The organism is Halomonas sp. CnH100-B, assembly GCF_024124605.1.
Taxonomy (GTDB): Bacteria; Pseudomonadota; Gammaproteobacteria; order Pseudomonadales; family Halomonadaceae; genus Vreelandella.
Genome location: NZ_JAMXRX010000001.1, coordinates 746,276 through 794,644, shown reverse-complemented (window position 1 = coordinate 794,644; position 48,369 = coordinate 746,276). Strand labels below are relative to the sequence as shown.

The 48,369-nt window shown below is 56.0% G+C and carries 45 protein-coding genes and 1 rRNA gene; 37 read left to right on the top strand and 9 right to left on the bottom strand.

Features of this window, described 5'->3' with window-relative positions; all coding sequences use genetic code 11:
• The first annotated feature begins 2 nt into the window (after positions 1 to 2).
• Positions 3 to 118 (top strand): 5S ribosomal RNA (gene rrf / locus NH398_RS03580).
• Between the two features lie 173 nt (positions 119 to 291).
• Here rrf and guaD read toward each other — a convergent pair.
• From guaD to xdhA, 4 genes are read right to left on the bottom strand one after another with little or no spacing between them, the layout of a single operon-like run.
• Positions 292 to 1,602: a guanine deaminase gene (gene guaD / locus NH398_RS03575; RefSeq protein WP_159342014.1), complete on the bottom strand. Its 1,311-nt coding sequence runs from the start codon at positions 1,600 to 1,602 to the stop codon at positions 292 to 294.
• A 1-nt stretch (position 1,603) separates the two neighbouring features.
• Complete coding sequence (xdhC, locus tag NH398_RS03570) at positions 1,604 to 2,473, bottom strand: xanthine dehydrogenase accessory protein XdhC (protein WP_253016524.1); 870 nt, start codon at positions 2,471 to 2,473, stop codon at positions 1,604 to 1,606.
• The gene (gene xdhB / locus NH398_RS03565; protein ID WP_253016522.1) at positions 2,470 to 4,893 is read right to left on the bottom strand and encodes a xanthine dehydrogenase molybdopterin binding subunit; all 2,424 of its coding nucleotides are present in this window, start codon (positions 4,891 to 4,893) and stop codon (positions 2,470 to 2,472) included. The genes xdhC and xdhB overlap by 4 nt, the downstream gene beginning before the upstream one ends.
• Entirely contained in the window at positions 4,877 to 6,328 is a 1,452-nt protein-coding gene (gene xdhA, locus NH398_RS03560) for a xanthine dehydrogenase small subunit (RefSeq protein ID WP_253016520.1), read from the bottom strand. The genes xdhB and xdhA overlap by 17 nt, the downstream gene beginning before the upstream one ends.
• Before the next feature lie 202 nt (positions 6,329 to 6,530).
• Between xdhA and NH398_RS03555 the strand changes: the two genes are divergently transcribed.
• The gene (locus NH398_RS03555; RefSeq protein ID WP_159342018.1) at positions 6,531 to 7,181 is read left to right on the top strand and encodes a TetR family transcriptional regulator C-terminal domain-containing protein; all 651 of its coding nucleotides are present in this window, start codon (positions 6,531 to 6,533) and stop codon (positions 7,179 to 7,181) included.
• Between the two features lie 3 nt (positions 7,182 to 7,184).
• On the top strand, positions 7,185 to 9,632 hold the full coding sequence (gene hrpB, locus NH398_RS03550; RefSeq protein WP_253016518.1) for an ATP-dependent helicase HrpB: 2,448 nt from the start codon (positions 7,185 to 7,187) through the stop codon (positions 9,630 to 9,632).
• Positions 9,633 to 9,646: 14 nt separating this feature from the next.
• Here the strand turns inward: hrpB and NH398_RS03545 are convergent, their stop codons facing one another.
• Positions 9,647 to 9,877: a hypothetical protein gene (locus NH398_RS03545; protein ID WP_253016516.1), complete on the bottom strand. Its 231-nt coding sequence runs from the start codon at positions 9,875 to 9,877 to the stop codon at positions 9,647 to 9,649.
• Positions 9,878 to 10,229: 352 nt separating this feature from the next.
• Here NH398_RS03545 and NH398_RS03540 point away from each other — a divergent pair, with 352 nt between their 5' ends.
• The 5 genes from NH398_RS03540 (at position 10,230) to NH398_RS03520 (ending at position 14,816) form a co-directional block, all read left to right on the top strand.
• Positions 10,230 to 10,403 (top strand): DUF2970 domain-containing protein, encoded by a 174-nt coding sequence (locus NH398_RS03540; RefSeq protein ID WP_253016514.1) that lies wholly within the window; start codon positions 10,230 to 10,232, stop codon positions 10,401 to 10,403.
• Positions 10,404 to 10,528: 125 nt separating this feature from the next.
• A complete protein-coding gene (gene coxB / locus NH398_RS03535; RefSeq protein WP_159342022.1) occupies positions 10,529 to 11,644 on the top strand; it encodes a cytochrome c oxidase subunit II in 1,116 nt (371 codons plus the stop codon).
• Positions 11,645 to 11,691: 47 nt separating this feature from the next.
• Positions 11,692 to 13,341, top strand: a complete 1,650-nt coding sequence (gene ctaD, locus NH398_RS03530) for a cytochrome c oxidase subunit I (protein WP_217352991.1) — start codon at positions 11,692 to 11,694, stop codon at positions 13,339 to 13,341.
• A gap of 33 nt (positions 13,342 to 13,374) precedes the next feature.
• Entirely contained in the window at positions 13,375 to 13,959 is a 585-nt protein-coding gene (locus tag NH398_RS03525) for a cytochrome c oxidase assembly protein (protein ID WP_253016574.1), read from the top strand.
• A complete protein-coding gene (locus NH398_RS03520; RefSeq protein ID WP_253016512.1) occupies positions 13,956 to 14,816 on the top strand; it encodes a cytochrome c oxidase subunit 3 in 861 nt (286 codons plus the stop codon). The genes NH398_RS03525 and NH398_RS03520 overlap by 4 nt, the downstream gene beginning before the upstream one ends.
• Positions 14,817 to 14,820: 4 nt before the next feature.
• Here NH398_RS03520 and NH398_RS03515 read toward each other — a convergent pair whose 3' ends face one another.
• The gene (locus tag NH398_RS03515) at positions 14,821 to 15,012 is read right to left on the bottom strand and encodes a DUF2909 family protein (protein ID WP_159342024.1); all 192 of its coding nucleotides are present in this window, start codon (positions 15,010 to 15,012) and stop codon (positions 14,821 to 14,823) included.
• Here NH398_RS03515 and NH398_RS03510 point away from each other — a divergent pair.
• From NH398_RS03510 to NH398_RS03455, 12 genes are all read left to right on the top strand, one after another.
• Entirely contained in the window at positions 15,011 to 15,718 is a 708-nt protein-coding gene (locus NH398_RS03510) for an SURF1 family protein (RefSeq protein WP_253016510.1), read from the top strand. The genes NH398_RS03515 and NH398_RS03510 overlap by 2 nt on opposite strands.
• Position 15,719: 1 nt before the next feature.
• Positions 15,720 to 16,226 carry a hypothetical protein gene (locus tag NH398_RS03505; protein WP_253016508.1) on the top strand — a complete coding sequence of 169 codons (507 nt, stop codon included), beginning with the start codon at positions 15,720 to 15,722 and terminating at the stop codon, positions 16,224 to 16,226.
• A 33-nt stretch (positions 16,227 to 16,259) separates the two neighbouring features.
• Positions 16,260 to 17,318 carry a COX15/CtaA family protein gene (locus NH398_RS03500; protein ID WP_253016506.1) on the top strand — a complete coding sequence of 353 codons (1,059 nt, stop codon included), beginning with the start codon at positions 16,260 to 16,262 and terminating at the stop codon, positions 17,316 to 17,318.
• Positions 17,319 to 17,431: 113 nt separating this feature from the next.
• On the top strand, positions 17,432 to 17,899 hold the full coding sequence (locus NH398_RS03495) for a DUF2489 domain-containing protein (protein WP_253016504.1): 468 nt from the start codon (positions 17,432 to 17,434) through the stop codon (positions 17,897 to 17,899).
• 247 nt (positions 17,900 to 18,146) lie between these two features.
• Positions 18,147 to 19,016, top strand: coding sequence for an OmpA family protein (locus NH398_RS03490; RefSeq protein WP_159342029.1), 870 nt, complete (start codon positions 18,147 to 18,149; stop codon positions 19,014 to 19,016).
• Positions 19,017 to 19,232: 216 nt separating this feature from the next.
• Complete coding sequence (gene thrS, locus NH398_RS03485; RefSeq protein WP_253016502.1) at positions 19,233 to 21,155, top strand: threonine--tRNA ligase; 1,923 nt, start codon at positions 19,233 to 19,235, stop codon at positions 21,153 to 21,155.
• Positions 21,156 to 21,167: 12 nt separating this feature from the next.
• Positions 21,168 to 21,707: a translation initiation factor IF-3 gene (infC, locus tag NH398_RS03480; RefSeq protein ID WP_159343739.1), complete on the top strand. Its 540-nt coding sequence runs from the start codon at positions 21,168 to 21,170 to the stop codon at positions 21,705 to 21,707.
• Between the two features lie 81 nt (positions 21,708 to 21,788).
• Positions 21,789 to 21,983 (top strand): 50S ribosomal protein L35, encoded by a 195-nt coding sequence (gene rpmI / locus NH398_RS03475; protein ID WP_009724291.1) that lies wholly within the window; start codon positions 21,789 to 21,791, stop codon positions 21,981 to 21,983.
• A gap of 57 nt (positions 21,984 to 22,040) precedes the next feature.
• Positions 22,041 to 22,394, top strand: coding sequence for a 50S ribosomal protein L20 (rplT, locus tag NH398_RS03470; RefSeq protein WP_009097607.1), 354 nt, complete (start codon positions 22,041 to 22,043; stop codon positions 22,392 to 22,394).
• 157 nt (positions 22,395 to 22,551) lie between these two features.
• Entirely contained in the window at positions 22,552 to 23,571 is a 1,020-nt protein-coding gene (gene pheS, locus NH398_RS03465; RefSeq protein WP_253016500.1) for a phenylalanine--tRNA ligase subunit alpha, read from the top strand.
• A 26-nt stretch (positions 23,572 to 23,597) separates the two neighbouring features.
• A complete protein-coding gene (pheT, locus tag NH398_RS03460; RefSeq protein ID WP_253016498.1) occupies positions 23,598 to 25,979 on the top strand; it encodes a phenylalanine--tRNA ligase subunit beta in 2,382 nt (793 codons plus the stop codon).
• Positions 25,980 to 26,046: 67 nt separating this feature from the next.
• Positions 26,047 to 26,346: an integration host factor subunit alpha gene (locus NH398_RS03455; RefSeq protein WP_159342033.1), complete on the top strand. Its 300-nt coding sequence runs from the start codon at positions 26,047 to 26,049 to the stop codon at positions 26,344 to 26,346.
• Positions 26,347 to 26,447: 101 nt separating this feature from the next.
• Here NH398_RS03455 and NH398_RS03450 read toward each other — a convergent pair whose 3' ends face one another.
• A complete protein-coding gene (locus NH398_RS03450) occupies positions 26,448 to 26,654 on the bottom strand; it encodes a DUF2788 domain-containing protein (protein ID WP_159342034.1) in 207 nt (68 codons plus the stop codon).
• 156 nt (positions 26,655 to 26,810) lie between these two features.
• Between NH398_RS03450 and NH398_RS03445 the strand changes: the two genes are divergently transcribed.
• From NH398_RS03445 to NH398_RS03410, 8 genes are all read left to right on the top strand, one after another.
• A complete protein-coding gene (locus NH398_RS03445; RefSeq protein ID WP_159342035.1) occupies positions 26,811 to 27,272 on the top strand; it encodes a flavodoxin in 462 nt (153 codons plus the stop codon).
• 1 nt (position 27,273) lies between these two features.
• Positions 27,274 to 27,645, top strand: coding sequence for a hypothetical protein (locus NH398_RS03440; RefSeq protein WP_159342036.1), 372 nt, complete (start codon positions 27,274 to 27,276; stop codon positions 27,643 to 27,645).
• A gap of 149 nt (positions 27,646 to 27,794) precedes the next feature.
• Positions 27,795 to 29,144: a trigger factor gene (tig, locus tag NH398_RS03435; RefSeq protein WP_253016496.1), complete on the top strand. Its 1,350-nt coding sequence runs from the start codon at positions 27,795 to 27,797 to the stop codon at positions 29,142 to 29,144.
• Between the two features lie 65 nt (positions 29,145 to 29,209).
• Positions 29,210 to 29,827: an ATP-dependent Clp endopeptidase proteolytic subunit ClpP gene (gene clpP / locus NH398_RS03430; RefSeq protein WP_159342038.1), complete on the top strand. Its 618-nt coding sequence runs from the start codon at positions 29,210 to 29,212 to the stop codon at positions 29,825 to 29,827.
• A gap of 74 nt (positions 29,828 to 29,901) precedes the next feature.
• Complete coding sequence (clpX, locus tag NH398_RS03425) at positions 29,902 to 31,182, top strand: ATP-dependent Clp protease ATP-binding subunit ClpX (protein ID WP_159342039.1); 1,281 nt, start codon at positions 29,902 to 29,904, stop codon at positions 31,180 to 31,182.
• 200 nt (positions 31,183 to 31,382) lie between these two features.
• Entirely contained in the window at positions 31,383 to 33,809 is a 2,427-nt protein-coding gene (gene lon, locus NH398_RS03420; RefSeq protein WP_253016494.1) for an endopeptidase La, read from the top strand.
• Positions 33,810 to 34,001: 192 nt separating this feature from the next.
• On the top strand, positions 34,002 to 34,274 hold the full coding sequence (locus NH398_RS03415) for an HU family DNA-binding protein (protein WP_009724302.1): 273 nt from the start codon (positions 34,002 to 34,004) through the stop codon (positions 34,272 to 34,274).
• Between the two features lie 111 nt (positions 34,275 to 34,385).
• The gene (locus NH398_RS03410; protein ID WP_253016492.1) at positions 34,386 to 36,203 is read left to right on the top strand and encodes a SurA N-terminal domain-containing protein; all 1,818 of its coding nucleotides are present in this window, start codon (positions 34,386 to 34,388) and stop codon (positions 36,201 to 36,203) included.
• Positions 36,204 to 36,285: 82 nt separating this feature from the next.
• Here NH398_RS03410 and NH398_RS03405 read toward each other — a convergent pair whose 3' ends face one another.
• Together NH398_RS03405 and NH398_RS03400 are read right to left on the bottom strand one after the other, a co-directional pair.
• Positions 36,286 to 37,056: a UDP-2,3-diacylglucosamine diphosphatase gene (locus NH398_RS03405; protein ID WP_159342042.1), complete on the bottom strand. Its 771-nt coding sequence runs from the start codon at positions 37,054 to 37,056 to the stop codon at positions 36,286 to 36,288.
• Positions 37,057 to 37,070: 14 nt separating this feature from the next.
• The gene (locus tag NH398_RS03400; RefSeq protein WP_253016490.1) at positions 37,071 to 37,571 is read right to left on the bottom strand and encodes a peptidylprolyl isomerase; all 501 of its coding nucleotides are present in this window, start codon (positions 37,569 to 37,571) and stop codon (positions 37,071 to 37,073) included.
• A gap of 156 nt (positions 37,572 to 37,727) precedes the next feature.
• On the opposite strand from NH398_RS03400, the gene NH398_RS03395 reads away from it, so the two are divergent.
• From NH398_RS03395 to NH398_RS03355, 9 genes are all read left to right on the top strand, one after another.
• Complete coding sequence (locus tag NH398_RS03395; protein ID WP_253016488.1) at positions 37,728 to 39,407, top strand: glutamine--tRNA ligase/YqeY domain fusion protein; 1,680 nt, start codon at positions 37,728 to 37,730, stop codon at positions 39,405 to 39,407.
• Between the two features lie 11 nt (positions 39,408 to 39,418).
• Positions 39,419 to 40,804 (top strand): cysteine--tRNA ligase, encoded by a 1,386-nt coding sequence (gene cysS / locus NH398_RS03390; RefSeq protein ID WP_253016486.1) that lies wholly within the window; start codon positions 39,419 to 39,421, stop codon positions 40,802 to 40,804.
• A 105-nt stretch (positions 40,805 to 40,909) separates the two neighbouring features.
• Positions 40,910 to 41,833, top strand: a complete 924-nt coding sequence (locus NH398_RS03385; RefSeq protein ID WP_253016484.1) for an ABC transporter substrate-binding protein — start codon at positions 40,910 to 40,912, stop codon at positions 41,831 to 41,833.
• A gap of 3 nt (positions 41,834 to 41,836) precedes the next feature.
• A complete protein-coding gene (locus tag NH398_RS03380; protein ID WP_253016482.1) occupies positions 41,837 to 43,036 on the top strand; it encodes an ABC transporter permease in 1,200 nt (399 codons plus the stop codon).
• Positions 43,033 to 43,998, top strand: coding sequence for an ABC transporter ATP-binding protein (locus NH398_RS03375; protein WP_253016480.1), 966 nt, complete (start codon positions 43,033 to 43,035; stop codon positions 43,996 to 43,998). Before NH398_RS03380 ends, NH398_RS03375 begins: the two co-directional genes overlap by 4 nt.
• On the top strand, positions 43,988 to 44,764 hold the full coding sequence (locus tag NH398_RS03370; protein WP_366070017.1) for an ABC transporter permease: 777 nt from the start codon (positions 43,988 to 43,990) through the stop codon (positions 44,762 to 44,764). The genes NH398_RS03375 and NH398_RS03370 overlap by 11 nt, the downstream gene beginning before the upstream one ends.
• A 134-nt stretch (positions 44,765 to 44,898) precedes the next feature.
• A complete protein-coding gene (locus tag NH398_RS03365; RefSeq protein WP_253016570.1) occupies positions 44,899 to 46,101 on the top strand; it encodes a thiamine pyrophosphate-dependent dehydrogenase E1 component subunit alpha in 1,203 nt (400 codons plus the stop codon).
• Between the two features lies 1 nt (position 46,102).
• Positions 46,103 to 47,080 (top strand): transketolase C-terminal domain-containing protein, encoded by a 978-nt coding sequence (locus NH398_RS03360; protein WP_253016478.1) that lies wholly within the window; start codon positions 46,103 to 46,105, stop codon positions 47,078 to 47,080.
• Positions 47,081 to 47,097: 17 nt separating this feature from the next.
• Entirely contained in the window at positions 47,098 to 48,354 is a 1,257-nt protein-coding gene (locus NH398_RS03355) for a 2-oxo acid dehydrogenase subunit E2 (RefSeq protein ID WP_253016476.1), read from the top strand.
• Positions 48,355 to 48,369 lie beyond the last annotated feature (15 nt).

Below are 48,369 nucleotides of genomic sequence, written 5' to 3'. Positions count from 1 at the left end.
CGCCTGACGACCATAGCACGCGTGAACCACCTGATCCCTTGCCGAACTCAGAAGTGAAACCGCTTAGCGCCGATGGTAGTGTGGGGTCTCCCCATGCGAGAGTAGGTCATCGTCAGGCACTTATACCGCAAAGAACCCAGCCAAACGGCTGGGTTTTTTGTTGCGCGCTCGAAAGCGCGCCATGACCAGCCCCGGGCATCCTGTGCTCGGGGCTTTTTGGTTGTGTGGTCTCTGGAAAACGCGGGAGGGAAACAAAAAAGCCGCTTATCAAACGCGGCTTTTAGATCGGGATCAATCCCGCTGATGTTGGCGAATACCGCCTGCCCAGGTTTCATAGATGGCGCGGTCATCGGCCAGCATCATGAGGGCGAAGAGGCGCTCGCCCAACGTGGTGCAGTGTTGGATACGGCGCTCAAGCAGCGATGTGGCATGGGGATCGATCACGACAAAATCGGCTTCGTAAGACGGGGCGAGCTGCCCAATGTGATGATCCAGCGAGAGCGCTTTAGCGTTACCGTGGGTCAAGCCGTAAAACCCCTGCCAAGCCGTCAGCGGCTGCCCCCGCAATTGGCCAACTTGATAGGCGCTTTTCAGCGTCGCGAATCCCGAAAGATCGGTACCGGCGCCAATATCACTGGCGTAGGTGAAGGACATTCCTATCTCTTTCGCTGCTTCTCGATCAAAGAGTCCGCTGCCTAGGAAAAGGTTGGAGCTTGGGCAGAATGCAATATTGGCGCCTCGCTCGGCCAGCCGTTGGCGCATACCGTTATCCAGGTGAATTCCATGGGCAAAGGTGCTGCGAGGTCCGACGAGTCCAGCGTCTTCATACACGGAGAGGTAGTCTCGGCTGCCCGGGAAAAGCTCGGCTACCCAGTCGAGTTCTCCGCTATTCTCAGCAAGATGCGTTTGTAGCCATAGAGAAGCGTCATTGCGCAGAAGCGCGCCTGCCGCATCCATTTGGGTCTTTGTCGATGTCGGCGCAAATCGAGGTGTTACGCTGTAGCCTAAGCGTTGTTTGCCGTGCCAGTCTTCGATCAAACGCTCGGTATCGGTAATACCCGTTGCACCATCCATCAATGCGTCGGGGGCATTACGATCCATCAGTACTTTGCCGACAAGCATGCGTAATTGGCGTTTCTGGCAAGCGGTAAAGAATGCATCGACCGACCCTGGGTGGCTAGAGCCGAACACTTGCGCGGTCGTGGTGCCAGCTCTCAGCATTTCGTCTAAAAACGCGTTGGAGAGAGCTTCTGCATGGGCATGATTGGCAAAGCGACACTCTTCAGGGAACGTATAGTCGTTGAGCCAGTCGAGTAGCTGGCGACCATAGGAGGCCATGATATCGAGCTGGACATAGTGCACGTGGGTATCGATAAAGCCAGGCATGATGAGTTTGCCACGATAATCGAGCACCTGACTGTTTGAGGGTAACTGTTCGATGATATCCACGTAGTGGCCAACTGCGTGGATATGACCCTCTTTTAGCCACAGAAGACCATCGCCGTAATGCTCGAGGCTGCCAGGTGTCGGAAAATCGTCGTCCCCTGGATCACGGGCAAAGCTCACCAGCTCCGCGCGGATAAACGTATCAGTAGAAGTCATATTAGCTCGAATGTGTCGCTGTATCGTTGAATAGAGAGCGTAAAGCTACGGGGTCGAGTCCGCGGGTTTGCCGATCGATGGGTTGATCGGTTAACCATAACAGTTCGGTCACGACGGTCATGGCAATCGCATAGGGCGTTTTATTGCTGAGTTTGGTGCCGTGAACGGCGCCAATGGGGCAGCGGACTCGCTGAATCTCATCCGGTGAAAAGCCATCACGCATCAAGCGACCTTGAAAGCTCGCCCATTTACTGTCCGAACCGATCAGTCCAATCGTGGCGAGGTCCGGGCGTTTCAGCAGTGCTGAAATGAGCGCGTAGTCTTCGTCATGGCTGTGAGTCATGACGAGGGTATGGCCACCGGTAGGGAGGGCGTCCATGACGGAGGTCACACTCGCCAACGTGTAACAGTTAAGACGTGGCTGTTGGGCATCTTGCTTGGTAAAACGGTCGGGGCGACTGTCATACCAATCGATTTGCCAGGGAAGTGGCGCGCTCAATTTGACGATTTCTCGACCTACATGGCCCGCACCAAATAGCGCAATCCGCTGGGGGGCGCCTGGAAAGACCTCAAGCAGCACATTGACAAAGCCACCGCAGCACTGACCGCTGCGTCCGCCTAGTGAAAATGCCTCAAGATGAATGCCGGCTTCCCCTTGCTGTAATAAGGTCCGAGCGGCGCTAATGGTTTGCCACTCGAACGTACCGCCTCCCAGCGTGTCGATAATGGCGTCATCGGTAATGACCATGCGAGCCCCCGGCTCGCGTGGCGTCGAACCTGTGCTGGTCACTTGTGTTGCAAGGACATGTGGCGTACCGCTTTGCTGTAAACGGTGCAGAGCAGCGTGCCACGTTTCATGCGTTGGCGTCATAGTGTTTTTTTCCTGATGGCATTGGCTGCCATCATGACTCTTTCTGGTGTGGCGGGCGTATCCAAGTGGGGGGAAAGGCGATAATCCGTCAGGCTCGACAGCGCGTCTCTTAACGCCGACCACACACAAATACCTAGCATGAAGGGGGGTTCGCCCACGGCTTTCGAACGGTATAGGCTTGCCATGGAATTGGGGTGTCCCTCTAAGAGGGAAACGTTGAATACACGAGGTAAGTCACCGTAGGTGGGGATTTTATAGGTAGCCGGTCCATCGCTAATCAGCACGCCTTTATCGTTCCATTTGAGCTCTTCACTGGTCAACCAGCCCATCCCCTGAATGAAGCCCCCCTCGACTTGACCGATATCGATCGCTGGATTGAGCGAATTGCCTACGTCATGCAAGACATCGACTCGGTCGACCAAGTACTCTCCACTGAGTGTGTCCACGCTGACTTCGGCCACCGCGGCGCCGAATGCATAATAGTAGAAGGGGCGGCCTTGGCCCGTCGCTCGGTTATAGTGAATCAACGGCGTCGCATAGAACCCTTTTTCCGAAAGTGATACGCGGTTTAAGTATGCCGTTTGGATGAGTTCGCCCCACGGTATGCGACGCTCGCTCTCTCCGATGCCTGCGACCAGCATGCCGTTTTCCAGTCGCATGCCTTCACGATCCATTCCACCTTCGAAATGTTGGGCAGCAAAGTCGAACAGCCGCTCTCGCAGCTTGCTGGCAGCATCTCGGGCAGCCATACCGTTGAGATCCGCGCCGCTGGAGGCCGCCGTAGGAGAGGTGTTGGGGACTTTATCGGTACGTGTTGCGCTGATTCGCACGCTGTCCAAGTCGAGGCCCAATTCTCGGGCCACCACTTGGCAAATTTTGGTATGCAGCCCCTGGCCCATTTCAGTGCCGCCATGATTGATCATGATGCTGCCGTCGGTGTAAACGTGCAGCAGCGCCCCTGCTTGGTTGAGATGCTGAGCGGTGAATGAAATGCCAAATTTTACGGGGGTGAGCGCAAGCCCTTTTTTGATGATGGGGCTCGATGCATTGAAGTCGCGTAACTGTTGGCGCCGAGTCCAGTAATCGCTGCTGGTTTCCAGTGTGTTCACGAGGGTATGCAGCAGCTGTTTTTGATCGACTTGCTGCCCGTAATGCGTCGTATCACGACCATCGCGATAGAAATTGCGTTTACGAATGGTCAGCGGGTCTTCGCCTACTTGGCGGGCAATGTCATCCATCGCCGCCTCAATGATCATCATACCCTGAGGGCCGCCAAAACCACGGAAGGCGGTATTGGACGCCGTGTGGGTTTTGGCACGGTGGCCGGTAACCCGGGCCTCGCCCAGCGAGTAGGCGTTGTCGGCGTGGAACATGGCGCGATCCACGATGGCATCCGAGAGGTCGGGTGAGTAGCCACAGTCGCCAATCACCGTAATATCGCCTCCCTGAATGACGCCACGTGCGTCGATCGCCAGCTGATAACGATTATGAAATGGGTGGCGTTTGCCCGTGATGCGCATGTCGTCACTTCGCGGTAGACGAAGCCGTGTCGCCCTACCAGTGCGGCGCGCAATGATGGCAGCGATACATGCCCAGGGCGAGGCTTGGGTCTCTTTTCCCCCAAAACCGCCGCCCATACGGCGCACTTCCACTGTTACAGCATGAAACGGAACACCAAGCACTTCCGCGACCAGTTTTTGCGTCTCGCTTGGGTGCTGATTGGAGGTGTAGACCATGACGCCGTCATCTTCCGTGGGCACCACGACGCACGCCTGGCCCTCGAGATAGAAGTGCTCCTGTCCTCCGATGAACAGTTCGCCTTCAATCAATTGCTCGGCATTTTGCAGGGTGGCTGCCCAGTCTCCACGGGCTTGCACATGGGTAGGGCGGACTACGTCTTGACGCTCGGCGGCGGCCACGGGATCCAAGCTGGCAGGCTGCTCATCGATTTGCAAAGAGGCCAACTTGACCGCTTGACGAGCGGCCTGAAGGGACGTGGCTGCCACGGCAAAGAGGCACTGTCCGGCGTAGCTGATCTCATGGTCAACGAAAATCGGATCACCGGGAAACACGGGGCCGATGTCAGTATGGCCAGGCACATCATGGAAGGTAATGACATCGACCACACCTGGCGCGCTGCGCACCGCGTCCAACCCCATCGACGTTAGCGTCCCATGGGCAACGGGCGATAGCCCTAACGCTACGTGCAGTGCATCCTGGGGCGTTTTGAGATCATCAATATAGGTCGCTTTACCAGTGACATGTTTCTCGGCGCTTTCGTGGAAGCTGGAAGTGCCAGCTTGGCGATGCCCGTGGCTGTCAACTGTATGGCGAGCCAGTGGCCCGGCCCCTTGAATGTGATCGTTCAATTCGCGGCGAGCGCGGCGGCTATCGCCATCAAGCTTAGTGAGCGTACGCATGGAGCATGACCTCCTGTGTCGGTGCTGAAAGCGAAAGGTAGAGACGTTCCATGAGGTTGGCAGCGGCCTGCTGGCGATAGCGCTGGCTGCCACGGACATCGCTCATTGGTTGGAAGTCGCTCCCCAGCGCCTGCTGCGCAGCTTGAAAACTTTCCTGCGATAGCGCTCTGTTCGTCAACGCCGCTTCTGCATGCAGGGCACGTTGAGGAACCGCGGCCATGCCACCAAAGGCGATCCGCACGTCGCTCAAAACGCCACCCTGTAAGCGATAATGGAAAGCACCTAGCACGGCGGAAATATCGTCCTCACGTCGTTTGGAGAGTTTCCACACTTTTAGCTCGGCATCCTCTGCTAGCCGCGGGATGAAAATACGGCTGATGACCTCATCGGCGGCGAGCGCTGTCTTTTTATACGCTAAGAAGAACTCATTAAGAGGCAGCACGCGGCAGCCATCTCGATGCGTCAGCTCCAACGACGCACCCAGGGCCAACAGCACTGGCGGCGTATCTCCAATGGGCGAAGCGTTGGCGATGTTACCGCCTAAGGTGCCTCGATTGCGCACTTGCTGCGAGCCCAGCCGGTGAAGCAGGTGGGCAAACGCTGGATAGTGCGCTTCAAACAGCGGCTCTAGCTGGGAGTAAGTGACGCCTGCGCCGATCCACCAGCCGGACTTACCATTCAGAGTGGCCTCTTCGATATGGCGCAGCGATTCGACGTGGGTGACGTCGATCAATTGATTCAATGTGGCCAGCCGCTGAGTGTTTTCAAGCCACAGGTCGGTAGCGCCAGCCACCAAGCGGGCCGATGGGTAGCGGCGGCGAAGCGCCGTGAGTTCTTCCAACGTGGCGGGTTGGGCAAAAAGCGCGACGTCGTCGTCTGGTGTATTAGACGGACTCAGCGCCACGGTCGCTGGTTGGCTGGCGTCGAACCACTGCGGCGTTTGCCATGGATGAGACGACATGCTCAGGGCGGCATCCCGAATGGGGCGGTATCCGGTACAGCGGCAGAGGTTGCCACCCAGCGCTGCCTCCAGCCGTTCCGGCGTCAAGGGCGCCGGGCGTTTCTGCTGTTGGGTATGTAGTGTAAATAGCGACATGACGATACCCGGCGTACAGAAACCGCATTGGCTTCCGTGGCACTCGACCATTGCCCGCTGCGCAGGATGAAGCTCTCCGTTCGCTGATAGACCCTCTACGGTGAGTAGATGCTGGCCATGCAGTTGATGGGCAGGGGTAATGCAGGCGTTAAGGCTCAGAAAATCCGAGTCGGCCGGGCTTTTAATCGCGACGGTGCACGCGCCGCAATCCCCCGAAGCACAGCCCTCTTTCGTGCCGGTCATGCCCAAATGATCGCGTAACAGCGTTAGAATACTGGTATCCGGGGGCACCTGACACTGGGTCGGGGTGCCATTGAGCAGAAACTCAATTGTTGCCATGCCAAACTCCGTTATGATTGTTCTGACCGATCGGTCAATAATGTTGAGCTTGGGACAAAACGGCGCCTCTTGCAAGAGTTTGTTAAATGAATGTGTCATGCACTTTTAGTGTGCATTTCGCTACAAAACGCACTGTGATGCGGCACGTTAACGAGACAACGATGACAAGTTCGCCTGAGAGCGATCACAAGGAGCTTACTGAATGACGGTGGATACCGCGAACCCAGAAAACGCCAGCAGAGAACGCATCGAACAGACCATATTGAGCGCTGCAGAGCAGGTGTTTTCACAGCACGGTTATCGGGGGGCCAGTCTTCAAGCCATTGCCGATCAAGCCCAGTTGCCTAAGGCCAACATTCTCTACTACATGGGTAGCAAGCAGGCGCTTTACGTCCGTCTACTGAACCGAATGATGAAGCGCTGGAACGCGGTACTCGAAGATATCCATGAAGAGAGTGATCCCGCTCAAGTACTGAGCGATTTCATTCGCACCAAAATGGAGCTTGGGCAGCGCTATCCGGAAGGGTCCAAGCTCTTTGCTGCGGAAATTTTAGCGGGCGCTCCCTTTCTAAAAGAGTATTTATCAGGAGAGCTCAAAGCATGGGTGGCGTCTCGTGCGGCGATCATACGTGAGTGGTCGCGACAGGGAAAAATGGACGATGTGGACCCACGGTGGTTGATATTTCTGATCTGGTCAGCCACCCAGCACTACACGGAATATAGCGCCCAGGTGTCCGGCATCCTCGGGAAAGCGTCGCTAAGCGAAGCGGATTTGGCGTCCGTTTGCCAGTTTCTGGAACACGTCATTCTCAAAGGCTGCGGTATTGCAACCTCCGGTCATCTCACGCGCTGATTTATGAGTACATCGCTTCCTATCGATCAGCATTTAACGGCACTCGAGTGCGCATTGGCGGATCAGACGCGCTTGATTCTCGTGGCGCAGCCAGGGGCTGGTAAAACCACCCGCGTACCGCTAAGGCTTCTTGAGAATGACTGGGCCAAGGGGCAGAGGCTGCTGTTACTCGAGCCGCGGCGAGTCGCCGCCAAGCTTGCTGCCACTTTCATGGCCGACCAGCTCAATGAGCGCGTAGGCGAAACCGTTGGGTATCGAATGCGGGGCGATAGTCAGATCGGACCCCATACGCGGCTGGAAGTGGTCACGCAGGGGGTGCTGACACGCATGCTGCAAGAGGATCCGCTGTTAGAAGGCGTGGCAGGCATCATTTTTGACGAATTCCATGAGCGCAGCATCGAGGCAGATCTAGGATTGGCATTGGCACTCGATGTGCAAGAGAGCGTGCGCGATGATCTTCGACTGCTGGTTATGTCTGCCACGTTGGACGTGACAGCGCTGACGCGGGTATTGGGAAGTGAAACGCCCGTCATTGAAAGTCAGGGGCGGGCATTTCCCGTCGAGACTCACTACCGCCCACTGGCAACGAGCGAGTCGCTCACTGCCGCCGCGTTGAGAGTGATTCACGAAGCTCTGTCACGTCCCGTTAGTCAAGACATACTGGTCATATTGCCTGGCGTGGCGGAGATCTCTCAGCTCGTTGCCGCCGTGGAAGGGAGCGCTTTGGATGTTGACGCTCTACCGCTGCATGGCAGGTTGCCCTTGGATGCGCAGCAGGCTGCTATGAGACCTCATGGTGCGCGCCAGCGAGTGATCGTTTCGACGGCCATTGCCGAGTCCAGTGTCACCATCGATGGCGTGAACTGTGTCATCGATGCAGGGTTAGAACGCGTACCGCTTTTCAATTCCCGGACGGGATTGACCAAGCTGACGACACGGCGTGTGAACAAAGCGAGCGCCGATCAGCGTCGTGGACGCGCCGGTCGGCAACAGCCGGGGACGTGTTACCGGCTCTGGGCGGCTGAGCAGCCTCTGGTGGGGTACGCTGAGCCTGAAATACTGCAAGCCGACCTATCCAAATTGGCGTTAGAGCTGGCGCTGTGGGGCGTACGTGAGCCAGACGAGCTGTCCTGGGTCACGTCACCTCCTGAAGGCGCATGGCGAACGGCTCAAGATCTCTTAAAACGGCTCTGCTTACGAGTGCCCAACGGTGGATTGACGCCGCTTGGTAAACAGAGTGCTGCACTTGCCCTGACACCGCGTTTAGCCGCCATGCTGCTGGGGGCGCGAACGCTGCAGGCAACGCCCTTGGCGTGCGCGTTGGCCGCGTTATTAGAGGGGAGGGAGCGGATTCAAGGTTCACTGCGTGATGCGCTGGTTCAGCGGCTTCGTCAGCCCTCGGCCTTTCCGCAGTGGCATCGGGAGGCGACCCGTTTGTCTCGGCTCATGGAAACTAAACTTCCATTGGAGATCGATCTGGAGCCGCTTGGCGCGTTACTTTGTCTGGCATACCCTGATCGCATCGCGCAACGTATGTCGCCTGGTCGTTTCAAGCTGGCGAACGGCAAAACGGCCACGCTGTCCGAAAATCATTCACTTGCACAGCAGGCTTGGCTCGTGGCGGTGGCGCTAGAGAGTGCGACCAGTGACGCCCGAATGTATTTGGCAGAGCCCATTACGCTTGCCATGCTAGAGAGCCTTTACCCTGATACGCAGCAGTGGGAAGAGCGAATACGCTGGTCGGAAGAGCAGGGCAGGCTGGTAGGAGATGCCGTTCAGCGGCATGGCGAACTCATCTTGGCCTCCCGGCCGTTACAGCAGTTGTCAGCTGAGGCGATGGAGCAGGCGCTTTTGACTGCGCTGAGACAGCGTCCTCACCTAGTGATGACCGACAACGTTCGCCAATGTCAGGGGCGTATGGCACTGCTCTCACGGATATGGCCCGAGCAGTGGCCCGATTGGTCCGAGACTGTCTTGCTGGACACATTAGACATCTGGCTAGCGCCCTATGTCGTTGGGCTGACGCGCCTGGCTCAGGTCGAAAAGTTGCCATTTCATACCTGTTTATTGAACACGCTGGCGTGGGAGCAACAGCAGCAGATGGAGCGCTTGGTGCCGAGGGCGCTAACCGCGCCAAGCGGCAATGCCATCAGCCTCGATTACGCGCCGTGTCGTATAGAGGCGCAGTCGCCGATACTCGCGTTGAAGCTTCAGGAGGCTTTTGGTTGGCAGCACACGCCCACCGTCGTCGATGGGCGTGTGCCGATCACGCTTCACTTGTTGTCCCCGGCGAGGCGCCTGCTCCAAGTGACCCAAGATTTGCAGAGCTTTTGGGTCAATGGCTACCCCGAAGTACGCAAAGAGATGCGAGGGCGGTATCCAAAGCACCCATGGCCCGAAGATCCCTTATCCGCTCAAGCCACGGCACTTACCAAGCAACGCAAAGGATAAGCCGTTAGCTAGCGTCAGTCGTTATCTTCATCGCTTCGCGGTGTGTCAGGGAGCTCACCCGGTTTACGATAGCGAACGCCGTCAGCACGAGGCTCTTCGTACTGGCGGTTCTCATCCTCGGCCACAACACCCAAGACGGTTTCTTGAGAACCATCCGGCCACGTATAGGTAGTGCAGCCAGCGAGCGATAGAAGAGGAAATAGGGCAACACATAGGGGCAACGCGATTCCACGATGCTTGGGCATAAACGACTCCATTGACAACCCATTGCAGAATTAGCAAATGTCGGCTTAGTGTGAATTGGCCGACGATGGGCCGCAAGCTTAATTACGCTGCGAGCGTGCTGCTAAAAGATGGCGTAGGGTGTCAATGGAAAGCGGTCTACAGTGGTGTTCCTCCATCGTGATCCTCTACAGCATTTTTCGCTTGCGCACTCAGGCGGGTTGCCTGCGTCAATGGCCTTATATGCCTATGTCTCCCTCGGCACTGCTTTTCTCACAGCATGATTCATGAAATTGCCTATCCTCAATGATAGCCAGGTGCTCTACGACGGTTGCCCAATCGAGCATTAACCCACTCAACCGTGAGGAAAGCGCTATGTGGTCAGTGATCAAGTCAGTACTGGCAGCGCTCATAGGCGTCCAGAATGATCGTCAGCGGCAGCAGGATTTTTCTAGTGGCAAGCCTGCAATCTTCATCATAACGGCGGTCGCCGTCACGATTGTGTTCGTGCTAATGCTGCTTGGTGTGGCGATCTTTGCAGCAGGTTGAACCGTTGAGAAACATCACGCTTGTCGAGCGTGACGAATGCCATATGTTTTCTATACTCAAATGACATCACTTAATCCTGACCTAATAAAAGGGTTGGCGAGAACAACAATAACAAGGAGGCGGCTATGCACCTACCGTGGCGATGGCTTCTCACCATGTCCAGTGTCGCAAGTATCTCCCAAGTGCAAGCCAGTAGCTGGAATATGCCGGTCGGCGTAACGGATGTCAGCCGCGATATTTTTGGCCTTCACATGACCATTTTCTGGGTATGTGTGGTGATTGGCGTCGTCGTCTTCGGTGTCATGTTTTACTCCTTGTTCCGCTATCGTCACTCCAAGGGAGCCAAGGCTGCCCGCTTTCATGAACACACCTCCGTGGAGGTGCTCTGGACGGCCATTCCGATCCTGATACTGGTCGGCATGGCGGTGCCCGCAACGGCCACACTCAAAAACATGTATGACGCTTCTGAAGCTGACCTGGATATCATGATTACCGGTCAGCAGTGGCGCTGGCGCTACGAATACCTGGGTGAGGATGTTGCGTTCACTTCCAACCTAAGTACCAGCCGCGAACAGATCCGTGGCGAAGAAGAGAGAAGCGAGCATTATCTACTCGATGTGGATGAGCCTCTCGTGCTGCCCATCAATCGCAAAGTGCGCTTTTTGATGACGTCCGATGACGTCATCCACTCTTGGTGGGTGCCCGAGTTGGCCGTCAAACAAGACACGATCCCTGGGTTCATTAACGAAAACTGGGTTCAGATCAACGAGCCCGGCATATATCGCGGGCAGTGTGCCGAACTATGCGGGGTCAATCATGGCTTCATGCCCATCGTGGTGCATGCCATGGAGGAAGCGGAGTTCGAGACGTGGCTTGAAGAGCGTAAAGCTGCTGCCGAGCAGGAAGCGATGGGGGTCGATCGTGAATGGGCGATGGAAGAACTCATGGCTCGTGGCGAAACCGTCTATCAATCCATCTGCTCCTCTTGCCATCAAAGTGAAGGGCAGGGGGCTCCCCCCGCGTTCCCCGCGCTTGCAGGCAACGAACAGTTGATCAATGACTTGGATTGGCATTTAGGCCGTGTCATCAACGGCGTGTCGGGCGCGGCCATGCCAGCCTTCCGTAGTACGCTGAATCCGGTAGAGATAGCTGCGGTGGTGACATACACGAGAAATGCCTGGGGAAATGATACGGGGGATATCGTTCAGCCAGCGGCAGTGGCCGAACGTATCGCGCAATAAGCGTTAAACAACGTCTTCTAATAATACGATAAAGTACGGAGAGACTTATGGCGCCCAAACTACCTCCACAACACCCGCTGCAGCACAGTTCGACGGCCGTTGCGGGCAGCCAGTCTCAGGAGGGACACGCTCACCACGCCCCACCCAAAGGCATCTTGCGATGGTTGCTGACCACCAATCATAAAGAGATTGGGTCCCTGTATTTGATTTTCTCACTGACGATGTTTTTTGTCGGTGGGATCTTTGCGCTGGTGGTGAGAGCGGAGCTATTCCAACCCGGTTTACAGCTGGTCGAGCCTGAGTTCTTTAATCAAATGACCACGATGCACGGCTTGATTATGGTCTTTGCAGCCGTGATGCCCGCTTTTACGGGGCTCGCCAACTGGATGATTCCCCTACAAATTGGCGCGCCAGACATGGCGTTACCGCGACTCAACAACTTCAGTTTTTGGCTTTTACCCGTTGCCTTTGCTCTGCTGCTTTCTACCTTACTGATGCCAGGCGGCGGCCCTAATTTCGGCTGGACCTTCTACGCGCCTTTATCGACGACCTATGCGCCGGCTTCCACGACGTTTTTTATCCTGGCGCTGCATATCGCGGGAATTAGTTCGATTTTAGGTGCCATCAACATCATCGCGACCATTCTCAACATGCGAGCTCCTGGTATGCGGATGATGGACATGCCGCTGTTCGTCTGGACATGGCTCATCACGGCCTTTCTGTTGATCGCCGTCATGCCGGTATTGGCGGGGGTCATCACCATGATGTTGATGGATATCAACTTCGGTACCAGCTTCTTCGATGCTGCGGGTGGGGGAGATCCCGTGCTGTTCCAGCATCTGTTCTGGTTCTTTGGGCACCCGGAAGTTTACATCATGATACTGCCAGCGTTTGGGATCGTGTCAGCCATCATTCCAACGTTTGCGCGTAAACCGCTGTTTGGCTACGCCTCGATGGTATATGCCACTGCGGCCATCGCACTGCTTTCGTTTTTGGTTTGGGCCCACCATATGTTCATCGTCGGTCTACCGCTGACCGCCGAGCTGTTCTTCATGTACTCCACCATGCTGATCGCCGTGCCCACGGGGGTCAAGGTGTTCAACTGGGTGACCACGCTGTTTCGGGGGTCAATCAGTTTTGAACCACCCATGCTGTTTGCGCTGGCGTTCGTCGTGCTATTCACCATTGGCGGCTTTTCAGGGCTGATGCTGGCGATTGCCCCTGCCGATTTCCAGTACCACGACACCTATTTCGTAGTGGCACATTTCCACTATGTACTCGTGCCTGGCGCTATTTTCGCCATCATGGCAGGCGTGTACTACTGGTTACCCAAGTGGACGGGGCACTACCCCAACGAACGTCTGGCGCAGTGCCATTTCTGGTGCTCCATCATTGGCGTCAACCTGACTTTTTTCCCGATGCACTTCGCCGGGTTGGCAGGTATGCCAAGGCGTATTCCCGATTATGCGCTGCAGTTTGCCGACTTCAATCTGCTATCCAGCATTGGGGCGTTTTTCTTTGGTGCCTCACAGCTCCTCTTTGTACTTGTGGTCGTGCTCTGCGTGCGAGGCGGGCAGAAAGCCCCTGCGAAAGCTTGGGAAGGCGCCGTAGATTTAGAGTGGAGCGTGCCCAGCCCGGCGCCGTTGCATACGTTTGACACGCCTCCCGTCTTTCATCGTGCCCAAACTCATGACTAAGTAGTGAGTGTCGGCCTAGGTGGAGGTATGAGCATGGCTATCGAGGGGTATCAAGAAGCGGGAGTGAGAAAAACGGTCGTGCGAAGCGTGGCGGCCCTGGTGGGGATGTTTGCCTTTGCATTCGCCTTGGTGCCCCTCTACGACGTGTTTTGCAAGGTGACCGGGTTGAACGGCAAAGTCGATACTACTGCCCAGGCCATCGTACATGAGGAGGTCGATCAGTCGCGCTTCGTCACGATGCAGTTCATTACTCGTGGCAGTGCCGGTTTACCCTGGCAAATGAGCGTCGAAACGCGGCAAATGCGCGTTCATCCAGGGCAAACGGCAGAGGTGGATTTCACGTTCACCAACAACAGTGCCGTCGAGAGTTGGGGGCGAGCCGTGCCCAGCGTGTCTCCCTCCAGTGCCACGACACATTTACGCAAGGTCAGCTGTTTTTGTTTTCAAGAGCAGCAACTGCAGGGAGACGAACGGCTCACCATTCCGCTCGTGTTTCAGTTGGCCAGAGACCTGCCTGAAGAGATCAACACCATCACCTTGGTATACACCCTATACCCAGTACAGCGCATAGCGCTCCAGACGGTCCAAAACAATAACTCGGCGGGGGATAACATATGAGCAGCGGCAGCTACTACGTTCCTGCTACCAGTCGGTGGCCCATTTTAGGTTCACTGGCGCTTGGCGCCATGATGGTGGGTATCGGTATTCAGTTGGTGCACGATACCGGAGCGCCACTGATGGTCATCGGTGTTCTGGGGGTAGTGAGTGTGATGGGGCTGTGGTTTCGCGATGTCATTCATGAATCCATGGGTGGCCTCTATGATGCTCAGATGGACCGGTCATTTCGCTGGGGGATGGGCTGGTTCATTTTTTCTGAGGTGATGTTTTTCGCCGCCTTTTTTGGTGCCTTGTTCTATATCAGAACCTTCACGTTGCCATGGCTCGGTGGTGAGGGGGCCAAAGGTGTATCAGCGCTGCTTTGGCCAGATTTCGTGCCGCAGTGGCCGCTGCTCAATCCGCCCGATGCGTCGGTATCAGGGCCGACCAGCGTGCTTAACCCTTGGCAACTGCCTCTGGTCAATACGCTCATACTCGTGACGTCCAGTATCACGCTGACCGTCGCACATGAGGCTCTTAAACTGGGCTACCGGCAAACCTGTCGCAACTGGCTGGCGGGTACGGTGCTGTTGGGTATCTGCTTTATCGTCATTCAAGGTGTCGAGTATTACGAGGCTTATCACCACTATGGCATCACCTTGGAGGCGGGGATTTTCGGCGCTACCTTTTTCATACTCACGGGTTTCCATGGCCTTCATGTGATCATTGGCACTCTGATCTTGGCAAGCATGCTCGTGAGGATCGTCAAAGGCCACTTTGCTAACGATCACCATTTTGGCTTTGAGGCGGCCTGTTGGTACTGGCACTTCGTGGACGTGGTCTGGGTGGGGCTCTTTATTTTCGTCTATGTGTTCTAGGAGGCTATCCAAGCTCGCCTGATAAAAAGCCAATGAGAAGCAGTGCCACCAGCAGGCAAGCGAGAGCAATACGCCATTTCAGTGATATGAGCAGGCGCCTGGAAGTGCTGTCATCACGAAGCAAAAAGCCTGCGCCTGCGGCAAGGCTGGCCACCATTCCGATAAATACCACGGCGATGAGTAGTTTTAACCACATGATCAAGCCCTCTCGTTATCCAGTCAGACTTTATGTTTGGTATTTGTTCTGGGGTGTGGTGGTCACGCTCGGTCTCGTCTTAGGACTATGGCAGTGGGAGCGGGCGGATGACAAGCGCGAATTATTGGCCAGCAGAGCGGCTGCTCCTGTGATGATCGAGCCCACCGATACACCCGTCGAAGGCGCACAGGTACATTTACGTGGCAGATATCTGTCGGAGCATACGCTCTATTTAGACAATCGAATGACGGGAGGTCGGTTGGGCGTTGCGGTGCTTACACCGCTCAGAGATAGGTACGGGCAGCTATGGTTGGTTCAGCGAGGGTTTTTAGAAACGGGGCCCAGCCGAGAGGCACCCTCTACATCGACGCCTGTAGGCATGATCGACGTCTCTGGGGAGTGGCAGAATGCACAAGTGCAAGGCCCCCTTTATGGCGCTAATCGAGAGGGCGTCAGGCTTCAACAGCTTAGCCTTATGCCATGGGAGTCGACGCTAGGCGCATTCAGTCATCAAGGGTGGCTGCATGCAGAGGAGGGAGCCGGTACGCTGACACCTTGGTGGGAGCCAAGTGTGATGCCGCCCAGCCGTCATCTTGGCTATGCCGTGCAGTGGTGGGCGTTGGCCTTAACGGCTTTCATGATCATGCTGTTGGGTGGACACCGTTTGGTCGCCGACAATCGCGAACGCTATCTAGGAGGACGCTAATATGCCACCCCATCGTCCCGTACGCTATCCAAGAACCAAGCTGCTGCTACTGTTCGTGGTTTTTGCTGCTCCCATTGTCACCGCTTGGGGGATGGTGACTTGGCATGTGGGCATTCCTCAAGCGCACACCGCCCATGGCCAAGTCACGCTAGACGTTCCTTCTTTACATGAATGGCCATTGACGTGGCCGGCGCCTGCCTCTGAGCGGTGGACGCTGGTATTCGATTGCGGCGCGCACTGTGAACAAAAGCAGGACGAGCTTTGGCGTTTACACCGCGCCTTGGGGCGGGAGGCACCACGCCTGCAGCGATTGAGAATCGGTGGGGAAGCCGCTGCATTGCCGGGCGAAACGGTCACCAGTTGGAAACGTTCCCCTGCGTGGGGTGACGCCAGCAGCGTGTGGTTGTTCGACCCGGTGGGTAGGCCCGCCCTTGCTTTTGACGACGCAACGGCTGCCGCCGACATCCTCGATGACATACGTCATTTGTTTAAAGTCAATCCACTATAGCCCGTGCCCGGCTACTCTTAGCCGTAAGGAACTATGATGCATAGCGACCCACAGCGCCGTCTTCGCTGGCTTGTATGGTTGACGTTGTCAGGTACGTTACTCACTGCCTGCGTGATATTGGTAGGTGCGTGGACGAGGTTGGTAGATGCCGGGTTAGGCTGTCCGGACTGGCCAGGTTGCTATGGAAAGCTCATCGTCCCCGATAGTGAACATGCGGCGCTCCAGCATCCTGATGCCCCGTTAGAACCTTTCAAAGCGTGGGTAGAAATGGCGCACCGCTACGTGGCGAGCTTTCTAGGCGTCATCGTGCTCAGCGTGGTGGCATTGGGTTGGCCACTGCGAACGCGTAAGGGGTATCCGTGGCGTCTCAGCCTGTCACTATTGCTCGTCATTCTCGTGCAAGGCGCGTTTGGTGCCTTTACCGTTACCCTCAAGCTGTGGCCGCAGGTGGTCACGCTTCACCTGCTGGGTGGACTCAGCGTTTTAATGGTGTTTTTCTGGTTGCATCTTCGGTTGCGCAGTATTCGGCAAGGAAGCGTTTCCTCGGGCGCTGCAGGCAACGTGCTCTGGTACGCTGCTGGCGGGGTACTAGTGCTTCAACTCGCGCTAGGCGGCTGGGTGACCAGTAACTACGCCGGTATTGCTTGCCAAGGATTTCCAACTTGTAACACGCAATGGTGGCCCAGTATGGATCTCAGTGAAGGGTTCCACCTAACACAAACCGTTGGTCCCAATTATCTTCATGGTCAATTGCATGCCGATGCCCGCACGGCGATTCACATGGTACATCGGCTGGGGGCGCTTTTGTTGGGTATGACGCTACTGCTGCTCTGGTGGCGTTACCGGCACATCAAACAAGTTGCGAATGCACTGGTGGGTGTGCTGTGTGCCTATACGCTCCAAGTGGGGCTAGGTGTCGCTAACGTGCTGTTGTGGCTGCCGCTTTGGCTAGCGTTACTCCATACCGCTGGCGCTGTAGCACTCGTGTTGAGTCTTGGATGGGCTTGGTGGTGTTGGTGCTATCGTGTCAGTGTGCGGGAGATGGCGTACTCTATGCCACAGAGAGACGAGTTGGCTACTCGTTACAGCTAAGCGTGGGTTTGGAGGCTTTAGAGGGGAGTGACAGTGAATGGTGTTGGTCTAACTCCGCTAATTAGGTGTACAATTCTCGTTAAGCTATTTATTTCCCAGTCAGTAGGGGCTTTATGAGTTCAACGGTTGCACTTTTACTGCTCGTCGTCGCCGTTTTGATCATTATCGGTTTGGGTGGCTATGCCTACAAGCTTCGTAATGAGGTGAAGCGCCGCGAGGCATTTCGTTTGGACGAAGAGCGTCGTGCCCAACAGAATAGCTTGGAAAATCTCGATTACGTCGTCAGTGCCCTCGTCCAAGAGCAGGTTGATATCACCGAGGGTTCTTGGCGCTGTAAAGTGTTACTCGAGATCATCGACCCAAGCCTTGCTGAGCGTCCTGAATTCCAAGCGTTTGCGGACGTCTATCATCGTACGCGTCACTTGAAGACTCACTCAGCACGTAAGCAGTTGACCCCTAGGGAAAGAATGCAAGAAGACAAGGAGCGGCTCGCCGTCGAAGACGAGATGCGCCCTGCGGTGCTTGCGGCTGCGGCGGCAGTGATTAAATGGCGCGCTAAAGGCCCCTCCGCTCTGCATTGAAATTTTTTTAATGCCAACGATGTCAGCTTTGCTATGCTGGTAGGGTCGGTATTGGCAAGAAGTTGATATCTCGGCATTGTTGCCTTCTAGCGCTGAAACGTTAATGATAGGCACCTTGTTCGTTTCATGGGGTAGGGTTCCTAGACCTGAAACAGAACAGCGAAAAATGGATGCTCTCGCCATAAGAAGCATTGGATAGATTTGGTCTTTTAGACCATGTCAGCATTGGATCAAGAAGGAGTCTTGCATGAAAAAATCAACGACTGGCTTGCTCATCGGTTCTGCATTAGTCGTCGGCCTATCAGGCTGCGCTAGCTCGGCCTCTCAGTCTTCCAGCCAAGACGGCGCCAACAGCGGTCAAAGCTGGTATCAGCACCCGGCCGTTTGTGGCCTGGCGGGCAGCATCATTGGCGGCAGCATCGGCTACGCCACCAGCAGCAGCTCTGATGAAGACGCGGGCGCTGCGACGGGTGCCGCTGCGGGTGCTGCGATCGGCGGCCTGCTGTGTGCAGACCGTACGCCTGAGCCGGTAGCACCTCAGTGCCCGAGCTATGGCGAAGTGCCTGCTGGTGTTGCTGTTGATGCCGAAGGCTGCCCGCTGGACTCCGACGGTGACGGCGTGCCGGACTACCGCGACCAGTGCCCGGGTACCCCGGCTGGCGTCGAAGTCAATGCCAACGGTTGCCCGCTGGATTCCGATAACGACGGCGTTCCGGACTATCGCGACCAGTGCCCGGACACTCCGGCTGGTGTAGAAGTTAACGCCCTGGGCTGCCCGGCGAGCGTTGTGCTGCGTGAAGTCAACTTCGAGTTTGATTCTGCTCAGCTGACTGCCAACGCGCAAAACGTTCTGAACGGCGTTGCTGAGCGTCTGGTGAACAACCCTGACGTACGTGTCAGCATTGAAGGCCACACCGATGCTCGTGGTTCTGACCAGTACAATAAGGATCTGTCACAGCGTCGTGCAGAGTCTGTGGCTGCTTACCTGAATCAGCGCGGCGTAGAGGCTGACCGCATGCGTGCGATTGGTTACGGTGAAGAGCGTCCGGTAGCGACTAACGACACTGAAGAAGGTCGTTTCCAGAACCGTCGCGTAGAACTGGATGAGTGGAACTAATTCACTCGACTGTACCCTCAATGGGTAGTGTCGTCGGCGTCAGCGTCGACGACACCCTTTGATACAGAACGGGAGGCTCATGCCTCCCGTTTTATTTTACGATGTCATAAAGTCTGATAGGCTTGGCAGCCTTTAATACGTGCTGAATACCCCCGACCATTGATAGCGAAATGTGATCCTTGGTATGGATCACCACTGCGCTCAAGGAATACTTGAATGCCCATAGTGACACTGCCGGATGGCAGCCAAAGAACGTTCGAAGCACCCCTCTCTATTATGCAGCTAGCAGAGTCCATTGGCCCTGGTTTGGCCAAGGCCTGCGTGGCGGGCAAAATAGACGGTGTGCTGGTGGATGCCGCTGACATCATCGAGCAGGATGCCGACGTTTCCATCATTACTGCCCGTGATGAAGAGGGTTTAGAGATTATTCGTCACTCGTGTGCCCATTTGATTGGTCACGCAGTGAAGCAGCTTTACCCAGAGGCCAAAATGGCCATTGGGCCTGTGATCGATGATGGCTTCTATTACGACATCGATTTTGGTAAATCGGTAACGCCTGAAGACATGGACGCCATCGAAAAGCGCATGCAAGCGCTGATCGATCATGAGTACGATGTCATTCGAGAGTACGTTGATCGCGATCAGGCGATGGCTACCTTCGAAAAGCGGGGTGAAACCTACAAGCAGGAAATCATCCGCGGCATTCCGGAAGGCGCAACGATCCGTTTGTACCATCATGAGGAGTACACGGATATGTGCCGTGGCCCTCACGTTCCCAATACGCGTCATTTGAAGGCCTTCAAATTGACGAAGTTGGCCGGTGCTTACTGGCGTGGCGATGCTTCCAACCCAATGCTGACCCGTATCTATGGAACGGCGTGGGGCGATAAAAAGCAGTTAAAGGCCTACTTGAAGCGCCTGGAAGAAGCGGAAAAACGCGATCACCGCAAGTTGGCGCGGAAGATGGACTTGTTCCACCTTCAAGAAGAAGCGCCGGGTATGGTCTTTTGGCACCCTAATGGCTGGACCATGTACCAAGCGTTAGAAGAGTACATGCGCAACATTCAGCGTGAGCACGGCTATCAAGAGATCAAAACGCCCCAGGTGGTGGATCTGTCGCTGTGGAAGAAATCGGGTCACTGGGGGCATTACAGTGAGCTAATGTTCACCACTGAGTCTGAAAAGCGTGAATACGCGGTCAAGCCGATGAACTGCCCGTGTCACGTTCAGGTGTTCAATCAAGGCCTCAAAAGCTACCGTGACCTTCCGCTGCGCTTGGCAGAATTTGGTAGCTGTCACCGCAATGAACCTTCGGGTTCCCTGCATGGTCTGATGCGAGTGCGCGGCTTTACTCAAGACGATGCCCATATTTTCTGCACGGAAAGTCAGATTCAGGCCGAGGCCGAGGCCTTCATTGCGCTAACGCTGCAAGTTTATAAAACGCTGGGTTTTGAAGACGTCGAGCTCAAGCTATCTACGCGTCCCGAAGACTTTCTGGGTGAAGCCGAGATGTGGGATCGGGCCGAGCAGGGGCTTGAGGCAGCGCTCAATGCGACTGGTTTGGCGTGGGAGCTGCAGCCGGGCGAAGGGGCTTTCTATGGTCCTAAAATTGAATTTGCGTTAAGAGATTGTCTGAATCGTGTTTGGCAGTGTGGTACTCTTCAGCTAGATTTTAACTTGCCAGGGCGTTTAGGGGCGCAATACGTCGACGAAGACGGTACGCGTAAAACCCCTGTGATGCTGCATCGTGCTATTCTGGGATCCTTTGAGCGATTCCTGGGTATACTGATCGAGCATTATGCAGGCGCAATGCCGTTATGGTTGGCACCGCAGCAAGCGGTTCTCATGACCATTACCGATGCGCAGCGTGATTATGCGCTCGATTTAGAGCAGCGCCTGCAAAAAAGTGGCTTACGGATCAAGGCGGACTTGAGGAACGAGAAGATCGGCTTTAAAATCCGTGAGCATACGTTACAGAAAGTTCCCTATCTCCTTGTGGTAGGAGATAAGGAAGTCGAAGCTGACTCAGTGGCCGTGCGAACTCGCAGCGGCGAAAACCTCGGTACCATGACCGTCGATGAATTCATCGAACGTTTTAGTGCAGAGCGAGCAGCCCTGGCGACATCGTCAATTGCCTAAGGAGACGGAGCGATCAAGCGAAGCAATCAGCGCGGGCGTCCACAAGACAAGCGCCCACCAATGAACGAGCGTATTACCGAAGAAGAAGTGCGTTTAATCGATGCCGACGGTGAGCAGTTGGGCGTAGTGCCCACCACTGAGGCTCTTGAACGTGCGGAAGCAGCCGGTTTAGATCTCGTGCAAATTTCGAATGCCGATCCGATCGTTTGTAAGATCATGGATTATGGCAAATTCGTTTTTGAGACCAAAAAGCAAAAAGCGGCTCAAAAGAAGAAGCAAAAGCAAATCCAGGTCAAGGAAGTCAAATTCCGTCCTGGCACCGACGAAGGCGATTATCAGGTGAAACTCAAAAACCTGACCCGCTTCTTGGAAGGTGGTGACAAGGGTAAGGTCACATTGCGCTTCCGCGGTCGTGAAATGGCGCACCAAGACATCGGCCGTAAGCTGATGGAACGGATTGCGTCAGACCTGGAAGAGATCGGAGCGGTGGAGTCTTTCCCGAAAATGGAAGGCCGCCAGATGATCATGATTCTTGCCCCGAAAAAGAAGTGATCCAACGGCGAAGTCAACGGGCTAGCGCTTAGGCGCTAGTCGGCCCTGGGTTTTCTAAAAAATATCGAGCGGAGTTTTCTCATGCCGAAAATCAAAAGCAACAGCGGCGCTGCCAAGCGCTTCAAAAAGACTGCGAATGGCTTCAAGCATAAACAGTCTTTCCGTAGCCACATCTTGACCAAGAAGTCGACCAAGCGTAAGCGTCAGCTGCGTGGCATGAAGCAGATTCATGCTTCCGACAAAGCGCTGATCCAGCGCATGCTGCCGAACCTGTAAGGTCGAATTTTCTTATCTGAGTGCCTCTAGCCTCAGTCATAAAGTCAGGAGTGTGTTATGACCCGTGTTAAGCGTGGCGTAGTTGCCCGTCGTCGCCATAAAAAAGTTCTGAAGCAGGCCAAAGGTTACTATGGTGCACGTTCGCGTGTTTTCCGTGTAGCCAAACAGGCTGTTATCAAAGCCGGTCAGTATGCGTACCGTGACCGCCGCAACCGCAAGCGCCAATTCCGTGCGCTGTGGATTCAGCGTATCAACGCTGGTGCGCGCATCAACGGCATGTCTTACAGCCGCTTCGTTGGCGGTCTGAAGAAAGCCGGTATTGAAATCGACCGTAAAGTATTGGCCGACCTGGCAGTACACGAAAAAGCAGCATTTGCTGCTATCGTGGAAAAAGCCAAGGCTGCCCAATAAGGTCATTTGCACTGAGCTGATGCCAGTGTGAAATGACAGAGGTCATTTCAGTGTGACCCATGCAGGGGAAGAGCAGCCGCTCTTCCCCTGTTTTTTTGTCACCTTCAACATGCCAGCCATCCTCAGAGATGGAATCGCTTAATTCGGAGTAAATCGGATGGATCACCTTCCTACTCTGGTGTCAGAGGCCCGCGATGCTATTCAAGCTGCGCAGAGCGTCTCAGCGCTAGATGAGTTGCGCGTACGTTACTTAGGTAAGAAAGGCGAAGTGACGGCCTTGTTGAAAGGGCTGGGCAAGCTGTCGGCAGAAGAGCGCCCTGCGGCTGGCGAGCAAATCAATCAGGCCAAGCAGACGCTGTCGAGTGAGATCGATGCCAAGCGTCAGCAACTGGAGAGCGAAGCGCTCAATGCCCGCTTAGCGGCTGAGCGAATTGACGTCACGTTACCTGGTCGAGGCCAAGAGAGCGGCGGGCTTCACCCCGTTACCCGTACGCTGGAGCGTATCGAAGCGTTGTTTACGCGTATTGGTTACGATGTGGCCGTGGGTCCCGAGATCGAAGACGACTATCACAATTTCGAAGCGCTCAATATTCCTGCTCACCATCCGGCGCGCGGAATGGCGGATACCTTTTATTTCGATGCGACTCGCCTGTTACGCACTCATACGTCTCCGGTGCAAGTGCGCACCATGAAGAGCAGTGAGCCGCCCATTCGTATCGTCTGCCCTGGGCGCGTCTACCGTAGCGATTCGGACTTGACCCATACGCCCATGTTCCATCAGGTCGAAGGTTTGCTGGTGGATGAAGGCGTCAGTTTTGCCGACTTGAAGGGAACGATCGAAGATTTCCTGCAGGCGTTCTTCGAGCGTGACGATTTGTCGGTTCGCTTTCGCCCCTCGTACTTCCCCTTCACGGAGCCCTCTGCTGAGGTCGATATTCAGTGCGTGATGTGTAGCGGTCATGGCTGTCGTGTCTGCTCCCATAGCGGCTGGTTGGAAGTCATGGGTTGCGGCATGGTTCACCCTGAGGTATTTCGGCACTCCGGTATCGATACCGAGCGCTATACGGGTTTTGCCTTTGGGATGGGCGCTGAACGTTTGGCGATGCTTCGATACGGCGTTAATGATCTGCGCTTGTTCTTTGAAAACGATCTGCGCTTTCTTCGTCAATTCACCTAAGACCGCTGCCAGCGACGGGAATCAACATGAAATTTTCAGAACAGTGGCTGCGTGAATGGGTAGCTCCGCAGCTGGAAACGCAGGCCATGGCCGACCAGATCACCATGGCGGGCCTTGAAGTAGATGCCGTTGAGCCGGTCGCCGCTGCTTTTAGCGGTGTGGTCGTGGCTGAAGTGCTGACCAAAGAGAAGCATCCCGATGCCGATAAGCTCAATGTCTGTACCGTCAATGACGGCACGGGTGAGCCTGTGCAAGTGGTGTGTGGTGCGCCCAACGTCGACGTAGGGCAGAAAATTCCCTTTGCCCAGGTGGGGGGTGTTTTGCCAGGGGATTTCAAAATCAAGAAAGCCAAGCTGCGTGGCGTTGAATCCCGCGGCATGATCTGCTCGGCTTCAGAGTTGGGGTTGGAGGAGGAAACCTCTCCAGGCATTCTGGTACTGCCCGAGTCGGCGCCGGTTGGTACGCCTTTCCGTGACTACATGCAGCTCGATGATATGACCATCGAGGTGGATTTGACGCCGAACCGCGGCGACTGCCTCAGCATCAAAGGGCTGGCCAGAGAAGTCGGCGTCCTTAACCGTCTGCCGGTGCACGGTCCGGACATGACCGAGGTCGAAGCCACCATCGATACGACTTTCCCCGTTGTGGTCGATGCGCCAGAGCAGTGCCCTCGCTACGTGGGGCGGGTGATCGAAGGCGTGAAAGTGGATGCCGAAACACCGCTCTGGATGGTCGAGCGCCTGCGACGCAGCGGCGTGCGCTCCATCGATCCGGTGGTGGATGTCACCAACTACGTCATGCTAGAGCTTGGCCAGCCGTTACACGCATTCGATCGCGATCATTTGCAGGGCGGTATTACCGTGCGTCTGGCCAAAGACGCCGAACGCTTGACGTTGTTGGATGGCCAAGAGGTCGCTTTGCGCCCCGAAACGCTCGTCATTGCCGATGAGCGAGGTCCTCTGGCGATGGCTGGTATCATGGGGGGCGAGAACTCTGGGGTTAGCGCAAATACACAGACTATTTTCCTAGAGTCGGCGTTCTTTGCGCCGCTTGCGATTGCTGGGCAGGCGCGCTCTTACGGGCTGCACACCGATGCATCGCACCGTTTCGAACGTGGCGTCGATCCTGAGCTCCCCGTCATGGCAGTCGAGCGTGCCACACAGCTTCTGTTGGAGATCTGTGGTGGTCAGGCGGGGCCGGTGGTAGAGACCGTTAGCGAGGAACACTTGCCCGCACCGCGTGCGATTACGCTGCGTGAAGCTCGTCTTGAAAGCGCGCTTTCCAAGCGGCTATCGGCGGACGATGTGACCGATATTCTCCAGCGTCTTGGGCTGGCCGTGGATAAGCAGGCGGAAGGTTGGTCGGTGGTCGCGCCTAGTTGGCGGTTTGACGTCGCCATCGAGGAAGACCTCATCGAAGAAGTGGCGCGTATTCATGGCTACAACAACCTACCAGTGCGTCGTCCTGCCGCCCGATTGGCGCTGCGATCCGCGAACGAAGCCAGCTTGACCCAGTCGCAGTTGCGTAACCAAATGGTCGCCCGCGGCTTCCAAGAAGCAGTGACGTACAGCTTCGTTGCACCTGATCTGCAGGCTGCAATGCTACCCGACGCGGTTTCTCCCGTGCTCGCTAACCCGATCTCATCGGATCTGTCGGTGATGCGTGCCAGTCTCTTTCCCGGTTTGGTGCGAGCGCTCGAGCACAACCTGAATCGTCAGCAGACGCGTGTGCGTATTTTTGAAACGGGCTTGGTGTTCAATGGGCCGTTGGATCACTTGACTCAGGTGCCGATGATGGGCGCACTGGTTTGTGGTGGTCGCGAGGCGGAAGGGTGGAATGGTGCCAAGGCGCAGGTGGACTTCTATGACCTGAAGGGCGATCTAGAGAGTCTACTGGCCATGGGCGGCGCTCAGGACGAGTGGCGCTTCGAACCCGGAGAGCACCCTTCGCTGCACCCAGGGCAAACAGCGCAGCTCTTCCACCAGGGTAAACCAGCAGGCTGGATTGGTACGCTACATCCGCAAGTGCGAGCGACATTGGGCCTCAAGGTCGATGCCGTGCTGTTTGAGGTCCGTTTGGATGCGCTGAGCCAAGGGGCGATTCCGGCGTTCGAACCGCTGTCCCGCTATCCAGAGGTGCGTCGTGACTTGGCGTTCATCCTCAAAGATGCCACGCCAGTGCAAGCGCTGTTGGATTGCGCTAAAGCCAAGGCAGGGGATTACCTGAAAGACATAAAGCTATTTGATGTCTATGCTGGTAAAGGCGTGGCCGAAGGTTATAAGAGCATTGCATTGGGCTTGACCTGGCAACACGCTTCGCGCACGCTAAATGATGAAGAAATCAATCAGTTGGTCGACTCGATCATTACTAACGTGCGAGCCGAATTAGATGCCGAACTTCGCGGCTAACTAAGCTATGCCATGACACGACGCTTATCACGTTCTTGGCAATGCGTATGCTACATGGAGGAGCCCTATGGGTGCGTTGACCAAAGCAGAGCTAGCTGAGCATTTACACACAGAGCTGGCGCTGTCGAAGCGAGAAGCAAAAGCGATGGTAGAGGCGTTCTTTGAAGAAATTCGCGCCTGTTTGCGTGAGAACGAACAGGTGAAACTGTCGGGCTTTGGCAACTTTGACCTACGTGATAAGCGTGAGCGGCCAGGACGAAACCCCAAGACCGGTGAGGAGATTCCCATTTCTGCTCGGCGTGTCGTCACGTTTCGCCCCGGTCAGAAGCTCAAGCAGCAGGTGGAGCGCTACGCGAGTAGCCAGTAGTATCACCCTGCCATGGCTGCCCAACGAAAAGGAGTGCCGTCAGGCACTCCTTTTTTGCATCACTCATATGGGCTTCTGGATGTGTCGTAATGAGTGCGAAGTTAAATACCGCGTCCTTCAATCAGCCAAGTGATCACGACTTTAATGACGTAGCCCAGCATGCCAGCGCCTAGCACGACAAACAGCATGATCGTGCCAAACTTGCCAGCGTTCGATTTTTTGGCCAAATCCCAAATGATGAAACACATAAAGATGATCAAGCCACCCACCATGATGGGCGTGATCCATGTCTCGAAGGCCTGCTGCATAAGCGCTCCTGTTGCGCAATTGTCGAAGCCCCACGTGGGGCGTGCGTCGTTTTTGCCAGTCGTGTTAATATTTGAGCAAATTCATCAGGTATTTGTCGACTGAACTTTGTGGAAATCACAACGTAAGGTGCGACACCATTGCCTAGGAGTAGAACAATGCCGACGTTAACCATTCTGGTGGGCACCATGTATGGCGGTGCATTGGATGTGGCGGAACAGGTCAAGCCTCTGTTTGAACAGGCTGGTTATGCTGTCGATATCTCTGAGCAGCCAACGGTTGAGGATATTACCCAGAGAAATGACCTGACCCTGTTCTGTGTTTCGACCACCGGCAGTGGGGATTTTCCCGGTAATTTCGTTCCCTTTGTACGCAGCCTGAAAGACCAAAGCCCTTCACTTACAGGATTGCGTTATGGCCTCATTGCGCTAGGTGACAGCTCCTATGGGGACACGTTTTGCGGCGCGGGCCGGGCGCTGGATGACCTCCTTCAAGACCACGGTGCTCAACGGTTAGGTGAGCGTCTTGAAATCGATGCCATGGAAACCTTCATGGCCGATGATGCTGCGCTACCTTGGGTCGAGGAGTGGATCGAAACTCAGCAGCTGAAGGTCGTTTAACATGCAGCGAGCGCTTTACTCCCCTGAGCGGGTCAGCGTGGCACTGGGGTTGTGCGTCGTGATGCTGTCCGCATTGCCACGTTACATGGCGGGCGGGCACGAAACTCGCCAGACGCTACTGCTGATAGCTTTGGTGTTCGTAGCAGGTGCTGCCATCTTTCAGTGGAAGATGTTGTCACTTGAAGCCCGGCAAGCAGTGCCGCCATTGCTTAAGCGCTTGGCCATGATGCTGGTGTTGGGGGCTTTGGTAATGGGAGCCTGGCATGCCGTGTTTACCGAATGGATCAGTTGGCAGGTCTTCATCTCCCACGCGACGACCTGTGGCCTCCTGCTGCATGCGGTATCGTTATGGTGGCCAGCGCGTGACGCGTGAGTTTTTGTCCTGCTAACCCCTTGTATTTGATGCTCGTGCCCCCATCTTGCGAGCATGGCGCTTGCCACCATGCGTCAGGGTTCTTAAAATTGACCCCTTGAATATATTTTACGCAACTAACACAACGCCCAGCCGCTAGAGGACAATTCATGCAAGTTTCCGTCGAGACGACCTCCCAGATCGAACGCCGTATCACTATTCAGGTGCCGGCAGCAGATATCGACGAGGCCGTCAGCGCTCGCTTGAAAGACACCGCGAAAAACGTTCGCTTGAACGGTTTCCGCCAAGGCCGGGTGCCAATGGCCGTCGTGCGTCAGCGCTATGGCGACAGCGTGCGCAATGAAGTGGTAGGCGAAGTGATGCGTGAACGCTACGTGCGTGCGATCACTGAAGAAGGCCTCAATCCTGCTGGTTTCCCGCAGATCGAGCCAAAAGTAAATCAAGAAGGCAAAGATCTCGAGTTCGTTGCCATCATGGAAATCTATCCGCAGGTCGAACTGGCGTCTATAGAAGGCACTGAGGTTGAGCGTCCGGTGGTTTCCGTTAGCGACGCCGATGTCGATGAAATGATCGACACGCTGCGTAAGCAAAACGCCGCGTGGGAAGAGGTTGACGCGGCCGCAGCGGATGGCGACCAAGTCACCATCGACTTCCAAGGTTTCTTGGGTGACGAGCCGTTCGAGGGTGGTAGCGCTGAAGGCCACGCGTTGGTCATCGGTTCCAATAGCTTCATTCCGGGCTTCGAAGAGCAGCTGATCGGTGCCAAAGCGGGCGAAGAGAAAACCATCTCTGTAACGTTCCCGGAAGATTACCAAGCCGAGCACCTTGCCGGTCAGGATGCGACTTTCAAAGTTACCGTCCACAAAGTCAGCACTCAGAAGTTGCCGGAAGTGGATGCAGCGTTCATCGAGCGTTTTGGCGTAGAAGGTGGTGACGAGACCAAATTCCGCGCTGAGATTAAAAAGAACATGACACGTGAGGCGTCACAGGCGGTCGATAATCGTGTGAAGCAGCAGGTATTGGACGCCCTCAAAAAGGCGAACGACATTCCTGTTCCCAGCGCGCTGGTTCAGCAAGAGACTGACGGAATGAAGCGTCAGGCAGCTCAGCAGTTCGGTTTGGGTGAAGACTTTGATGTCAGCCAGCTGCCGAACGAGCTGTTCGAAGAGCAGGCCAAAGGTCGTGTTCAAGTCGGTCTGCTGTTGGCTGAAGTGATCAAAGCCCACGAGCTTGACGCTGACGACGCTGAGATCAAAGCGAAGGTCGAAGAGCTGGCCGAGCAATATCAAGACCCCTCCGAAGTGGTGGAGTACTACATGGGTAACGAGCAGCTGAAGACCCAGGTAAAATCTGCCATTCTCGAAGAGAAAGCCGTCGATAAGCTGCTTGAGCAAACGAACGTAAAAGACGTGGAAATGTCTTACCAGCAAGCGCTGGCTGCCGCTCAGCAACAGGCTGAGCAAGATGAGAACGAAGAGGGCGAACAGGCAAGCGCCTGATCTCATCGCGTGGCGCACCCTGCTGGGGTGCGCTTTTCCCTTACCGGACGCAAGGAATCACCCGAATGAGTGAGTTTGATATTCAAAACGCCGGCGGTTTAGTGCCCATGGTGGTTGAGCAGAGCGCCAAAGGGGAAAGAGCCTACGACATTTACTCGCGTCTTCTCAAAGAGCGCGTGATTTTCCTGGTAGGCCCGGTAGAAGATTACATGGCCAACCTTGTCGTGGCGCAGCTGCTGTTTCTTGAGTCTGAGAATCCTGATAAGGATATTCATCTTTACATTAACTCGCCCGGTGGCTCGGTGACGGCAGGGATGTCCATCTACGACACCATGCAGTTCATCAAGCCGGATGTCTCCACCGTGTGTATCGGTCAAGCGGCTAGCATGGGCGCACTCCTGCTCACCGCGGGTGCAGCAGGCAAGCGTTACTGCCTGCCTAATTCCCGTGTAATGATTCACCAGCCGCTCGGTGGTTACCAAGGCCAAGCATCGGATATCGAGATTCACACCCGTGAAATTCTCGGTATTCGTGAAAAACTGAATCAAATCCTGGCCCATCACACCGGTCAAGAGATTGAGAAAGTGGCCCAAGATACCGACCGCGACAATTTCATGAGCGCCAATAAGGCCAAAGAGTACGGCTTGATTGACGCAGTGCTGGATAAGCGGCCTACATCCTGATAGCGTGATAGGATTCTGCTTTTCTAACGAGCTTTTAAGGCGGCGTCAGCCGCCGCAGTGACAGAGGTACGCGAATGGCCGACGGCAAAGGCAAGGACGAAGGTGGCAAACTGCTCTACTGCTCGTTTTGTGGCAAAAACCAAAACGAAGTACGTAAGCTGATTGCCGGCCCGTCCGTGTATATCTGCGATGAGTGTGTCGATTTATGTAATGACATCATTCGCGAAGAAGTTCTCGAAGCCGATGCCGAGAGCGATGAGGAGCGTTTACCTACGCCCCGCGAAATACGTCATACATTGGACGACTACGTCATCGGACAAGACCGCGCCAAAATGGTGCTGTCCGTAGCGGTATATAACCACTACAAGCGTCTGAAGTCAGAAGTGCGTGAAGGCGATGTGGAGCTAGGTAAATCCAACATCCTGCTGATTGGTCCGACGGGCAGCGGTAAAACGCTCCTCGCCGAAACCATGGCGCGGCTACTGAATGTACCTTTTACCATTGCTGATGCAACGACGCTGACCGAAGCAGGTTACGTGGGTGAAGATGTTGAAAACATCATCCAAAAGCTGCTTCAGAAGTGTGACTACGATGTCGAGAAGGCCGAGCGCGGCATTGTTTACATCGATGAAATCGACAAGATCTCGCGCAAATCGGACAATCCGTCGATTACCCGTGATGTTTCTGGCGAAGGCGTGCAACAGGCGCTGTTGAAGCTGATTGAAGGCACGACGGCCTCTGTTCCTCCGCAAGGGGGGCGCAAGCATCCTCAGCAGGAGTTTGTCCAGGTAAATACAGCGAATATCTTGTTCATCGTCGGCGGTGCGTTTGCGGGTCTCGATAAAGTGATTCGTGATCGTGCCGAGAAAGGCGGGATTGGCTTCAACGCCAGCGTCAAGAGCAAAGAGTCCTCTCGCGGTGTGGGAGAGCTGTTGGCAGATGTCGAACCTGAAGATCTGGTCAAGTTCGGTTTGATCCCAGAGTTCGTCGGTCGTCTGCCCGTCATCGCCACGTTGACCGAACTCACCGAAGATGCACTGGTGCAAATCTTGACCGAGCCCAAAAACTCGCTGATCAAGCAATACGCCAAGCTCTTCGAGATGGAAGACGTCACGCTGGAGTTTAGAGACGATGCGCTGAAAGCCGTGGCGGCGAAAGCTATGGAGCGTAAAACCGGCGCGCGTGGCCTTCGCTCCATACTAGAGTCGGTTCTGCTCGACACGATGTATGAAATTCCATCCTTGGAAGGGGTGAGCAAAGTCGTCATCGATGGCTCGGTTATCGCTGGCGAAAGCGAGCCACTGTTGATCTACTCGCAGCAGGAAGAAGCCCGGGTCGACGGCACCGACGGCTAACCCCGACGTGCGTGCCACGGCCTAGCTCTCCACCGCTGGTGCCAAACCAAGGGGTCGCCTAGGCGGCCCCTTGTTGTTAACACACGACTTGAAATGGCTGATCAGCACGCAGTGAGCGTGTCCTGCCATGCCCTTTCACACTGTGAGGTACTTGGCTAAGTACCGTTCAAGTACTCATCCGAATTTGAGGAACGTCTGCGATGCAGCAGAACGCCGATCAGACACAATGTCTACCCCTGTTGCCATTGCGGGATGTCGTAGTGTACCCGCAAATGGTTATTCCGCTTTTTGTTGGTCGTGAAAAGTCCATTCAGGCCCTGGAAGCCGCAATGGAAGCCGACAAGCGTGTACTGCTGGTGGCTCAGCGAGAAGCCTCACAGGATGATCCTGACAATGCGGACCTCTACGCGATGGGGACCGTTGCAGACATCATGCAGCTGCTGAAACTGCCAGATGGTACCGTCAAGGTTTTGATCGAGGGGAGCTTCCGCGCTGATGTCATCGATATCGAAGAAAACGAGGCGGGCTACACCCAAGCGCATTTAACGCCGCGTGAAAGCGAGCCGCTCACCAGCCGTGAGCAGGAGGCGCTGGTGAGAGTGCTGCTGAATCAGTTCGAGCAGTACGTCAAACTCTCCAAGAAGGTCCCCAACGAAGTGCTGAACTCGCTCTCCGGCATCGAAGATCCGAGTCGGCTGGTGGATACCATCTGCGCCCACCTGTCGCTGAAAATTGGTGACAAGCAGGAGCTGCTCGAGATGGATCGCGTACGTGACCGTATCGAGCACTTGATGGCGCTGATCGAGTCTGAAATCGATCTGCTCCAGGTAGAAAAGCGCATCCGCTCGCGTGTCAAAGAGCAGATGGAGAAAACGCAGCGCGAGTATTACCTCAACGAGCAAATGAAGGCCATCCAGAAAGAGATGGGTGAGCTGGATAACGTGCCCAATGAGGCAGAAAAGTACGAACAGGCGATCAAAGAGTCCGGCATGCCCAAAGAGGCATCTGAAAAAGCGACGCAAGAGCTCAACAAGCTCAAGATGATGGCGTCGAACTCTGCTGAGGCGACCGTAGTGCGTTCGTATCTGGACTGGCTCATCGCCGTGCCGTGGAAAAAACGCACGCGGGTCAAGCATGACTTGGTCAAAGCACAAGAAGTGCTCGACGCGGATCATTACGGTTTGGAAGAGGTCAAGGCGCGCATTCTTGAGTACCTGGCAGTCCAAAAGCGCGTGCGAAAACTGAAGGGGCCGGTGCTTTGTTTGGTGGGGCCGCCTGGTGTGGGGAAAACCTCATTGGGGCAGTCCATTGCCCGTGCGACCAATCGTAAGTACGTTCGCCTGGCGCTGGGTGGCGTGCGCGATGAGTCGGAGATTCGTGGCCATCGTCGTACCTACATTGGTTCGCTCCCCGGTAAGCTGATGCAGCGCATGAGTCGTGCCGGTGTGAAAAATCCGCTGTTCCTGTTGGATGAAGTGGACAAGCTGGGAATGGACCATCGGGGTGATCCCGCCTCCGCGCTGCTGGAGGTGTTGGATCCCGAGCAGAACAGTAGCTTTAGCGACCATTACCTCGAGCTGGACTACGATCTCTCCGAGACGCTGTTTATCTGCACGGCGAACTCGATGAACATTCCAGGCCCGCTGCTGGATCGTATGGAGATCATCCGCCTGCCCGGCTACACCGAAGATGAGAAGCTGGCCATCGCCAAGCGCTACCTGCTGCCAAAACAGCTGGAAGCCAACGGTTTGGAAGAGCAAGAGTTGGCACTCGATGACGATGCGCTACTGGAGCTCGTGCGCTACTACACCCGTGAAGCGGGTGTGCGGGAGCTCGAACGTCAAATCGCCAAAGTGTGTCGCAAGGTACTGCGCGAGCGCCTTGAAGCCGAGCGCACCTCGAAAGACAAAGCCGGTAGCAAGCTGCAGGCTCCGCAACTCTTGTCTGCCGATCAGATCGAAACCTATGCGGGTGTCCGTCGCTACAGCTACGGTTTGGCAGAGCAAGAGGATCAGGTAGGCCGAGTCACCGGCTTGGCATGGACGTCCGTGGGCGGCGAGCTGCTCAATATCGAATCGGTCGTCACGCCAGGAAAAGGTCGCATCAATAAAACCGGCTCTTTGGGCGATGTCATGAAAGAGTCGGTGAGTGCTGCTCAGACGGTGGTCAAGGCGCGAGCCGATGCCTATGGTATCGACCCTCAGCGTTTCGAGAACGAGGACCTGCATATCCACGTGCCTGAGGGTGCAACGCCCAAAGATGGGCCTAGCGCGGGTATCGCCATGGTGACAGCCATTGTCTCGGCCTACACGCAACGCCCGGTACGCTGCGATGTGGCCATGACAGGTGAGGTCAACCTCCGGGGCGAAGTGCTGCCGATTGGTGGTCTAAAGGAGAAATTGCTGGCGGCCCGGCGGGGTGGTATAAAGACCGTCCTAATCCCTGAGGAAAATCGTCGAGATCTCAAGGAAGTACCGGAGAATATCAAAGGAGCACTTGATATTCGTCCCGTACGGTGGATAGATGACGTGCTGGCGGTTGCGCTGGCGGAGAACGTGACCGAAGGGGCCACGCTAAAAGGCGCCGATAAGTCGTTCAGTACAAATGCTGTTGCAAGCACCCATTAAGCATTAAAGCACCTTCCGCTTTAATTTTACTTAATAAATTTGCCCAATGCCTTGAGCAGCGGGCATTTCACGGCCCGGTCGCTTGACAGGTGTTTCAAGGCATTGCTATAAAACGCAGCTATGCTTTGAGGTTGATGCACTCGGTGACCGTGCCGTTCAGAGCCATTTTTTGAAACAGTTAAGGGGTGAAGTGTGAATAAGTCCGAGCTGATTGAAGCTATTGCCGCGTCTGCAGATATTCCGAAAGCAGCGGCAACCCGCGCATTGGATGCCATGGTGGAGTCTGTCACCGATAGCCTCAAAAAAGGCGAGAGTGTTTCTCTGGTCGGTTTTGGTACTTTCGCAATCAAAGAGCGTGCTGCACGTACCGGCCGTAACCCGCAAACGGGCCAGCCCATCGAAATCAGCGCCGCCAAAGTACCCAGCTTTAAAGCCGGTAAAGCGCTGAAAGACGCCGTCAACTAATTGGCACGCGTTTGCTGTAACCTAATGGGCGCATCGCATCCGCGATGCGCCCATGTTCTTTTCTGGCCCGATGATTTGGGCAATAGATGGCTTTGATGATCTGAGGCTAGCATGCTGCAAAGTATACGAGATGGCTCCAGAAGCTGGGGTGCCAAGATAATTATCGGTCTCATGGTGGCGGCCATGGCACTGTTTGGCGTGGAATCGCTGTTTAGCGTGTTTGGTAGCGACCCCAACGAAGTCGCCAGCGTGAATGGTGAACCCATTATGCGCCAAGACGTCGAGCTGGGCGTTCAGCGTGCACTGCGTTCTGGCCAGGTGCCGCCCGAGCAAGAGCGAGCGCTGCGCAATGACATGCTCGACCAGCTCATTACCCAAACCTTGCTGACCCAATACGCCGAAGACGGCGGTTTTCACGTCTCCGATGCACAGTTGGATCAAATGATCGTCAGTCTGCCGGAGTTTCATGACCAAGACGGGCGTTTTTCGGCCGAGCTGTTCCGTAACCGTCTCGCTGGTGCCGGTTACACGCCACTTTCATTTCGAGAAGAACTGAGAGTCGATATCAAACGTCAGCATTTACAGCAGGGGCTTGCGTTTAGCGATTTCAGCCTACCCAGTGAAGAGCAGCGCTTGGCCGATCTGCAGCGTCAGCAGCGCGATTTTCGCTACGTCATGCTGAATGCAGAAGATGTCGAGATCGACGTCAACGTCACCGACGAACAGATGCAGGCGTACTACGATGCCAACCAGTCACGTTTCGAGCGTCCTGAACAGGTGCGCGTCGAGTACGTGTTGATCGATCGCCAAGCCATGGCGGACGACGTCGAGGTGGACGAGCAGGCGCTTCGGGAAGCGTGGCGCGAGCAGAACCAAAGCGCTGACCGTCGTGTATCACACATCATGGTGACCTTCGGCGATGAGCGGAGTCGCGAAGAAGCTGAAGCGCTGGCGAGCGAAGCGCTTGCGTCATTGGAAGAGGGCGAAAGTTTTGCGGATACCGCGGCGCGCTACTCGGACGATACGGCTAGTGCCGAGGACGGTGGCGATCTTGGCGTCATTAGCCGTGGTTTTTTTGGTGATGCCTTCGATGAAGCGGCGTTTTCTCTGGGCGTAGGCGAGACCTCTCAGTTAGTAGAAATGGACGGTGCTTTCCACATTCTTCGGGTAACCGAACTGGCAGGCCCATCGTTTGAAGAGCAGCGCGATGCGCTGGCACAGGACGTAGCACTCAGCAGTGTCAACGACGAATTCAACGAGCAAGTGCAGCGCCTGATCGACGAGAGCTTTGCTGCCGACGACCTGCAAAGTGTCGCTGATGATCTCGGCCTGACGCTCGAGCGAACGGAATGGATCGCCCGTGGTGAAGGAGAAGGTGTACTGTCTGAGCCCGGCGTTCTGGATGAAGCTTTCAGTGCAGACGTGCTGGAAGAGGGCTACAACAGCGAAGTAATCGAACTCGATAATGATCGACGTCTCGTGCTGCGGGTGGCCGAGCATCGGGACGCGACGGTTCTGCCCTTGGAAGCCGTTCGCGAGGAAGTCGAGCAGGCTGTTGCGGCTCAGCAGCGCCAAGAAGCACTTCAGGCCCAGGCCGCAGAGCTAATTGCTTCCCTGCGGGAAGGTGAGAGTGTCGAGCTGGAGTGGCTGGAAGCCAATGACGTGTCGCGTCAGTCGGACACCACGCTGCCTCAATCGCTGGTGGGTGAAATCTTCCGTATGCCTCGTCCAGACGAGGGCGAAAGCGTTTACCGTGCCGTCAACATGCCGCAAGGGGTGGCTGTCGTTGCGCTTGACGACGTTTCCGTTGGCGAGGTGGATGAGCAAATGACGGCGTTCGTGGCCCAAATGGCCGAGCAGCTTCGTGCTCAATCGATCATCCAGGGCTTGATTGACGACTTGCGTAGCGAGGCGGAGATCGAGCGCTAGGGCATAGCCCCGCGTTGGAGGAACGCCATAGAAAAAAAGCCGATCGATTTGATCGGCTTTTTTATGTCGCAATGAGCGCAGGTTAGGGCGGAGCGTTGAGTGGAAACTGCCGCAATACGGGTTCGGCGTGACGCTCGTCAGAGCGCTCCACTAGCACATCCCAGCCGTGTTCGCTGTCCCAGTCCCCTAGTACGAAGCGTTTGGCAGGCACGTCTTCCACTGTGAGGTCGTGTACGTTGGGCCGGTGAGTATGACCATGAATCATGGTCGATACGCCGCAACGTTCCATAAGTGCCACGACTTCGTCTTGGGTGACGTCCATGATGTCGTCGGCTTTGCCCGCATTGGCATCACCTGACTGCATGCGCAAGCTTTTGGCAAGCTCCAATCGCTGCTCCAATGGCAGCGAGAGAATCTGATGCTGCCACTGCTCGCTTCGCGACTGAGCGCGAAACGCCATGTAAGCTTCGTCTTTGGTACACAGGCTGTCGCCGTGAAGAATAACGGCGGGGACACCTTGCAGTTCGACTTCTTCACTGTCTGGCAGCAGAGTGGCACCACAGCCGTTGATGAAGCGCTCACCCAGCAAAAAATCGCGGTTGCCATGAATGAAATAGATGCTAGTGCCCGCGTCACTGAGTACACGTAGCCGTTGAATGACATTATGGGCCACGGCGCTCAACGGATGCGGCGTGTCCAGCAGGTCGTCGCCAATCCAGGCATCGAAAAGATCGCCCAGAATGTAGAGCGCGTCTGCACCTTGAGCGGTTTGTTCCAAGTAACGGTAAAACCCCTGATTGATCTCAGGGGTATCGTGACTTAGATGCATATCAGCGATGAGCAGAGTACGCATAAAGCTCCTAACGGTTATTCCGCTTCCTTCACGTAGGCGCGTTCGATGATGACGTCTTCTGCGGGAACGTCAGCATGCATGCCGCGACGTGTGGTGCTCACACCTTTGATGGCGTTGACCACGTCCATGCCATCAACGACCTCTCCAAAGACCGCATAGCCCCAACCTTGCAGGCTTTTGCCGCTATGGTTGAGGAAGCTGTTATTACCGACATTGATAAAGAACTGCGCCGTGGCGGAGTGGGGGTCTTGCGTACGGGCCATGGCCAGCGTGCCGATAGTGTTTTGCAAACCGTTGTCAGCCTCGTTTTCGATCGGATCGCGTGTCGGCTTTTGGTTGAACTCTTGGTCGAAACCGCCGCCTTGAATCATGAAGCCATCGATGACCCGGTGAAACAGCGTGCCGTCGTAAAAACCGTCGCGCACGTACTGTTCGAAATTCGCCGCAGTGGCCGGAGCTTTTTCATGATTAAGCGCAATGGTGATGTCACCGTGGTTCGTCTGTAATACGATCATGGATAAATTCCTGTTCAATAAAGGCGTTCGCCTTGGCGCTGTGCATCGGCGTCACGTTATAATAGCGGTTTTGCTCGGCACCGCGAAGCGCTAACCCCGATTGCCTTCGTATCGTGTGCCCTGCACGCCATCCACCATGAGGTTATCAACACCACCATGACCAACGAGACCACCCCAGCGCCGAACTTCATTCGCAACCAAGTACGCGACGAGATAGCGGGCGGCCAGGTCACCAAAATCGTGACGCGCTTTCCCCCGGAGCCCAACGGCTTTTTGCATATCGGCCACGCCAAGTCGATCTGTTTGAATTTCGGGTTGGCAGAGCAGTTGGGTGGTGAGTGTCATCTGCGCTTTGACGACACCAACCCGGCGAAAGAAGAGCAGGCGTACATCGATGCCATCAAAGAAGACGTTAGCTGGTTGGGCTTTGAATGGGCCGGTCCGGTGCGCTTCGCTTCCGACTACTTCGATCAGCTCTACGCCTGGGCCCAACACCTGATTCGCGAAGGGAAAGCCTATGTGGATGATCTCTCCCCGGATGAGATTCGTGAATATCGAGGCACGCTGACCGAGCCCGGCAAGCCGAGCCCTTACCGTGAGCGCAGCGCCGACGAGAACCTGGACCTTCTTGAGCGGATGCGCAACGGTGAGTTTGGTGAAGGCGAAAAAGTACTGCGCGCCAAAATCGATATGGCGTCGCCCAACATCAATTTGCGCGATCCGATTTTGTACCGGATTCGTCATGCTCATCACCACCAAACCGGTGATAAGTGGAAAATCTACCCCTCGTACGATTTTACCCACGGCCAGTCGGATGCCATCGAGGGCATTACCCACTCCATCTGTACGTTGGAATTTGAAGACCATCGCCCGCTGTATGAGTGGTTCTTGAATAACCTGCCGGTGCCTGCAAAACCGCGTCAGATCGAATTTGCCCGTCTCAATCTCGACTACACGCTGACCTCCAAGCGTAAGCTGAAGCTGTTGGTGGATGAGCAGATCGTCGATGGTTGGGATGACCCACGGATGCCAACCATTTCCGGTATGCGTCGCCGTGGCTATACGCCCGCTTCGATTCGTAAATTCTGTGAAATGATCGGCGTGACCCGTTCCGACGGTGGTTTTGTGGATATCGCCATGCTGACCCATGCCATCCGCTCAGATTTGGAAGATAACGCACCCCGCGCCATGTGCGTGCTCAAGCCGTTGAAAGTGGTACTGACCAACGTGGCAGAAGACCACGAAGAGGTCTACGAGGTGCCAGGCCACCCGGCGCGTGACGACATGCCCATGCGCAAGGTGCCGTTTGGGCGTGAACTCTACATCGACCAAGACGATTTCATGGAAGACGCACCGAAGAAATTCTTCCGCCTAGCACCGGGCAAAGAAGTGCGCCTGCGCAACAGCTACGTCATTCGCTGTGATGAAGTGATCAAAGACGATGCAGGTGAGATTGTTGAGCTGCGCTGCTCCGTGGACTTCGACACCCTGGGTAAAAACCCGGAAGGCCGCAAGGTGAAAGGCGTGATTCACTGGGTCAGCGCTGCCCATGGTGTACCGATGGAAGTCCGCCTGTACGACAACCTGTTTATGGTCGAGCAGCCCGACCGTGATAAGGATGTCGACTTCCTCGAGCATTTGAATCCCGAGTCGCTGGTGGTGTGCCACGCGATTGGCGAACCCAGCCTGGCAAGTGCTGCTCCGGAAGACCGCTTCCAGTTCGAGCGGGTGGGGTATTTCTGCGCCGATCGTCACGCCTCGACGGCTGAGCACCTCGTGTTCAACCGCACCGTCGGTCTGAAAGATAGCTGGGCGAAAATCAAACAGAAGGGTTAAGGAAACGTCGTATGCATATTTACAATACGCTGACACGCCGCAAAGAGCCTTTTAGCCCGTTAGTGGCTGGCAAGGTCAGCATGTACGTTTGCGGCATGACGGTGTATGACTACTGTCACCTTGGCCACGCCAGGGTGATGGTGGCCTTTGACGTGATTACCCGCTATTTGCGCCACCGTGGCTATGACGTGACCTACGTGCGTAATATCACGGATATCGACGATAAGATCCTCAAGCGGGCCGAGGAGAACGGCGAAACTATTAGCGCACTCACTGAGCGCATGATTGCTGCGATGCATGAGGATGAGGAACGCCTGAACGTGCTGCCGCCTAGCCAGGAGCCCCGTGCAACTGGGCATATTGGCGATATCGTTGCCATGATCGAAACGCTCATCGAAAAAGGGTTTGCCTACGCAGCGGCCAATGGTGACGTTTATTACCGAGTGCGTAAATTCGCCGACTACGGCAAATTGAATAACCGTCAGTTGGATGACATGCGCTCTGGTGCACGGGTCGATGTGGATGTGCACAAAGAAGACCCGCTGGATTTCGTGCTTTGGAAAGCGGCCAAGCCGGGTGAAGCCCACTGGCACTCTCCCTGGGGAGACGGGCGACCGGGTTGGCACATCGAGTGTTCCGCGATGTCGACCTGCTGTTTGGGCGATACCTTCGATATCCATGGCGGCGGGCCGGATTTGACTTTCCCCCACCATGAAAACGAGATTGCCCAATCGGAAGCTGCGACAGGGAAAACCTACGTCAATACCTGGATGCATGCCGGAGCCGTTCGCGTCAACCAAGAGAAGATGTCCAAATCATTGGGTAACTTCTTCACCATCCGCGACGTGCTTGCCGAGCATGATCCAGAAGTGGTGCGCTACCTGTTGGTGGCAAGCCACTATCGCAGCGCCATCAATTACTCGGTGGACTCCCTGGTCGAAGCGCGTAAGTCGCTGACGCGGCTTTATACGGCATTAGATGGCGTGAACGCTGACGAGCAGGCAGCCGCCAGCGATGCCGCAGAGCGCTTTACCGCGGCAATGGACGACGACTTCAACACGCCTGTCGCCTTGGCCGCGCTATTCGACTTGGCCCGCGATCTCAACCGAGCGAAAAGCGATCAGCCGGCAGATGCACCGCGTTTGGCTGGTGAGTTAAAGCGCTTGGCCGGGGTGCTGGGACTACTGCAGCAAACGCCACAAACGTTCCTGAAAGGTGCCCAGCAGCAGGTAGCGCTAAGCGATGAGGAGATCGAAGCGAAAATCGCCGAGCGGTATGCAGCGAAAGCCAGCAAGGATTTTGCCCGCGCTGATGCTATTCGTGACGAGTTGGCAGCGCTTGGCATCATTCTTAAAGACTCCCGGGAAGGAACCACCTGGGTGATCGAAGCGCCTTAATCGCGCGCCTGGGTCAGACGTCGTTAACGCGGCGTCTGACTTCAACGCAGCAGGCTCTTATACTGAAACGATACGCCCTAGACGCTCATTGAAAAGGATGACCCCATGCGCTCACTGTTCACACCTTCGTTGGCTGCCTGTCTATCGACGGTAGCCTTTTCTGTCGCCACACTCTCCACCGCCAGTGCTAACGACCCTGTGGTGGTCTCTTCCAAGATCGATACCGAAGGGTCCGTCCTGGGCGAGTTGATCATCCAGACGCTGGAGCGTAACGGGATTCCCACCGAAGATCGCCTGCAACTGGGGGGCACCAGCGTGGTACGCAGCGCCCTGAAAGCAGGCGAGATCGACCTTTACCCCGAGTACACGGGGAATGGCGCGTTTTTCTTCGACATGACCGATAGCCCGGTGTGGAACAGCGCAGAAGAGGCGTATCAAACCGTTAGCGAACGTGATGCTGAACAGGGCTTGATCTGGCTCCAGCCTGCCAGTGCCAACAATACGTGGGCCATGAGCATTCGTCAGGACGTGGCCGAGGCCAATGATTTGGTGACGCTGGATGATCTGGCCGCGTATCTTGCCGACGGCGGAGAGTTCAAATTTGCTGCCAGCGCCGAATTTGTCGAATCTGCCCAGGCGCTACCTGCTTTCCAAGACGCCTACGGCTTCGAGTTGAGCGATGACCAACTGCTGGTGCTTTCTGGTGGCAATACCGCGGCGACGATGCGTGCAGCGGCTCAGCAAACCAGCGGTGTCAACGGTGCCATGACCTACGGGACCGACGGTGGTTTGAGCGCGTTAGGCCTTGTCGTCCTCGAAGACTCCAAAGGCGTCCAGCCGGTGTATCAACCCACCCCCGTGGTGCGTGAGGAAGTACTGAACGCTTACCCTGAAATGGAAGCGGTGCTGAATGAAGTATTCGCCACGCTCGACCTCGTCACGCTTCAAGAGCTCAACGCAGATGTCGCGGTGAATGGCTTCTCGCCGGATCAGGTCGCCAGTGACTACCTTGACGGCCTGGATGACTAATGGATGTCGTTAATCGACGCTTTGCCATCGCCATCGTTTAAACGACGCCCTTGGTACCCGAATGTTGTTCTGTTGTGCCTAAGCGTTGCCATGCTGGCTGCCGCTTGGCTGTTGAGCTTCGTGAGTGTTGCCCCTAATCGCATCGTTTCCGGTACCACCTTTGGCATCGTCGACGCTATTCGTTGGCCAGGGGCGATACTCGTGTCGCTGCTCTTTGTTGCCATGACGGCTCTGGCCTGCGTCCCCAGCCCCCGACACTACCGGGCGATACTGGGTCTTATCACACTCACCTTGCTACTCATGCCATTTGGCTTGATGGTAGCTGGGCATTGGCTGGTCGACCCTTCACTACCCCAGGCCCGGCTTGGCATAGGTCCGGCCTATTGGTCCGTGCTGTTCGTCTTACTGCTCTGTTTGGTAGAACTGCGACTGCGCTTGGGATTGTCGCGCTGGTGGCCCACGCTACTGCTGGGAGGGGTAGGCGTGGCTTGGTGGGGGTGTGCGGCACTCTGGCTGGATCACCTTGCGCTCGTGCAGGAGTTTCAGGCGCGCGAGCAGCAGTTTTATCAGGCGGTGGGACAACACATTGCGCTGGTGAGCACCGCCGTAGGCGTCAGCGTGGTGTTGGGGATGTCGTTAGCGATGCTGATGCGTCGCTATCAGCGCCTGCAAAAAGTCGCCTTTACGCTGCTGAACTTTTTACAAACCATCCCCAGCTTGGCGCTCTTTGGACTGTTGCTAGCGCCCCTGGCTTGGTTGGCAGCGAACGTACCGACACTGGCGGCATTAGGGGTGAGCGGTATTGGTAACGCGCCCGCGTTGATCGCGCTCATAGCCTACAGCCTGCTGCCGATGGTACGTAATACCTACATCGCCCTCGAAGAGGTGAGCGAGGACACATTGCAAGCCGCTAAAGCCATGGGCATGCGTACGAGCCAGCGTTTTTGGCAAGTGCGTTTTTCGCTGGCGCTTCCCGTACTGTTAGAAGGCGTGCGTATTACCTCCGTTCAGGCCGTCGGGTTAACCGCTGTGGCCGCGCTGATCGGGGCCGGTGGTTTGGGTACGTTCATTTTTCAAGGGCTGGGTCAAGCCGCCATGGATATGGTGCTACTGGGCGCGCTGCCCATTCTAATCTTGGCACTAATGGTGGATGCAGGGTTAGGCGCGTTAGCAGACGCGCTGCGTCCCGGAGGACAGGAATGATCGAGCTTTCCCACGTTTCAAAACAGTTTGGCGACGACACCGCCGTGGATGACATCACGCTACGGGTCGCAAAAGGAAAGTTCTGTGCGCTGGTGGGGACCTCTGGCTGTGGTAAATCCACCACGCTGCGTATGATCAACCGGCTGATCGATCACAGCAGCGGCGACATCATTTTGGATGGCCAAGCGATCGAGCAGTACGATCCGGTGAAATTGCGTCGTCGAATTGGCTATGTGATCCAGAGTACTGGGCTGTTTCCTCATTGGAGCGTTGCACGCAATATTGGATTGGTGCCTCGGCTGCTGAAGTGGCCCGCCGCCGAGATTTCCGCTCGAGTTGAAGAGCTGATGGGGCTTTTGGGGCTGCCGGTAGACGAGTTCGCTCATAAATATCCGCATCAACTCTCGGGAGGGCAAGCTCAGCGAGTGGGTGTCGCCCGTGCGCTTGCCGCTGACCCCGACATTCTGCTTATGGATGAACCCTTTGGCGCTCTGGACCCCATCACCCGGGAAAAACTTCAGGATGAGCTGGCCAAGTTGCAGGCTCGGCTGCACAAAACCATCGTCTTCGTGACTCATGATATGGACGAAGCGCTGCGGTTAGCCGACCAGCTGGTCGTCATGCGCGATGGCCGCATCGTTCAGCAAGGCACGCCGCTGGCGCTGTTGCAGCATCCTGCTGATCCCTTCGTCGAGTCGCTGCTGGGTGGCCTTGAGCGTGGCTTGAAGCAGGCAGCGTTGACCAGAGTGAAAGATCACATGACCTCACTTGGTCCGACGCTGCCCGCGCAATCGCGGATTCCTGCCGATTTCACGCTGCGACAAGCGCTTTCCATGATGCTACGTGATCACTGTGACCGCTTGACGGTCGTAGACCAAAACGACGTGCCGATCGGCGAGCTCTCTCTGCGCCGCATCGTCAAAGAAGCGCAGCTGGATAAGGTGAGCCAACGTGACGCGTAAGTCAGCTTCCGTCAGTCAGCTCAACGCGGTCAGCGTGCAGTGGTTTCTTCCGCTCATCTGGGCCGTGTTGCTGGCCGTGTGCATCGTTGGTATGCCGGGCCTCGAGAGTATGTTTCGCTGGGTGGAGACGGATGCCAGGCAGGTCATCTACGACCGCGCGGCGCTGTATGAACTGTTGGGACGCCATGTCTTGGTGGTCGGGGTGGCGGCGGCAGTGACCATCGTGGTGGGGGTAGCGGCGGGCATTGCCGTCACTCGCGAGCGAGGGCGTGATTTTTTGCCGCTGGTAGGGCAGTTGGCATCGTTGGGACAAACGTTTCCACCGGTGGCCGTGTTGGCCTTAGCCGTTCCGGTGCTCGGCTTTGGTACGCTCCCTATCATCGTTGCCCTCATGCTCTACGGGCTGCTGCCGATCGTGCGTAATACGCTGGCCGGTATCAATGATGTCGACCCGACTATCAAACAAGCGGCGCAAGCCATGGGCATGACGCCTTGGCAAGTCCTGCGCCAAGTCGAACTTCCGTTGGCGGCCCCCGTCATCCTCGCAGGCGTTCGGACATCGGTCACGATCAATATTGCCACGGCTGCTCTGGGCGCTACCGTAGGCGCGAGTAACCTAGGCGATCCGATCATTGCCGGGATCGTCAACGGCAACGTGGCCTACGTACTGCAAGGAGCGCTGCTGATTGCGCTGCTGGCGCTGTGTGTCGACAGCGCTTTTAACGTGTATCAGCAGCACTTACGTCAGCGTCTCTCTGCGTCTTAAGTTGAATCCCTAAACCGCTTGCACTGAGTTACTGTCCAAGTGTTGCGTTGACCCGTGTCAGATAAATCCACTGGCACAAACGGTCATCACCGACAACACTGCCCTCAAAAGGGGTAAAAACAAGGACAATAATGATGACTCAGTATGTACACCAGCCGTCTTTCATGACCGGCGATGAATTCTCCATCGAGACCTTTTGTCTGCTGAACCCCGATGGAGAACTCTACGAAGGCGCAAAAGAGCCCCCGCTAACGCGGGAACACGCGCGTAAGCTCTATCAGGCCATGTTGGCCACCCGAATTCTCGATGAACGCATGATGGCCGCTCAGCGCCAGGGGCGCCTCAGCTTTTACATGCAGTGCACCGGCGAGGAGGCCGCCGTGGTCGGCGCGACCGCTGCGCTGGATGATGCCGATATGATCATGGCCCAGTACCGTGAGCAAGGCGCTCTAATGTATCGCGGCTTCTCGATCGACGAGTTTATGAATCAGCTGTTTGGCAACGAGCTCGACTACGGTAAAGGTCGCCAAATGCCGATTCACTACGGCTCCCGTAAGCTGCACTACATGACCATCTCTTCCCCGCTAGCGACCCAGATTCCCCAGGCCACCGGGTACGCCTATGGCCAAAAGCTGGCCGGTGAAGGCCACTGTACGCTGACCTTTTTTGGCGAAGGCGCAGCCTCAGAAGGGGACTTTCACGCCGCGCTTAATATGGCCTCGGTGCACCAGGTGCCGGTGATTTTTTTCTGTCGCAATAACGGCTATGCCATCTCGACGCCTGCCACCGAACAGTTTGCTGCCGATGGTATTGCTCCCCGTGCGTTTGGTTACCATATGCACGTGATACGCGTGGATGGAAACGACGCGTTGGCCGTCTTCGAAGCGACACGGCAAGCCCGGCAAATTGCGGTCGAGCAGAACCAACCGGTGCTGCTCGAGGCTATGTCCTACCGGTTGGCTGCCCACTCATCTTCGGATGACCCGTCGGGCTATCGCGCTAAGAGTGAAGAGGAAGCGTGGCGCGTGAAAGATCCGTTGCTACGTATGCAGCGCTGGCTGGCTAAGAAAGGCTGGTGGAGCGATGAAGAAGAAGCTGCCCAGCAGGAGAGCCTGCGCCGCGAAGTGCTGGAAACCATGAAGCGCGCCGAGAAACGCCCGCCGCCGCCACTGGAGTCGCTGATCAGCGACGTGTATGCCGATGTGACGCCAGCGCTGCAGCGGCAGTTGGATCAGCTCAAGCGCCACATTCGTCGCTATCCCGATGCTTATCCGCGCGGTGCACAATCCCTAGATCTGACCCTTTCGTCAGCCGACGATCGTCAGGGGGAGGCGTAAGATGACGACCATGAACATGCTTCAGGCGATCAACAATGCGCTAGATATCGCCATGGCAGAAGACGAAAAAGTGATCTGCTGTGGCGAGGACGTGGGTGTCTTCGGTGGTGTTTTTCGTGCCACCAGCCATCTGCAGGAGAAGTACGGAAAAGCGCGCTGCTTCAACACGCCACTAGTGGAGCAAGGCATCATTGGCTTTGCCAACGGGCTGGCGGCACAGGGGGCGGTGCCTGTCGCCGAGATTCAATTTGCGGACTACATTTTCCCTGCCTTTGACCAAATCGTGAACGAGACCGCCAAGTTTCGCTATCGCTCGGGGGATCTCTTCAACGTCGGTGGGCTCACCATCCGTACGCCTTACGGCGGCGGCATTTCCGGCGGCTTATACCACTCTCAATCGCCGGAAGCCTACTTTACCCATACGCCCGGTTTGAAAGTGGTGGTGCCTCGAAACCCCTATCAGGCCAAAGGCCTGCTGTTAGCGGCCATTCGTGATCCTGACCCTGTGCTGTTCCTGGAGCCGAAACGACTTTACCGCGCTGCAGTGGGTGACGTACCCGATGACGATTATCAACTGCCTATCGGTGAAGCCGAAGTGGTGAAAGAGGGTAATGATATTACCTTGGTGGGTTGGGGCGCGCAGATGGAAGTGATCAGTAAAGCCGCTGAGCTTGCTGAAGAGCAAGGCATTGCCTGCGAGGTCATCGATCTGCGCTCGCTGCTGCCCTGGGATGTGGATACCGTGGCAGAGTCGGTATTCAAAACCGGCCGTATGATTGTTAGTCATGAAGCGCCGCTCACCGGCGGCTTTGCTGGTGAAATTGCCGCAACGATACAGGAGCGCTGTTTTCTCTATTTGGAATCGCCGATTACTCGGGTTACCGGGCTGGATACGCCTTTCCCGCTCGTGCTGGAGAAAGAGTACTTGCCCGACCACCTGAAAATTTTTGAAGCGATTCGCGAAAGCGTGAACTTTTAGCGCCAGGGAGAACAGCCATGAGTGATTTTTTACTGCCAGATATCGGTGAAGGCATTGTTGAGTGTGAAGTGGTGGAGTGGCGTGTGGCCGAGGGCGACACCATTGAAGAGGATCAGCCGATTGTCGAAGTGATGACCGACAAGGCGCTGGTGGAAATCACCGCGCCAGAAGCCGGGACGGTCACCAAGCTGTATGTGGCCCAGGGGAAGATTGCCAAGGTTCACGCGCCGCTTTATGCCTACCAAACCACCGGTCAGACGAACAACGATACTGCTGCTATCGAACAGGCACCTTCAGTGCCGCCCAGCAGCGACGCGATGGCCGCGGATGAAGATAATGTTAGCCAGCCGCCTAACAACCAAGCCGTTGTCCCGGCGCCCTCAAGCAAAGTGCCCGCTAGCCCTGCGGTGCGCCGCTTAGTACGCGAGCATAGCCTAGCCCTGTCGGATATCTCAGGCAGTGGCAAAGATGGCCGAGTACTGAAAGAAGACGTGCTAGCGCACCTCAACGCGCCAGCGGTATCTAACCAAACGGCCAGTGTTTCGATGCCATCAAGCACCGGCTTAGCCCCCTCAAAAGTAGAGCCGCTGCGCGGCGTACGGGCGGTGATGGCCAAGCGCATGGTAGAGGCCGCTAGCTCCATTCCTCATTTTCACTACGGTGAAGAGATTGATGTCACTGAGCTGTTGGCGCTGCGCGAGCGGCTCAAGCCGCAGGTAGAGGCGAAGGGCGAACGGCTCACTCTGATGCCGTTCTTTATGAAAGCGATGGCGCTGGCCGTGGCGGAGACGCCGATCATCAATGCACAGTTAAACAGCGAAGCCAACGAGCTGAGCTACTACGACCAGTGCAATATCGGCATGGCGGTGGATAGCAAAGCGGGGCTGCTCGTCCCGAACGTAAAAGGTGTCGAGCGGTTGTCCCTATTCGAGATTGCCAAAGAAGTCGGCAGGTTAACCCATGCAGCACGGGAAGGGCGTGTGGAGCAGGCGGATTTAAAGGGCGGCACCATCAGCATCTCCAACATTGGTGCACTCGGGGGAACCTACGCCGCGCCGATTATTAATGCGCCGGAAGCGGCCATAGTGGCCATTGGCAAAACCCAGTGGCTGCCGCGCTTTGATGAGCACGGGGGGGTGCAGCGCCGGGCGATATTGACGGTCACCTGGGCAGGCGATCATCGCTTTATTGATGGTGGCACTATCGCCCGGTTCTGCAACGCCTGGAAAGGCTTTCTGGAAGCGCCGGAAAGCATGCTTCTGCACTTGGCGTAACCGTGTAGGCACTTG

Coding starts and splice junctions, on each gene's coding strand:
- guaD (WP_159342014.1), bottom strand. CDS start 1,602: ATGACTTCTACTGATACGTTTATCCGCGCGGAGCTGGTGAGCTTTGCC.
- xdhC (WP_253016524.1), bottom strand. CDS start 2,473: ATGACGCCAACGCATGAAACGTGGCACGCTGCTCTGCACCGTTTACAG.
- xdhB (WP_253016522.1), bottom strand. CDS start 4,893: ATGCGTACGCTCACTAAGCTTGATGGCGATAGCCGCCGCGCTCGCCGC.
- xdhA (WP_253016520.1), bottom strand. CDS start 6,328: ATGGCAACAATTGAGTTTCTGCTCAATGGCACCCCGACCCAGTGTCAG.
- NH398_RS03555 (WP_159342018.1), top strand. CDS start 6,531: ATGACGGTGGATACCGCGAACCCAGAAAACGCCAGCAGAGAACGCATC.
- hrpB (WP_253016518.1), top strand. CDS start 7,185: ATGAGTACATCGCTTCCTATCGATCAGCATTTAACGGCACTCGAGTGC.
- NH398_RS03545 (WP_253016516.1), bottom strand. CDS start 9,877: ATGCCCAAGCATCGTGGAATCGCGTTGCCCCTATGTGTTGCCCTATTT.
- NH398_RS03540 (WP_253016514.1), top strand. CDS start 10,230: ATGTGGTCAGTGATCAAGTCAGTACTGGCAGCGCTCATAGGCGTCCAG.
- coxB (WP_159342022.1), top strand. CDS start 10,529: ATGCACCTACCGTGGCGATGGCTTCTCACCATGTCCAGTGTCGCAAGT.
- ctaD (WP_217352991.1), top strand. CDS start 11,692: ATGGCGCCCAAACTACCTCCACAACACCCGCTGCAGCACAGTTCGACG.
- NH398_RS03525 (WP_253016574.1), top strand. CDS start 13,375: ATGGCTATCGAGGGGTATCAAGAAGCGGGAGTGAGAAAAACGGTCGTG.
- NH398_RS03520 (WP_253016512.1), top strand. CDS start 13,956: ATGAGCAGCGGCAGCTACTACGTTCCTGCTACCAGTCGGTGGCCCATT.
- NH398_RS03510 (WP_253016510.1), top strand. CDS start 15,011: ATGATCAAGCCCTCTCGTTATCCAGTCAGACTTTATGTTTGGTATTTG.
- NH398_RS03515 (WP_159342024.1), bottom strand. CDS start 15,012: ATGTGGTTAAAACTACTCATCGCCGTGGTATTTATCGGAATGGTGGCC.
- NH398_RS03505 (WP_253016508.1), top strand. CDS start 15,720: ATGCCACCCCATCGTCCCGTACGCTATCCAAGAACCAAGCTGCTGCTA.
- NH398_RS03500 (WP_253016506.1), top strand. CDS start 16,260: ATGATGCATAGCGACCCACAGCGCCGTCTTCGCTGGCTTGTATGGTTG.
- NH398_RS03495 (WP_253016504.1), top strand. CDS start 17,432: ATGAGTTCAACGGTTGCACTTTTACTGCTCGTCGTCGCCGTTTTGATC.
- NH398_RS03490 (WP_159342029.1), top strand. CDS start 18,147: ATGAAAAAATCAACGACTGGCTTGCTCATCGGTTCTGCATTAGTCGTC.
- thrS (WP_253016502.1), top strand. CDS start 19,233: ATGCCCATAGTGACACTGCCGGATGGCAGCCAAAGAACGTTCGAAGCA.
- rpmI (WP_009724291.1), top strand. CDS start 21,789: ATGCCGAAAATCAAAAGCAACAGCGGCGCTGCCAAGCGCTTCAAAAAG.
- rplT (WP_009097607.1), top strand. CDS start 22,041: ATGACCCGTGTTAAGCGTGGCGTAGTTGCCCGTCGTCGCCATAAAAAA.
- pheS (WP_253016500.1), top strand. CDS start 22,552: ATGGATCACCTTCCTACTCTGGTGTCAGAGGCCCGCGATGCTATTCAA.
- pheT (WP_253016498.1), top strand. CDS start 23,598: ATGAAATTTTCAGAACAGTGGCTGCGTGAATGGGTAGCTCCGCAGCTG.
- NH398_RS03455 (WP_159342033.1), top strand. CDS start 26,047: ATGGGTGCGTTGACCAAAGCAGAGCTAGCTGAGCATTTACACACAGAG.
- NH398_RS03450 (WP_159342034.1), bottom strand. CDS start 26,654: ATGCAGCAGGCCTTCGAGACATGGATCACGCCCATCATGGTGGGTGGC.
- NH398_RS03445 (WP_159342035.1), top strand. CDS start 26,811: ATGCCGACGTTAACCATTCTGGTGGGCACCATGTATGGCGGTGCATTG.
- NH398_RS03440 (WP_159342036.1), top strand. CDS start 27,274: ATGCAGCGAGCGCTTTACTCCCCTGAGCGGGTCAGCGTGGCACTGGGG.
- tig (WP_253016496.1), top strand. CDS start 27,795: ATGCAAGTTTCCGTCGAGACGACCTCCCAGATCGAACGCCGTATCACT.
- clpP (WP_159342038.1), top strand. CDS start 29,210: ATGAGTGAGTTTGATATTCAAAACGCCGGCGGTTTAGTGCCCATGGTG.
- clpX (WP_159342039.1), top strand. CDS start 29,902: ATGGCCGACGGCAAAGGCAAGGACGAAGGTGGCAAACTGCTCTACTGC.
- lon (WP_253016494.1), top strand. CDS start 31,383: ATGCAGCAGAACGCCGATCAGACACAATGTCTACCCCTGTTGCCATTG.
- NH398_RS03410 (WP_253016492.1), top strand. CDS start 34,386: ATGCTGCAAAGTATACGAGATGGCTCCAGAAGCTGGGGTGCCAAGATA.
- NH398_RS03405 (WP_159342042.1), bottom strand. CDS start 37,056: ATGCGTACTCTGCTCATCGCTGATATGCATCTAAGTCACGATACCCCT.
- NH398_RS03400 (WP_253016490.1), bottom strand. CDS start 37,571: ATGATCGTATTACAGACGAACCACGGTGACATCACCATTGCGCTTAAT.
- NH398_RS03395 (WP_253016488.1), top strand. CDS start 37,728: ATGACCAACGAGACCACCCCAGCGCCGAACTTCATTCGCAACCAAGTA.
- cysS (WP_253016486.1), top strand. CDS start 39,419: ATGCATATTTACAATACGCTGACACGCCGCAAAGAGCCTTTTAGCCCG.
- NH398_RS03385 (WP_253016484.1), top strand. CDS start 40,910: ATGCGCTCACTGTTCACACCTTCGTTGGCTGCCTGTCTATCGACGGTA.
- NH398_RS03380 (WP_253016482.1), top strand. CDS start 41,837: ATGTCGTTAATCGACGCTTTGCCATCGCCATCGTTTAAACGACGCCCT.
- NH398_RS03375 (WP_253016480.1), top strand. CDS start 43,033: ATGATCGAGCTTTCCCACGTTTCAAAACAGTTTGGCGACGACACCGCC.
- NH398_RS03365 (WP_253016570.1), top strand. CDS start 44,899: ATGACTCAGTATGTACACCAGCCGTCTTTCATGACCGGCGATGAATTC.
- NH398_RS03360 (WP_253016478.1), top strand. CDS start 46,103: ATGACGACCATGAACATGCTTCAGGCGATCAACAATGCGCTAGATATC.
- NH398_RS03355 (WP_253016476.1), top strand. CDS start 47,098: ATGAGTGATTTTTTACTGCCAGATATCGGTGAAGGCATTGTTGAGTGT.